A 57,251-nucleotide genomic window follows, 5' to 3' on the forward strand; every position below is an offset into this window, starting at 1 on the left:
CCAGTAATGGGTGGAGTTGACCGGTACTAATAGGCCGAGGGCTTGTCCTCAGTTGCTCGCGTCCACTGTGTTAGTTCTGAAGTAACGAACTCCCACAGCCCCTGTGGCTGGTTGGTTGTAGTTCGATATCTTCATAGTGTTTCGGTGGTCATAGCGTTAGGGAAACGCCCGGTTACATTCCGAACCCGGAAGCTAAGCCTTTCAGCGCCGATGGTACTGCAGGGGGGACCCTGTGGGAGAGTAGGACGCCGCCGAACAATCATTGTGGGAAAGCCCCGCACCTTATGGTGCGGGGCTTTCCTGCGTTACGGGGCAGGGCCGGCGCTTAGGCGTCCTGAGTGCTCGTCAGGCCCGCTGCGTGCCGACGGACTTGGGGCTCTGGCGGCACGTCAGTGCCGGTTAGGCGAATCCGTTCGTACGGGGTATGCTTTAGCTCGTTGCCGAGGGGAAAACCCCGAAAGCGACCAGCCGGCCCCTATAGCTCAGTCGGCAGAGCGTCTCCATGGTAAGGAGAAGGTCAACGGTTCGATTCCGTTTGGGGGCTCCAGAGAACGAAGAAGGCCCCCGCCCATGTGGCGGGGGCCTTCTTCGTGTTTCCGGGGAGACCGTCAGTCCGTGTGGGGCTCCGGGACGCGCATCGCGAGGATGGCCATGTCGTCGGAGGGCGGCTCGGCGGCGAAGCGTTCCACCGCGCGCATGATGCGGGCGGTCACCGCGCCGGCCGTCAGGCCCGTACACGTGGTGAGGACGTCGCTCAGGCCGTCGTCGCCCAGCATGCGGGAGCCCTCGCGGCGTTCCGTGACGCCGTCGGTGACGCACAGGAGGACGTCGCCCGGGTCGAGGGTGACCGTCTGCTCGTACAGCTCCAGGTCGTCCATGACGCCCAGGAGCGGCTGGGGTTCGGCGGCGGGCTCCACGGAGCCGTCCTGGCGCAGGCGCAGGGGCAGCGGGTGGCCGGCGCAGACGACCTTGAGGAGGGCGCTGCCGTCCTCCTGGGGCCACAGCTCGCCGTACAGGAGGGTGAGGAAGCGGCTGCGGGAGCCCTCGTCGAGGATGGCGGCGTTGAGGCGCTCCAGCACGGCGGGGCCGCCCAGGCCCTCGCGGGCCAGCAGGCGCAAGGCGTGGCGGGCCAGGCCGGTGACGGCGGCGGCCTCGGGGCCCGTGCCGCAGACGTCGCCGATGGCGAAGCCGTACGCGCCGTCGCGGATGGGGAAGAGGTCGTAGAAGTCGCCGCCGACCTCGTTGCCCTCGCCGGCGGCGCGGTAGATGACGTCGACCTCGACGTTGGGGATCTGGGGCAGGCCCGGGGGCAGCAGGCTGCGCTGGAGGGACTGGCTGATGGCCATGCGCTCCGAGTACAGGCGGGCGTTGTCCAGGGCGAGGGCGGCCCGGCGGGAGAGGTCCTCGGCGAGCTCCAGGATCTCCTGGCGGAAGTGGTCGTCGGAGGGCTTGCCGAGGGTCAGCATGCCGATGACGCGGTTGCGGGCGACGAGCGGCAGGACGACGGTCTCGCCGCCGACGGCGGCGGCGGTGGCCAGGGTCGTACCGATGCCGGAGGAGAGGGTGGTGGAGCCGAGGCCCAGTTCGCGCATGGAGGTGCGCAGCGCGGCCTGGTGGGCGGCGTCGGCCGGGGCGGTCCAGACGCGGGCGCCGGGGGAGGGGACGGGCTCGGGCGGCTGGATCTTGGCGAGCAGGGCCTTGAGGCCGTCGATGCGCTCCTCGTCCTCGTGGAGGACGTAGGAGAGGTACGGCTCGGAGGTGGGGTCGGCGATCGTGTAGACGGCGCACCAGGTGGCGAGGGTGGGGACCGTCATCTGGGCCATGAGGGCCAGGGTCTGGTCCCGGTCGAGGGTGCCGGCGAGCAGGTCGGACGCCTCGACGAGGAAGCTGAGGGAGCCGCGGCGGAGGCGTTCGAGCTCGCCGAGGCGCGCGGACTCGACGGCGAGGGCGATGCGGTCGGCGGCGAACTGGAGCCGGAGGGCCTCTTCGTTGGAGTACCGGCCGGAGGCTTCGGCGGCGACGCCGAGGGAGCCGGTGAGGCGGCCTTCGACCTTGAGCGGGACGGTGACGACCGAGCGCATCCCGGTGCCGTTGAGGAGCGGGACGGAGCCGGGGACGGCGGCCAGGTCTTCGTGGACGGCGGGCATGCGGGCGGAGGAGTACCGGCCGGTGCCGGCAGCTTCCACGGGCACGCGCGCGAAGCGCTGGCGGGCGGAGGGGAGGCCGGTGGTGGCGCGTACCTCGAGTTCCGTCTCGTCGTCGGTGGCGAGGAGCAGGAAGGCGGCGTCGCCGTCCAGCATGTCGCGGGCGCGTTCGACGGTGCGCTGGAGGAGGCCGTCGAGGTCGTCGGGGGCGGGGGAGCCGATGAAGACCTCGAAGGGGTCGGTGCTGCGGCTCTCGTTGCTGGAGTCGACGGGGGCGCGGGGCGGGGACTGGAGGACGGCGCGCTCGTAGTCCCGTACGAGGAGGCAGACGGTGGACGGTTCGCCGTGGGTGTCGCGGACGCGCAGGTGGGAGGCGTACACCGGGACGACGCGGCCGTCGGTGCCGCGGATGCCGTAGCTGCCCTCCCAGCGGGAGAGGCGCAGCGCCTCGGCGATGCCGGTGCCGATGCCGGGGGTGTGGGGCCAGGCGGCGAAGTCGCCGAGGGGCTTGCCGACGACCTGGTCGGCGGCGTAGCCGAAGAGGTGCTCGGCGTCCTCGTTCCAGGTGGTGATCGTGCCGTGGCGGTCGATCTGGGCGACGGCGACGCGGACCCGGTCGTCGGCGACGGGGAGGAGGTCGGTGGGCAGGACGGGGCCCGCGGAGCGGGTGCCGACGGGGCGCTCGGGGAGGTCGAGCTGGAACCAGACCTGTTTGCGGGTGGGGGAGTACTCGACGCCCCAGCGGGCGGCCAGGGCGGCGCAGAGCAGTAGGCCGCGGCCGTTCTCGCTGTCGGGGTTGCCGAGGGCCTGGGCGCTGCCCTGGAGGGGGACCTCGCGCTCGGGGTAGCGGTCGGCGACCTCGATCCGTACGCCGTTCTCGGTGCGCAGGCACAGGACGTCGGCGGCGGTGCCGGCGTGGATGACGGCGTTGGTCACGAGTTCGCTGGTCAGGACGACGGCGTCGTCGACGACGTCGGTGTACCCCCAGCCCTGGAGCGTGTCCCGGACGAAGGCCCGGGCGGTCGCCACGGACCGTCCCACGGGTTCGAAGGTGGCGGCCGCCCGAGCGGTGATCACAGAACTCCTCGTACGCGTCTCTACGCCCGGCTCTGCCATGATCGGCTCCGCCCCTCCCCCGGTGCCCGGTGGTCGCACAGCGTCGCGCCGCCCCTGCCGGGCGGACCGGGGCGGTTGGACAGCCGGATGCCAGGTTACTTACCTTCGCTGTCCGGGCGGATGGTGGTCACCGCTGTTTCCGTCCCCCGAGGACGGGGACGTTATGCGAAGCTGCCGAACTGTTATGGCCTGGTTCTGTCGTGGTGAAACACTGGGAAGGCTTCCAGCGGCAGCGGGAAGCGGCAATGCCCGAGCAGTACGGTCAACCCCTGCGGGAGGGACACGGTGGAGTCTGGCGTGACGGCGCGGGGCGGCAGCACGCGCGCGAAGGGCGGACGGCCCCGGAGTGGTGGGACCGTCGAGGTGGACGCCGCTTCCCTGGACCGGTTGCTGGCGGCCCTGGTGTCGATGCGGGACGGGAACTTCCGCAAGCGGCTGACGGTGACCGGCGACGGGGTGATGGCGGAGATCGCCGCCGTCTTCAACGAGGTCGCCGACCGGGAGTCGCATCTGACGGGTGAGCTGTCCCGGGTGCGGCGGATGGTCGGGCGCGAGGGCAAGCTGTCCGAGCGGCTGGAGGTCGGGGCCGGGGAGGGCGCGTGGGCGCAGGCCATCGAGGCCGCGAACGCGCTGGTGGACGACATGACCCGGCCGGTGTCCGAGGTGGGCCGGGTGCTGTCGGCGGTGGCCGAGGGTGACCTGGACCAGCGGATGGAGCTGCGTTCGGAGGGTACGGACGGGTCGGCGCGGCCGCTGCGCGGGGAGTTCCTGAAGGTCGCCCGTACGGTGAACAACCTGGTCGACCAGTTGTCGGCGTTCACCGACGAGGTGACGCGGGTGGCGCTGGAGGTGGGCACCGAGGGCAAGCTCGGCGGCCAGGCGCAGGTGCGGGGGATGTCGGGTTCGTGGAAGGACCTGACGGACTCGGTCAACACCATGGCGTACCGGCTGACGGCCCAGGTGCGGGACATCGCGCTGGTGACGACGGCGGTCGCCAAGGGTGACCTGTCGCGCAAGGTGACCGTGCATGTCGCGGGCGAGATGCTCCAGCTGAAGAACACCGTGAACACGATGGTGGACCAGCTGTCGTCGTTCTCCTCCGAGGTCACGCGGGTGGCGCGTGAGGTGGGTACGGAGGGTGAGCTGGGCGGCCAGGCCGAGGTGCCGGGTGTGGCCGGTGTGTGGAAGGACCTCACCGACTCCGTCAACACGATGGCGGGCAATCTGACCTCGCAGGTGCGGGGGATCGCCGAGGTGACGACGGCGGTCGCCAACGGTGACCTGTCGCAGAAGGTGACGGTGAGCGCGCGGGGCGAGGTGGCGCAGCTCGCGGACACGATCAACCAGATGACCGAGACGCTGCGGACGTTCGCCGACGAGGTGACCCGGGTGGCGAGCGAGGTCGGCGCCGAGGGGCTGCTGGGCGGCCAGGCGCAGGTGCCGGGTGCGGCGGGGACGTGGAAGGACCTGACCGACTCGGTCAACACGGTCTTCCGGAACCTGACCACGCAGGTGCGGGACATCGCGCAGGTGACGACGGCCGTGGCGAACGGTGACCTGTCGCAGAAGGTCACGGTGGACGTGGCCGGGGAGATGCTGGAGCTGAAGAACACCGTCAACACGATGGTGGACCAGCTCTCCGCGTTCGGGTCCGAGGTGACCCGGGTGGCGCGGGAGGTCGGTGTCGAGGGCCGGCTGGGCGGCCAGGCCGAGGTGCCGGGCGCGGCGGGGACGTGGAAGGACCTCACGGACTCGGTGAACACCGCGTTCCGCAACCTCACCGGGCAGGTGCGGGACATCGCGCAGGTGACGACGGCGGTCGCCAACGGTGATCTGACGCAGAAGGTCACGGTGGACGTGGCCGGGGAGATGCTGGAGCTGAAGAACACCGTCAACACGATGGTGGCGCAGCTGTCGTCGTTCGCCGACCAGGTCACGGGGATGGCCCGGGACGTGGGTACGGAGGGCCGGCTCGGCGGCCAGGCGCGCGTGCCGGGGGTTTCCGGTACGTGGAAGGAGCTGACGGACTCGGTCAACTTCATGGCCGGGAACCTGACGTCGCAGGTGCGTCAGATCGCGCAGGTGACGACGGCGGTGGCGCGGGGCGACCTGTCGCAGAAGATCGACGTGGACGCCCGGGGCGAGATCCTGGAGCTGAAGAACACCATCAACACGATGGTCGACCAGCTGTCGGCGTTCGCCGAGCAGGTGACCCGGGTGGCCCGCGAGGTGGGCACGGACGGGCGGCTGGGCGGGCAGGCGCAGGTGCCGGGTGTGGCGGGTGTGTGGCGTGACCTGACGGACTCGGTGAACGGCATGGCCGGGAACCTCACCGCGCAGGTGCGGAACATCGCGCAGGTGGCCACGGCGGTGGCGCGGGGCGACCTGTCGCAGAAGATCGACGTGGACGCCCGGGGCGAGATCCTGGAGCTGAAGAACACCCTCAACACGATGGTGGACCAGCTGTCGAACTTCGCCGAGCAGGTGACCCGGGTCGCCCGCGAGGTGGGTACCGAGGGCATCCTGGGCGGTCAGGCGGAGGTGCAGGGCGTCTCCGGCACCTGGAAGGACCTGACGCAGTCGGTCAACTCGATGGCCAACAACCTCACCTCGCAGGTGCGCAACATCGCCGAGGTGACGACGGCGGTCGCCAAGGGCGATCTGTCGAAGAAGATCACCGTCGACGCGCGCGGGGAGATCCTCGACCTGGTCACCACCGTCAACACGATGGTGGACCAGCTGTCGAACTTCGCCGACGAGGTGACCCGGGTGGCCCGTGAGGTGGGCACCGAGGGCATCCTCGGCGGCCAGGCGCGCGTGCGGGGTGTGACGGGCATCTGGAAGGACCTCAGCGACAACGTCAACGTGATGGCCAACAACCTGACGTCCCAGGTGCGGAACATCTCGCGGGTGTCGTCGGCCGTCGCCAACGGCGACCTCACCAAGAAGGTGACGGTCGAGGCGCGCGGCGAGGTCGCCGAGCTGGCGGACACCGTGAACACCATGGTGACGACGCTGTCGTCGTTCGCCGACGAGGTGACGCGGGTGGCGCGCGAGGTGGGTACGGAGGGCGAGCTGGGCGGCCAGGCGCGCGTGCCGGGCGTTTCCGGGACGTGGAAGGACCTGACCGAGTCGGTGAACTCGATGGCGTCCAACCTGACCGGCCAGGTGCGGCAGATCGCGACCGTCACCACCGCCATCGCGAAGGGCGACCTCACCAAGAAGATCGACATCGATGCCCGGGGTGAGATCCAGGAGCTGAAGAACACCATCAACACGATGGTCGACCAGCTCTCGTCGTTCGCCGAGGAGGTCACCCGCGTCGCCCGTGAGGTGGGCACCGAGGGCATTCTGGGCGGCCAGGCGCGCGTACGGGACGTCGACGGCACCTGGCGCGACCTGACCGAGTCGGTGAACGAGATGGCCGGGAACCTGACCCGGCAGGTGCGCGCCATCGCGGCCGTCGCCACGGCGGTGACGCGGGGCGACCTGAACCTCAAGATCGACGTCGATGCGGCGGGCGAGATCCAGGTCCTCCAGGACAACATCAACACGATGATCGCCAACCTCCGTGACACCACCCTCGCCAACGAGGAGCAGGACTGGCTGAAGGGCAACCTGGCCCGGATCTCCGGCCTGATGCAGGGCCGGCGCGACCTGGACGACGTCGCCTCGCTGATCATGAGCGAGCTGACGCCGGTGGTGTCGGCGCAGCACGGCGCGTTCTTCCTGGCGATGCCGACCGGCGGCAGCAACGAGATCGGGGCGGACGAGGACGGCTCGTACGAGCTGGTGATGCGCGGCAGCTACGGCTACTCGTCCGGGTCGATGCCCACGTCGTTCCGGCCGGGCGAGACGCTGATCGGTACGGCGGCGGAGGAGAAGCGGACCATCCAGGTCAATGTGCCGCCGGGCTACCTGCGTATCTCGTCGGGGCTCGGCGAGGCGGCCCCGGCGCATGTGGTCGTGCTGCCGGTGCTGTTCGAGGGGAAGGTCCTCGGTGTGATCGAGCTGGCGTCGTTCCAGCCGTTCACCCAGATCCAGCGCGACTTCCTCAACCAGATCGCCGAGATGATCGCCACCAGCGTCAACACCATCAGCGTCAACACCAAGACCGAGGTGCTGCTGAAGCAGTCGCAGGAGCTGACCGAGCAGCTGCGGGAGCGGTCCGCCGAGCTGGAGAACCGGCAGAAGGCGCTGCAGGACTCCAACGCGGAGCTGGAGGAGAAGGCCGAGCTGCTGGCGCAGCAGAACCGCGACATCGAGGTGAAGAACACCGAGATCGAGGAGGCGCGGCAGGTGCTGGAGGAGCGGGCCGAGCAGCTCGCCGTCTCCATGCGCTACAAGTCAGAGTTCCTGGCGAACATGTCGCACGAGCTGCGGACGCCGCTGAACTCGCTGCTCATCCTGGCGAAGCTGCTGGCGGACAACGCCGACGGGAACCTGTCGCCGAAGCAGGTCGAGTTCGCCGAGACGATCCACGGCGCCGGTTCCGACCTGCTCCAGCTGATCAACGACATCCTGGACCTGTCGAAGGTCGAGGCGGGCAAGATGGACGTCAGCCCGACCCGGATCGCGCTGGTGCAGCTCGTGGACTACGTGGAGGCGACCTTCCGGCCGCTGACGGCGGAGAAGGGGCTGGACTTCTCGGTACGGGTCTCGCCGGAGCTGCCGGCGACGCTGCACACCGACGAGCAGCGGCTGCTCCAGGTCCTGCGCAACCTGCTGTCGAACGCGGTGAAGTTCACCGACAGCGGCGCGGTGGAGCTGGTGATCCGGCCGGCCAAGGCGGATGTGCCGCAGTCGATCCGGGAGCAGCTGCTGGAGGCCGGTTCGCTGCGGGACGCCGAGGGCGACCTGATCGCGTTCTCGGTGACGGACACCGGGATCGGCATCGCGGCCAGCAAGATGCGGGTGATCTTCGAGGCGTTCAAGCAGGCGGACGGCACGACCAGCCGCAAGTACGGCGGTACGGGCCTGGGGCTGTCGATCAGCCGGGAGATCGCCCGCCTGCTGGGCGGCGAGATCCACGCGGCGAGCGAGCCGGGCCGCGGGTCGACGTTCACGCTGTACCTGCCGCTGCACGCCAGTGAGCTGCCGCCGCAGGGGTACGGGCACGGCGGCCCCGGTGCCGACCTCCCGCACGGCGGCCACGAGGGCGCGACGGACCCGTACGGCGCGGGCGGCATGGCGGGGCCGGAGCCCGCGGACCGGCGTGCCGGGGCGGGCGCCCTCTTCCGGCACCGGCGGCGGGCCGCGCTGGACGCGGGCGAGCAGCGGACCGCGCTGCCCGGGGCGGGCCACCGGTCCGGGCCGGCGGCGCAGGGGCCGGCCGAGGCGCCCGCCCCGGCCGCGCCGGCGTCCTCGGGGGCGGCGCCCTCGGGCGGCCCGGGTGGGGACACCACGGCGCCGGCGCCCGCCACGGGCGCGTCCCAGGAGTGGGCGGCGGGCGGCCAGGAGGCGGGCGAGCAGCGGCGGACCTTCACCTTCCACGGTGAGAAGGTGCTGATCGTCGACGACGACATCCGGAACGTCTTCGCGCTCACCAGCGTGCTGGAGCAGCACGGCCTGTCGGTGCTGTACGCGGAGAACGGCCGCGAGGGCATCGAAGTCCTGGAGCAGCACGACGATGTGACGGTCGTCCTGATGGACATCATGATGCCCGAGATGGACGGGTACGCGACGACGACCGCGATCCGCCGGATGCCGCAGTTCGCCGGGCTGCCGATCATCGCGCTCACCGCGAAGGCGATGAAGGGCGACCGGGAGAAGGCGATCGAGTCGGGCGCTTCCGATTACGTTACGAAGCCGGTGGATCCGGATCATCTGCTCTCCGTCATGGAGCAGTGGATGAGCGGAGAGTGAGCGGAAAACCAGAGAATCCTGGCGAGTTGCTGACTGACTGTGCTCGAAAGCGTGTGAGGGGCCGGATTTCGGGGAACCTTCTGGTCCTCCACCGCGTTTCCGCTATGTGCACAGTGACATCGCGGTGACAGGGTGTGGTGACAGGCGGGGTGCGGCTACCATGACCGGCACAAGGACGGACGGCGCAAGGGAGTCGTCCCCTGGGGCGGCGCCCGGCCAACTGCCGGGGCGAGGAGGACGGGCCATGGTGCAGAAGGCCAAGATCCTCCTGGTCGATGACCGACCGGAGAATCTGCTGGCGCTGGAGGCCATCCTCTCTGCGCTCGATCAGACGCTGGTGCGGGCATCGTCAGGGGAGGAAGCGCTCAAAGCGCTGCTGACGGACGACTTCGCGGTCATTCTGCTGGACGTCCAGATGCCAGGTATGGACGGTTTCGAGACCGCCGCGCACATCAAGCGTCGGGAACGGACACGGGACATCCCGATCATCTTCCTGACGGCCATCAACCACGGCCCGCACCACACCTTCCGGGGGTACGCGGCCGGGGCCGTCGACTACATCTCCAAGCCGTTCGACCCCTGGGTGCTGCGCGCCAAGGTCTCGGTCTTCGTCGAGCTGTACATGAAGAACTGTCAGCTCCGCGAGCAGGCCGCGCTGCTGCGCCTCCAGCTGGAGGGCGGCGGCCAGGGCGGCTCCGTCAAGGAGTCCCCCGGCCTTCTGGCGGAACTGTCCGCGCGGCTCGCGGCAGTTGAGGAGCAGGCCGAGGCGCTGTCCAAGCAGCTCGACGACGAGTCGGCGGACGCCGCGGCCGTCGCCACCGCCGCGCACCTGGAGCGCAAGCTCACCGGCCTGCGCCGGGCGCTGGACGCGCTCGAACCGGGCACCGGCAACGGCGGTTCGTCCACCCTGCCCGCCCAGGGCTGACCCCTTCCGCACGGGCGGCCAGGAGCTCGGTCCGGCCTCCCGGTTGAGCGGGCGTCAGCTCCGTGCATCCTCTCCGACGACACGAACGGGTGAAGCGGTGGGCACACGTGTCCACCGCGCCCCACACCGGTAACCTCACCACCATGGCCTCACGTACGTCCGGCAAGGGCTCCCAGGGCACGGCGGGCGCCGCGAAGCCGCGCGCCGGCCGTACGACCGGCGCCGCGAAGAAGGCGGTCCCCGTGAAGTCCCCGGCGAAGCCCGCGAAACCCCCCGCGAAGAAGACCGCAGCCAAGGCGGCCAGGTCCGCCGGGGCGGCCAGGAGAGCACCGGCCAGGAAGGCCGCCGTGAAGAAGGTGCCGGCCAGGCCGGCGCCCTCCCCGACGGCGGGCGTCTACCAGCTGGTGCGCGCCCTGTGGCTCGGCCTCGCCCACGCGGTCGGCGCCATGTTCCGCGGCATAGGGCGCGGCGCCAAGGGACTCGACCCGGCGCACCGCAAGGACGGCCTGGCGCTGCTGCTGCTCGGCATCGCCCTGATCGTCGCCGCCGGCACCTGGGCCAATCTGCGGGGTCCGGTCGGCGACCTGGTCGAGATGCTGGTCACCGGCGCGTTCGGCCGGCTCGACCTGCTCGTGCCGCTGCTCGTCGGCGCCATCGCGATCCGGCTGATCCTGCACCCCGAGCAGCCCGAGGCGAACGGGCGGATCGTCATCGGCCTGTCCGCGCTCGTCGTCGGCGTCCTCGGCCAGGTCCACATCGCGTGCGGCTCGCCCGGGCGCGACGTCGGCAGCGAGGCCGTACGGGACGCGGGCGGCCTGGTGGGCTGGGCCGCCTCCAAGCCGCTGATCTTCATGATGGGCGAGGTCCTGGCCGTACCGATGCTCGTCCTGCTCACCGTCTTCGGGCTGCTCGTCGTCACGGCGACACCCGTCAACGCCATCCCGCAGCGGCTCAGGGCGCTCGGGGCGCGGCTGGGGATCGTCGAACCGGCCCCCGGGATGCCGGTGGGCGCGGACGACGAGCGGTACGACGAGCAGTGGCGCGAGGCGCTGCCCGCCCGCCCGCGGGGCGCCGCCCGGCCCGGGGCGTACGACCCGGACGACGCCGAGGAGGAGGCGCTCACCCGGCGCAGGAGGCCCCGCAGGGCCGCCGCCGCGCCCGCGGAGCCGGACTTCGACCGGCCGAGGGACGCCGTGGACGTCGCCGCCGCCGCGGCCGCCGCGCTGGACGGCGCCGTGCTCAACGGCATGCCGCCCTCCCCGCTGGTCGCCGACCTCACCCGGGACGTGACCGGCGACCGCGAGCGCGACGCCCGGGAGGCCCGGGGGAGCCGGGGGGCGCGCACGTCCCGGCCGGGGGCCGACACCGGCGCCGTACCGCCCGCGCGGGAGGAGACGCCCGGCGACGGCCGCGTACCCGACCTGACCAAGCCCGCCCCCGTCCGCGAGGAGCCGGAGGGCCTGCCGGCGCGGGCCGAGCAGCTCCGGCTCGCCGGGGACATCACGTACTCCCTGCCCTCGCTGAACCTGCTGGAGCGCGGCGGCCCCGGCAAGACGCGCAGCGCCGCCAACGACGCCGTCGTCGCCTCGCTGACGACCGTCTTCTCCGAGTTCAAGGTCGACGCCGCCGTCACCGGCTTCACCCGCGGCCCGACGGTCACCCGCTACGAGGTGGAGCTCGGCCCGGCGGTGAAGGTCGAGCGGATCACGGCGCTGACGAAGAACATCGCGTACGCCGTCGCCAGCCCCGACGTCCGGATCATCTCGCCGATCCCCGGCAAGTCCGCCGTCGGCATCGAGATCCCCAACACCGACCGCGAGATGGTCAACCTCGGTGACGTGCTGCGCCTCGCCGACGCGGCCGAGGACGACCACCCGATGCTGGTGGCGCTCGGCAAGGACGTCGAGGGCGGCTATGTGATGGCCAACCTGGCGAAGATGCCGCACATCCTGGTCGCGGGCGCCACCGGCTCCGGCAAGTCGTCGTGCATCAACTGCCTGATCACCTCGGTGATGATAAGGGCGACCCCCGAGGACGTACGGATGGTGCTGGTCGACCCCAAGCGGGTCGAGCTGACCGCCTATGAGGGCATCCCGCACCTGATCACCCCGATCATCACCAACCCCAAGCGGGCCGCCGAGGCCCTCCAGTGGGTCGTGCGCGAGATGGACCTGCGCTACGACGACCTCGCCGCGTTCGGGTTCCGGCACATCGACGACTTCAACGCCGCCGTACGGGCCGGGAAGGTCACGCCGCCGGAGGGCAGCGAGCGCGAGCTCCAGCCCTACCCGTACCTGCTGGTGATCGTGGACGAGCTGGCCGACCTGATGATGGTCGCGCCCCGGGACGTCGAGGACGCCATCGTCCGCATCACCCAGCTCGCCCGGGCCGCCGGCATCCACCTGGTCCTGGCCACCCAGCGGCCCTCGGTGGACGTCGTGACCGGCCTGATCAAGGCCAATGTGCCCTCCCGGCTCGCCTTCGCCACCTCCTCCCTCGCCGACAGCCGGGTCATCCTGGACCAGCCGGGCGCGGAGAAGCTCATCGGCAAGGGCGACGGCCTCTTCCTGCCGATGGGGGCCAACAAGCCGGTCCGTATGCAGGGCGCCTTCGTCACCGAGGAGGAGGTCCAGGCGGTCGTCCGGCACTGCAAGGAGCAGATGGCGCCGGTCTTCCGGGAGGACGTGACCACCGGGACCAAGCAGAAGAAGGAGATCGACGAGGACATCGGCGACGACCTGGACCTGCTGTGCCAGGCGGCCGAGCTGGTCGTCTCGACCCAGTTCGGCTCGACCTCGATGCTCCAGCGGAAGCTGCGCGTCGGCTTCGCCAAGGCGGGCCGGCTGATGGACCTGATGGAGTCGCGGAACATCGTGGGGCCGAGCGAGGGGTCCAAGGCGCGGGACGTCCTCGTCAAGCCGGATGAGCTGGATGGAGTACTGGCCGTCATCCGGGGGGAGTCGGAGTCGTAGGACTTCCACGGGGACTCTCACTCGTTAGGAAACCGTGAGCAACCGTTTCCCGCCTCCGTACGTCAAGTTGGAGGGAGAGGCGGAAAATGGTTGTTCCGCTCCTCGGGCGCATGCCATTCCGATGGCGTACAAAGTGCGTCCGCCCGGTTGCTCCACCCTTTCGTACCACCCATAGACTGAACCTCCAGCAGGTGGTTACACGCTCGAAAGGCGCCCTCGTGTCCATCGGCAACTCCTCCGAAGACGACCGGCCTTCGACCCCCGACACCCCGGATGTCACCGACACCTCCGACGCCCGCGAGGACGACCGGCCCTCGATCGGCCGTGTGCTGCAGCAGGCACGCGTCGACGCCGGCCTGACGGTCGAGGAGGTCAGCACCTCCACCCGCGTCCGCATCCCGATCGTCCACGCGATCGAGGAGGACGACTTCTCGCGCTGCGGCGGCGACGTGTACGCCCGTGGCCACATCCGTACCCTCGCCCGTGCGGTCGGCCTCGATCCCGAGGCCCTCATCGAGCAGTACGACGGCGAACACGGCGGCCGTCCGTCGCCCACCCCCGCCGCCCCGCTGTTCGAGGCCGAACGGATCCGTCCCGAGCGGCGGCGGCCCAACTGGACCGCCGCCATGGTCGCCGCGATCGTCGCGGTGATCGGTTTCGTGGGCTTCACCCTGTTCGACGGCGACAAGGGCGGCTCGCGCACCAGCAATGTCGCCGAGGGCCCGGCCCCGGCGCAGAAGCCCAGCGGCAAGCCCAAGCCGCCCAAGGCGGTCGCCCCGCCGCCGGCGCCGTCCGAGAGCGCGATCGCCGCCGCGCCCAAGGACAAGGTGACCGTCAAGCTCACCGCGACCGGCGACAAGAGCTGGATCTCCGCCAAGGCGCGCGACGGGAAGCTGCTCTTCGACGGGCTGCTGGAGAAAGGTGCCTCCAAGACCTTCCAGGACGACGAGCGGCTGGACCTCATCCTGGGCAACGCCGGGGCGATCGAGCTGTTCGTGAACGGCAAGAAGGTCGAGGACGAGTTCGAGGACGGCCAGGTGGAGCGGCTGTCCTACACGAAGGGCGACCCGCAGGTCGGGTGACCTTCGCGCGCGTGGGGCCGCCCGGCCCGGGAGCGGTGGGGGAGGACCACCGGGTCGGGTGGTTTCGGGGGTGGCCGTGCGGGGGGAGAGGCGTGGCGGCCCGGGGCGTGACCCCTGAGCGGTGGGGGTGTCGCCGGGACGAAGTAGTCTTGAGTCCATGCCCGAACGCCGTACCGTCGCCCTTGTCACTCTTGGCTGCGCCCGTAACGAGGTGGACTCGGAGGAGCTCGCAGGCCGCTTGGCAGCGGACGGCTGGGAGCTCGTCGAGGAAGCCGCCGACGCGGATGTCGCGGTCGTCAACACCTGTGGCTTCGTCGAGGCCGCCAAGAAGGACTCCGTCGACGCCCTGCTCGAAGCGAACGACCTGAAGGACCACGGCCGGACCCAGGCCGTGGTCGCGGTCGGCTGCATGGCCGAGCGGTACGGCAAGGAGCTGGCCGAGGCCCTGCCCGAGGCCGACGGCGTGCTGGGCTTCGACGACTACGCCGACATCTCCGGCCGCCTCCAGACCATCCTCAGCGGCGGCAGCGTCGAGGCCCACACCCCCCGTGACCGGCGCAAGCTGCTGCCGCTCAGCCCCGTGCAGCGCCAGGAGGCCGCCGCCGAGGTCGCCCTGCCGGGCCACTCCCAGGAGCCCGCCCCGGCCCCCGCCGACCTGCCCGAGGGCATCGCCCCCGCGTCCGGGCCGCGCGCCCCGCTGCGCCGCCGCCTCGACACCAGCCCGGTCGCCTCGGTGAAGCTCGCCTCCGGCTGCGACCGGCGCTGCTCCTTCTGCGCCATCCCGTCCTTCCGGGGCTCCTTCGTCTCCCGGCGCCCCAGCGACGTGCTGGGCGAGACGCGCTGGCTCGCGGAGCAGGGCGTGAAGGAGATCATGCTGGTCTCCGAGAACAACACCTCGTACGGCAAGGACCTCGGCGACATCCGGCTGCTGGAGACCCTGCTGCCCGAGCTGGCGGCGGTCGACGGCATCGAGCGGGTCCGGGTCAGCTACCTCCAGCCCGCCGAGATGCGCCCCGGGCTCATCGACGTCCTGACCTCCACGGAGAAGGTCGCGCCCTACTTCGACCTGTCCTTCCAGCACTCCGCGCCCGCCGTGCTGCGCTCGATGCGCCGCTTCGGCGACACCGACCGCTTCCTGGAGCTGCTGGACACCATCCGGGGCAAGGCCCCGCAGGCCGGTGTGCGGTCCAACTTCATCGTCGGCTTCCCCGGCGAGAGCGAGAGCGACTTCGCGGAGCTGGAACGCTTCATCACCCACGCCCGTCTCGACGCCATCGGCGTCTTCGGGTACTCGGACGAGGACGGCACGGAGGCCGCCACGTACGAGGGCAAGCTCGACCAGGACGTCGTCGACGAGCGCCTCGCGCACCTCTCGCGGCTCGCCGAGGAGCTGACCGCCCAGCGTGCGGAGGAGCGCCTGGGCGAGACCATGGAGGTGCTGGTCGAGTCGGTGGACACCACGCCGGACGGGGACGGCGCCGTGGGACGCGCCGCGCACCAGGCGCCGGAGACCGACGGCCAGGTGGTCTTCACCTCGGTGGAGGGCCTGGTGCCCGGCCGGATGGTCACCGCCAAGGCCGTCGGCACGGAGGGCGTCGACCTGGTCGCGGAGTGCCTTGAGGAGGCGGGCAGATGACCGGAGCCCCGGCTTCCGCCGCGGGCGGTACGGGTAGGCCGGCGCCCGGCGGCAAGCTGGGAGCCGCGGCCGTCAATCAGGCCAGCCTGTGGAACATCGCCAACATCCTCACCATGATCCGGCTGGTCCTGGTGCCCGGGTTCGTGATCCTGCTGCTCCAGGACGGCGGGTACGACCCGGCCTGGCGCGCATGGGCCTGGGCGGCGTTCGCCGTCGCCATGATCACGGACGTCTTCGACGGCCACCTGGCGCGCGCGTACAACCTGGTCACGGACTTCGGGAAGATCGCCGACCCGATCGCCGACAAGGCGATCATGGCCGCGGGGCTGATCTGCCTGTCGGCCCTCGGCGACCTGCCCTGGTGGGTCACCGGGGTGATCCTCTTCCGCGAGCTGGGCATCACCCTGATGCGCTTCTGGGTGATCCGCCACGGGGTGATTCCGGCCAGTCGCGGCGGCAAGATGAAGACCCTCGCGCAGGGCACGGCGGTCGGGATGTACGTTCTGGCCCTGACCGGCCCGCTGGCGACGCTGCGCTTCTGGGTGATGGCCGTGGCCGTGGTGCTGACGGTGGTCACCGGCCTGGACTATGTGCGACAGGCGGTGGTCCTGAGGCGCAGGGGGATCGCGGCGGAGCGGGAGCGGGAGGCGCTGAAGCCCTCCGGGGCGGAGCCGGGACGATGACGGAGGCGGCGCGCGCCCTGGCGCTGCTCGCGGAGCGTAGCCAGACGGTCGCGGTGGCGGAGTCACTGACCGGTGGTCTCGTCGCCGCCGAGTTGACGTCCGTGCCCGGCGCCTCGGCCTCCTTCCTGGGCTCCGTCACGGCGTACGCGACGGCGCTGAAGCGGGACCTGCTGGGAGTGGACGCGGCGCTGCTGGAGCGGCGCGGAGCCGTCGACCCGGAGGTCGCGTCGCAGATGGCGGCCGGTGTACGGGACCGGCTGGGGGCCGCGTGGGGCATCGCGACGACCGGTGTCGCGGGGCCCGACCCGCAGGACGGGCAGCCCGTGGGCACCGTCTACGTGGCGGTGTGCGGCCCGGCCGGCGGACCGCACGGAGCGGGGAAAGTCGCCGCTCTGCGGTTGAACGGCGACCGTGCGGAAATCCGTAGAGAGAGTGCACGGAGCGTGCTGGAGCTGCTCGTGGACGAACTCTCGGAGAATGCGCGGGCACAGGATACGGAACAGAACGGGGGGAACTGATGTTTGCAGCCCTGAGTGAACACGTCATCGCTCCCCGCACGGCCGCAGTGCGAGGCGGTACGGTGGGGCGTGAAGGATGCGGCTACACGGTCCGAGGAGGGAGCCACCGATGATTCTGCTCCGTCGCCTGCTGGGTGACGTGCTGCGTCGGCAGCGCCAGCGCCAGGGCCGTACTCTGCGCGAAGTCTCCTCGTCCGCCCGAGTCTCGCTCGGCTATCTCTCCGAGGTGGAGCGGGGGCAGAAGGAGGCTTCCTCCGAGCTGCTCTCCGCGATCTGCGACGCGCTTGACGTACGGATGTCCGAGCTCATGCGAGAGGTGAGCGACGAGCTCTCGCTGGCCGAGCTGGCGGAGTCGGCGGCGGCCAGTGAGCCGGTGCCGGCACCAGTACGCCCGATGCTGAATTCTGTGTCCGTGTCGTCGGTGGCGGGTGTGCCGACGGAGCGGGTGACCATCAAGGCGCCCGCCGAGGCGGTGGACGTCGTCGCCGCCTGAGCGGACAAAATCTGCTCCCGTTTCGGGAGTGCGCGTTTTGGGCTGAGCCCCGGTCGGGTACACGAATGGCCGACCGGGGCTTTCGTTTACTCCGAATGCCCCTTTTAGGTCTTATGTGTAAAGGTGGTTGGGCGTGCGCTCCCGGCGCGCGCCGGAACGGAGGATTCGGAATGTCTGTCGTGAAGAGCCCGCTGCCCGACGCCGACCTGAAGGTGGTCGGCGAAGCGCTCCAGGGCGCCCTGGTCGACGCGGTGGACCTGTCCCTGGTGGCCAAGCAGGTGCACTGGAACGTGGTCGGTCCCCGGTTCCGTTCGATCCACCTCCAGCTCGACGAGGTCGTGGCCACGGCCCGCCAGCACTCCGACGTGATGGCGGAGCGCGCCTCGGCGCTGGGTGTCACCCCGGACGGACGAGCCGGGACGGTCGCGTCGAGCACGGCCATCAAGAACGTGCCGGCCGGCTGGATCAAGGACGACCAGGCCGTCAAGATCATGGTGGACGCTCTGGTGACGGTGATCGGGCGGATGCGCGAGCGCATCGAGGCGACCGACAAGCCCGACCCGGTGACGCAGGACCTGCTGATCGCGCTCACCGCGGACCTTGAAAAGCATTCGTGGATGTTCCAGGCGGAGAGCCGCCAGGCGGACAACGCCTGACGCCACCGCACCGGCCCCGGTGGGCACGGTGCGGGTGCGGACCGTGACGGGAGGGTGTACCGAGCGCCCGGCGCACGCCGGAGGCGCGCAACGGTACGCCCTCCCGGCGTGTGAGCGGACCGGGCTAGGGTCTCTCGTTCGGATCAGGCTGGATCAGGGAGCGCCCGCCGCGGACCGGCTGTGTCACCGCGGTGCGTGCGCCGCAAGGCGGAGGAGGCGGCATGGAGACACGACGGGTTCCCCTGCTGGCGCTCGCCCTGATAGCGGGTGGCCTGTGGTGGTGGGCGGTGCTGAGAGTGGTGCTGACCCCCGGTCAGGCCGGCCTCGTCGAGGGGACGGTGGCGGCGGGCGGCTGGGGACTGAGCCTGCTGCCCGTGCATGTGGCCTCGGCCCGTACGGCCTCCGCGTCACGCCTGCGCGCCGCGTCACCGGTGCCGTACGCCGCGCTCCTCACCCGTGCGGCCGGTGTGGTCCGCGGGGGTCGTGGGGGCGGTGGGGTTGGTGCGGTTGGTGGGGGCGGTGGGGTTGGTGGGGGCCGTTGGGACCGTGGGGCTCGTGGGGGCGGTTTGGCTCGTGTGGCTCGTGGGGTCCGTGCGGCTCGTGGGGTCTGTAGGGCTCGTTGGGGGAAGCGCCGGGGGCCGGGTGGGGGCTCGGGCTCGGAGAGAGCCGGGGAACGCTAGGGCGTTTCGGGGGTCGGTCCCGGGCCCGACTGGCAGCCGGGGCACCAGTAGGAGAGACGGTCGCGCCCGGCCTCCTCCTTGCGGCGGATCGGGGTGCCGCAGCGGTAACAGGGCTGGTGCAGGCGGCCGTAGACGAAGACCTTGCGGTCGGGGCGGTCGGTGGTGAGGTTGGTCCGGCGCTCGAAGCGCTCCTTGTTCGCCTCCAGCAGGCGGTGCGCGGTGGCGATGAGCCGGGCGGGCACATCGGGCTCCAGCTCGCCCACGGGAAGCCAGGGCGTGACCCGGGCCATGAAGGCCAGCTCGCACTTGTAGACGTTTCCGATGCCCGCGAGATTCCGCTGGTCCAGCAGCGCCTCGCCGAGCGGCCGGTCCGGATCGGCGCACACCCGGCGCAATGCCTCCTCCGCGTCCCAGTCGGGGCCGAGCAGGTCCGGCCCCAGGTGGCCGACGACGGACTCCTCCTCGCTGGTGCGGATGAGGTCGAGGACCGGCAGCCGGTAGCCGACCGCCGTGTGGGCGGAGGTGCCGAGGATGGCCCGGATCTGGTGGTTGGGGCCGCCGTTCCAGCGCTGGTCCGGGGCGAAGACGCGCCAGGCGCCGTCCATCCGGAGGTGGGAGTGGAGGGTGAGGCCCCCCTCGATGCGGGTGAGCAGGTGCTTGCCGCGCGGGGTGACGTCCAGCAGGGTCCGACCGGTCAGGTCGACGGTCGCCAGGCGCGGCACCCGCAGGTCCGAGCGGGTCAGCACGTCCCCCGCGAGGGCGGTGTGCAACCGGTGGGCGGTCAGCCAGATGGTGTCTCCTTCGGGCATGGCTCCATGATGCGGGACGGGCACGCGCGGTGCGGGGGGTGATGTGGGGTGAGGGGAGTTTGTCGTCGGGGGCTGTGCTGCGTGCGGCGGGCGGTGTTTCGGGTGGGGGCGGGGCGGGCGGTGCTGAGGGGGCGGTGGTGCTCTGTGGGGCGGCCGGTGTTTCGGGTGGGGGCGGTGGTGCGCGGGGCGGGCGGTGACTCGGGTGGCGGTCGGTGCCTCGGGCGGGCGGTCAGGCGCGCAGCCGCAGGCCCCGGGGCGTGGCGTGGAAACCCGCCTCCTCCAGTGCGCGGGACAGCGACGAGGTGAGCGCCGCGGCGCCATTGATGCGCTCGACCGTGACGGTGCCCAGCGCCCCGGCGCGGGCGGCCTCGGCGAGGGCGTGCGCGGCGGCGCCCAGGGCGGGGTCGTCCGGCTCGGCGGGCCAGCACAGCAGCGTCTTCCCGCCGCGCTCCATGTAGAGCGTCAGCTCCCCGTCGACGAGGACCACCAGGGAGCCCGCCTTGCGGCCGGGTTTGTGGCTCGCCCCGTTCGGCGGCTCGGGCCAGGAGAGCGCGGCGCCATAGGCGTTGGCCGGGTCGGCCGCGGCCAGGACGACGGCACGCGGGGCGGTGGAGGCGTCGGCGCGGTCCCGCGCGGCGGCCGCCGCGCGGAGGCGGTCCACGGCACCGTCCATCGCGAACTGCGCGGCGCCCAGCCCCTCGACGACATAGCCGCGGCGGGCCTGGCCGCTGTCCTCGAAGGCCGACAGGACGCGGTACGTCGCCGAGAAGCCGCCCTCCACCCCCTCGGCGGTGACCGCGCCGCGGGTCACCACGCCGTGCCGGTCCAACAGGGTGCGGGCCAGGGCGTGCGCCCGGTGCGTGGCCTCCGGTTCGAGCGCGGGCAGCAGGGACCAGCGCCCGCTGACGGTCGGCGGGCCGGAGCGGGAGGCGGTGCGGGCGGCGGCCGTCAGCGTGCCGTACCGGCCGCGGGGGGCGGTGCGCCGGGCGCGGTGCGCGGTGGAGCCGGCCGTACGGCCCGAACCCAGCAGGGAACGCAGCGGGGCGAGCGTGTCATTGGTGAGCCGGCCGGACCACGCCAGGTCCCACAGCGCGTCGGCCAGCTGGGGGTCGGAGGCCCCCGGATGCGTCGTGGCCCGCACCTGCTCGGCGATCTGCCGGAAGAACAGGCCGTACCCGCCGGACAGGGTGGTCAGCACCGACTCGTGGAGCGCGGTCAGCTCCAGCGGGTGGGGCTCGGGCAGCAGCAGCGGCGCGGCGTCCGCCAGGTAGAGCGACACCCAGCCGTCCTTGCCGGGCAGGGCGCCCGCACCGGCCCACACCACCTCACCGGTGGTGGTCAGCTCGTCCAGCATCCCCGGGGCGTAGCCCGCGACCCGGGAGGGGAGCACCAGCCTCTCCAGGGCGGAGGCGGGCACGGGCGCCCCCTGGAGCTGCTCGATCGCACGGGCGAGGCCGTCGATGCCGCGCAGATTGTTGCCGTCCAGGTGCTGCCACTGGGGCAGGAAGGTGGCGAGCGCGGTCGGCGGGACGGGCTCCAGCTCCTGCCGGAGGGCGGCGAGCGAGCGGCGGCGCAGCCGGCGCAGTACGGCCGCGTCGCACCACTCCTGGCCGATGCCGGACGGGTGGAACTCGCCCTGGACGACCCGGCCTGCGGCGGCCAGGCGGTGCAGCGCGCCGTCGGTCACCGCGATGCCGAGACCGAACCGGGCGGCCGCGTGCGTGGAGGTGAACGGGCCGTGCGTACGCGCGTACCGCGCGAGGAGGTCGCCGAGCGGGTCCTTCACCGGTTCGGTGAACGCCTCCGGGACACCGACGGGCAGGGCGGTGCCCAGGGCGTCCCGCAGCCGCCCCGCGTCCTCGACGGCCGCCCAGTGGCCGGCGCCCGCGATCCGCACCCGGATGGCCCGGCGGGTCCGCTCCAGCTGCCGCGCCCACTCCGGGTCGGCGCCGCGCGCGGCCAGCTCCTCGTCCGTCATCGGCCCGAGGACGCGCAGGACGTCGGCCACGCCCTCCACGTCCTTCACGCGGCGGTCCTCGGTGAGCCACTGGAGCTCGCCCTCCAGCTCGCTCAGGACGTCCGCGTCCAGCAGCTCCCTCAGCTCCGCCTGGCCCAGCAGCTCCGCCAGCAGCCGGGAGTCCAGGGACAGCGCGGCGGCCCGCCGCTCGGCGAGGGGCGAGTCGCCCTCGTACAGGAACTGCGCCACATAGCCGAACAGCAGCGAGCGGGCGAAGGGCGACGGCTCGGGGGTGGTGACCTCGACCAGCCGGACGCGGCGGGACTCGATGTCCCCCATCAGCTCCCGGAGTCCCGGGACGTCGAACACGTCCTGGAGGCACTCGCGGACCGCTTCCAGGACGATGGGGAACGAGCCGAACTCGCTGGCCACCTGGAGCAGCTGGGCGGCGCGCTGGCGCTGCTGCCACAGGGGGGTGCGCCTGCCCGGCTGGCGGCGGGGCAGCAGCAGGGCGCGCGCCGCGCACTCGCGGAAGCGGGACGCGAACAGCGCCGAGCCGCCCACCTGGTCGGTGACGATCTGGTCGACCTCGCCCTTGTCGAAGAGGACGTCGGCGGCGCCGACCGGAGCTTTGTCGCCGTCGAACCCCGCGCCGGGGGCCACCGGCTCCTGGTCGAGGAGGTCCAGGCTCATCAGGTCGGCGTCGGGCAGCCGCAGCACGATGCCGTCGTCGGCGTGCATCACCTGGGCGTCCATGCCGTACCGCTCGGTGAGGCGGGCGCCCAGGGCCAGCGCCCACGGGGCGTGCACCTGCGCCCCGAAGGGGGAGTGCACCACCACCCGCCAGTCGCCCAGCTCGTCGCGGAACCGCTCCACCAGGATCGTCCGGTCGTCGGGCAGATGGCCGCACGACTCCCGCTGCTCGCGCAGGTACGCCAGCACATTGTCCGCCGCCCAGGCGTCCAGGCCCGCCGACACCAGGCGCAGCCGGGCGTCGTCCGGCGCCAGCGCCCCCACCTCGCGGAGGAAGGCGCCCACCGCGCGCCCCAGCTCCAGCGGCCGGCCCAGCTGGTCGCCCTTCCAGAACGGCAGCCGTCCCGGCACGCCGGGCGCCGGTGAGACCAGCACCCGGTCACGGGTGATGTCCTCGATGCGCCAGGACGAGGTGCCGAGCGTGAACACGTCGCCGACCCGCGACTCGTACACCATCTCCTCGTCCAGCTCACCGACCCGGCCACCGCCCTTCTTGGGGTCGGCGCCCGCCAGGAACACCCCGAACAGGCCGCGGTCGGGGATCGTGCCGCCCGAGGTGACCGCCAGCCGCTGCGCGCCCGGCCGGCCCGTCACCGCCCCGGTGACGCGGTCCCACACCACCCGCGGGCGCAGCTCCGCGAACGCGTCCGAGGGATACCGCCCGGCCAGCATGTCGAGAACGGCGGTGAACGCCGACTCGGGCAGCGACGCGAACGGCGCGGCCCGCCGCACCGCGGCCAGCAGGTCGTCGAACTGCCAGGTGTCCAGGGCGACCATCGCCACCACCTGCTGCGCCAGCACGTCCAGCGGATTGGCCGGGATCCGCATGGCCTCGATGGCGCCGCCGCGCATCCGCTCGGTCACCACCGCCGCCTGCACCAGGTCGCCGCGGTACTTGGGGAAGACGACGCCCGTGGACACCGCGCCCACCTGGTGCCCGGCGCGGCCCACCCGCTGGAGGCCGGACGCCACCGACGGCGGCGACTCGACCTGCACCACCAGGTCCACCGCACCCATGTCGATGCCCAGCTCCAGGCTGGAGGTGGCGACCACGGCGGGCAGCCGGCCCGCCTTCAGGTCCTCCTCAACGAGCGCCCGCTGCTCCTTGGAGACCGACCCGTGGTGCGCCCTCGCCAGCAGCGCCGGGGCGCCCTGGGCCGCGCCCGACTGCGCCATCACCTCGGCCGGCGGCCGGTCCTCGGGCAGGGGCTCTCCGGTGGCCCGCTCGTAGGCGATCTCATTGAGCCGGTTGCACAGCCGCTCCGCGAGCCGCCGCGAGTTGGCGAACACGATCGTCGAGCGGTGCGCCTGCACCAGATCGGCGATCCGCTCCTCGACATGTGGCCAGATCGACGGCTTCTCCGCCGCCGCGCCGGCGTCCGACGCGGGCGAACCCCCCAGCTCGCCCAGGTCCTCGACGGGGACCACCACCGACAGGTCGAACTCCTTGCCCGAGGCGGGCTGGACGATCTCCACCTTGCGCCGCGGGGACAGATACCGGGCGACCTCGTCCACCGGGCGGACCGTCGCCGACAGCCCGATCCGCCGCGCCGGGCGGGGCAGCAGCTCGTCCAGCCGCTCCAGGGACAGCGCCAGGTGCGCGCCCCGCTTGGTGGCGGCGACCGCGTGGACCTCGTCCAGGATGACCGTCTCCACACCGGCGAGCGCGTCCCGCGCGGCGGAGGTCAGCATCAGGAACAGTGACTCGGGGGTGGTGATCAGGATGTCCGGCGGCCGGGTGGCCAGCGCACGCCGCTCGGCGGCCGGGGTGTCGCCCGAGCGGATGCCCACCCGCACGTCCGGCTCCGGCAGGCCCAGCCGCACGGACTCCTGGCGGATACCGGTCAGCGGGCTGCGCAGATTGCGCTCCACGTCGACCGCCAGAGCCTTCAGCGGCGACACGTACAGCACCCGGCAGCGCTTCTTGGCGTCGGCGGGCGGCGGGGTGGAGGCCAGCCGGTCCAGCGACGCGAGGAACGCCGCCAGCGTCTTGCCCGAGCCGGTCGGCGCGACGACCAGGACGTCCGAGCCCTCGCCGATCGCCCGCCACGCCCCTTCCTGGGCCGCGGTGGGCGCGTGGAAGGCCCCCGTGAACCAGCCGCGGGTCGCGGGGGAGAACGAGTCGAGCGCAGTCCTGGCCATGCCCCCCATCGTGCACCCCGGCACTGACAATCCGGCGCGGTGGCGCGGTGGCGCCGTGGCACGGTACCGCCGTCCGGCAGACGGCCCCGGCCGCCGTCCGCCAGACGACCCCGGCCGCCGTCCGCCAGACGGCCCCGCAGGTCAGCGGCCGGGCCGGCGGCGCAGAATGGAGAGATGGCGGATGGCGGAACGGCCGGCGGACGGCAGCGGGCACCGGCCCCCGACGAGGAGTGGGCCCGGCACTGGCAGTACCCGGGCGTGCCCGGCCTCGACCTGCTGCGCGCCCGCTATGTGCGCCACACCTTCACCCGCCACAGCCACGAGGGATTCGTCCTCGGCGCGGTACGGCGCGGCGTCGAGGACGTGATCATGCCCGAGGGCACCGTCCGGGCCCGCCCCGGCACCGTCGTCATGATCAACCCCGAGGTGCCGCACTCCGCGCACGCCGGGGTGCCCGAGGGCTGGTCGTACGCCACGCTCTACCCGTCGCGCGGCCTGGTCGCCGGGATAGCGGCGGAGGAGACCACCCTGCGCGGCACCCCCGGCTTCGCCGAGACCATCGTGGAGGACGAGGACACCGCCCGTCTCGTCCGGGCCGTGCACCGCGCGGCCGAGGAGGGCAACGCGCTGGCCGCCGACACCGTCCTGCGGCTGGTGGTGGCCCGGATGCTGCACCGCCACGGCCGGTCCCTGCCCCGGCGCGAGCCGCGCGCGGCCGGCGCCCGCACCGCCGCCCGGGCCCGGGAGCTGCTGGAGGGGCGGATGGCCGAGCCTCCCTCGCTGGAACGGCTCGCGCACGAGCTGGACACCAGCCCCTTCGCCCTGCTGCGCGCCTTCAAGGCCGCCTACGGCATGCCCCCGCACACCTGGCTGACCAACGCGCGCGTGCGGACCGCCCGCCGCCTGCTGGAGAGCGGCATCCCGCCGGCGGCCGTCGCCGCCGAGGTCGGCTTCACCGACCAGCCCCATCTCAACCGGCACTTCTCCCGGATCGTGGGAGTGCCGCCGGGTGCCTACCAGCGCGAGCGTGCAAGAACGTACAAGACCGGCGAGCCGCCCCGTTCGTAGCGTCGGGGCGTGGCAGAACAGACAAGACCCCCAGCTCCCGCCCCAGGCACCGGGACCATGCCCGTCGAACCCGCGAACGGCAATCCCCCGGCCGGCCGGCCGGACCGGGCCGTCGTCCGCGACGCGCTCGGTGTCGGCGTGGCCGTCGGGCTCTCCGGCTTCGCCTTCGGCGTCACCTCCGCCGGGGCCGGCCTCACGCTCCTCCAGACCTGTGCCCTCAGCCTCCTGGTCTTCACCGGCGCCTCCCAGTTCGCCCTGGTCGGCGCCCTCACCGCCGGCGGCAACCCCTTCACGGCCGCCGCCGGGGCGTTCTTCCTGGGCACCCGCAACGCCTTCTACGGACTGCGGCTCTCGCAGCTCCTGGCGCTGCCCCGGCCCGTCCGCCCGCTCGCCGCGCACTGGGTCATCGACGAGACGGCCGCCGTCGCGCTCGCCCAGCCGGACCGCAGGTCCGCCCGGATCGGCTTTACCGCCACCGGGCTCACCCTGTACGTCCTGTGGAACCTCACCACGCTGCTCGGCGCCCTCGGGGCCGAGGCCATCGGCGACACCGCCGCGTGGGGCCTCGACGCCGCCGGGCCCGCCGTCTTCCTCGCCCTGCTGGCCCCGATGCTGCGGACCACCACCGAGCGGGTGGTCGCCGGGATCGCCGTCGTCCTCGGACTCGGCCTGCTCCCGGTGCTGCCCGCCGGGGTACCGGTGCTGGCCGCGGCGCTGGCCGCGCCCCTGGTGCTCTGGTTCCAGGGCCGCCGGGCCGGCCGGGACGAGGCGAAGGAGGCGGGCCGGTGAACGTCTGGATCGCCATCGGCCTGACCGTCGCCGGCTGCTACCTCGTCAAGCTCGCCGGGCTGCTGGTGCCCGCCGGGGTACTGGAACGGCCGCTCGTCCGGCGGCTGGCGGCCCTGCTGCCCGTCGCCCTGCTGGCCGCGCTCACCGCGCAGCAGACCTTCAGCACCGGCGACGCGCTCGTCCTCGACGCCCGCGGGGCCGGGCTCGCCGCGGCAGCCGTCGCCCTCGTGCTGCGGGCCCCCTTCCTGGTCGTGGTGGCCGCCGCGGTGGCCGTCACCGCGGGCGTACGGGCCCTCGGCGGCTGACCGGCACCGCCCGGTCGCGGGGCGGCGGGCCGGCGGCGGGTTCCTCCACGGCCGCCGGTCGTCAGCCGCCGATCGGGCGGCCGTACGCCTGCAGGGTGCGCAGCGCCTCGACCGTCACCATCGGGCGGGACTCCAGGAGGGTGCCCGGCGCCCACGGCCGCCACCGGACCGGCCAGCCCCCGTCCTCCTCCTGCTCCGCCGCCAGACGGTCCAGCGAGCGGGCCATCTCCTCGTCGGTGAACCAGCGCCGGGCCAGCGACTCCGGCACGCGCGCGTAGTCGTGCGGAAAGTGGTGCTCGCCCGGCGCGTATCCCGGGGCGACCGGAAAGTCACCGGCGCGCTCCGGGTCGAGCACCGCCAGCCGCTGCTCCCGCACCAGCCGGCCCAGCCGGTCCGCCGCCGCCTCCGCGCGGGCCCGGTCCGGAACGCCGTCCAGGAAGGCGACGGCGGCCTGGATCTCGTACGGATGGGACTTCTCCAGCGACTCCACGGCGGCCCAGCAGAAGTCCGTGGCGCGGAACAGCCACGCGTGCCACACCTGGTTGCGGTGCAGCAGCCCGACCACCGGTCCGGTCGCCAGCAGCTCGCCCGGCGGGTCGTCCACCACCGGCAGGAACGGGGCGACCGGATACCCCCGTACCGAGGGGTGCAGCGCGGGAAGCGCCCCCTCGCGCGTGGTGACCCCGGTCAGATAGCGGCAGACGCGCTCCACCCGCAGCCCGCCGCAACGGCCGATCGAGTCCAGCACGCGCAGGGCGTGCGCGGTGTGCAGCGGCTGGCTGACCGGGCCGCGGACGTCCGGTTCCAGGGCGTGCCCGTACCCTCCGTCCTCGTTGAGGTACGCGGTCAGGGCCGCCTCCACGGGGTCGGCGCCCCCGCCCAGGAAGTGGTGGGCGAACCGCCGTTGTTCGAGGACACGGGCCGTCAGCCAGATGAAGTGCCCGGCGCGCGAGAGGGGAGTTCCAGCCATGGTCCGACCGTAGGGCGGAAAGGGCTTGCGGGAAGCGCCCCGGACCCGGCTGCACCCTCAGGAGCGCGATACTCGAGGCATGCGGTTGACGATTTTCTGGGAGCGGATGGCCGGCCACTTCGGTGAGGCGTACGCCGAGTCCTTCGCCCGGGACCATGTGATGTCGGAGCTGGGCGGCCGGACGGTGTATCAGGCGCTCGACGCGGGGTGGGAGGCCAAGGACGTGTGGCACGCGGTCTGCGCGGCGGTGGACGTCCCGGCGGACAAGCGGTGAGCCCAGGGGCGGGCGGCCCGGAGGGAGGCGAACCTCCGGGCTGCCCGGCCCGTTGTCACCGCCGTGCGCGAGACTTGCCCCGTGGCCCCGACTGACCCGACCGACCCGACCGACTCCGCCGATGCGACCGGCTCCACCGATCCGGCCGACACGACCGCGACGACCACCCCCCGCCCGGTGACGCGCCCGCCCGCGGCACCGGCCACCGAAGCCGTCACCGTGCCTCCGAGCAGGAGCCCGGAGCCCACGGCTACCGCCCCGGGCGGCGGCGGGACGGCCGGGGGGAAGGGCACCGCCGGCGGGCCCCCCGCCCGCATGCCCCGCTGGCTGCCGAGGGCCATGGTGCTGGCCCTCGCCCTCTACGCCTGCTTCCAGCTGGGCAGCTGGGCGTTCCACCAGCTCATCGGCCTGCTGATCAACATCCTGATCGCGTTCTTCCTGGCCCTCGCCATCGAGCCGGCCGTGGGCCGGATGGCCGCCCGGGGCATGCGGCGCGGACTCGCCACCTTCCTGGTCTTCTTCGCCGTCCTCGCGGCCGGTGTGGGCTTCGTGGTGCTGCTGGGATCGATGCTGGCCGGGCAGATCGTCCAGATGGTCGAGGACTTCCCCCGCTACCTCGACTCGCTGATCAACTGGATCAACCAGACCTTCCACACCGAGCTGTCCCGGGTCGAGGTCCAGGACAGCCTGCTGCGCTCCGACTGGTTGCGGAAGTACGTGCAGGACAGCGCGAGCGGAGTGCTGGACGTGTCCGCGACCGTCCTCGGCGGACTCTTCCGGCTGCTGACGATCTTCCTGTTCTCGTTCTACTTCGCGGCCGACGGACCCCGGCTGCGCCGGGCGCTGTGCTCCGTGCTGCCGCCCGCGAAGCAGGCCGAGGTGCTGCGCGCCTGGGAGATCGCCGTCGACAAGACCGGCGGGTACCTCTACTCGCGCGGCCTGATGGCGCTGGTGTCCGGGGCCGCGCACTACGTCCTGCTCCAGTTCCTGGAAGTGCCCTACGCGCCGGCGCTCGCCGTCTGGGTGGGCCTGGTGTCCCAGTTCCTCCCGACCATCGGCACGTACCTCGCGGGCGCGCTGCCCATGCTGATCGCCTTCACCGAGAACCCCTGGTACGCGCTGTGGGTGCTGGCCTTCGTGGTCGTCTACCAGCAGTTCGAGAACTATGTGCTCCAGCCCAAGCTGACCGCCCGGACCGTGGACATCCACCCCGCGGTCGCCTTCGGCTCGGTCGTCGCCGGCACGGCGCTGCTCGGCGCCGTCGGAGCGCTCGTCGCCATCCCGGCGGTGGCCACCCTCCAGGCGTTCCTCGGCGCCTATGTGAAGCGGTACGACGTGACGGAGGACCCCCGGGTCCACGGCCACCGGCGGCACGGCGAGGCCGTCCTCGCGCGCGTGCAGCGGGCCCTGCGCGCCAAGAAGGAGGCGGAGGAGGGGAACGCCCGGGGCCTGTCGGATTCCCGGGGCTCGCGGGGCTCGCGGGGCGAGGAAGCCTGAGCCCGCCGGGCCCGGCCTCCGGCGGGCGGGCGGGTCAGGAGACGGTGGGGGCCGGCGGGGTCCAGCGGTGGGTGCGGGGGACGCCGCCGTCGACCCCGTACTCCTTCTTGAGCGACTCGGGGATCGCGTAGTGCATCACCCGGCCTCGGGTGAGGGAGGACAGTTCGAGGACGGTGGTGAGGTGGCCCAGACGGTCCAGGGCCCATGCGCCGAGCGGTGAGCGGTCCTCGATGGTCTCCAGGACGCCGAGGAGGCGCGGCACGGCCTTGACGAGGGTGTCCCACCGGGTGCGCGGCACGTCGAGCCAGTCGGCGCAGGTGTCGCCGACGAGGTGGCGGACGAGCGCGGAGACCACCGGGTCGAACAGGGTGCCGGGGACGACCTCCTCGTAGAGGTCGATCAGCTGGCGCGTCAGGTGTACGCCCTCCTCGGAGGGGCCCATGTGCCGGATCATGTACAGGTCGAGGAAGCGGCGGGCCTCGTCGAGGGTCTTGGGGACCGCCTCCTGGTCGACGCCCAGCATGGCGCCCACCACGCGCCACGCGTAGTAGTACGCGTCCGCGCCCTCGGCCGACATGTGGATGCCCAGGCGGTGCAGGCTGTCCAGGACCAGCAGGGAGAAGAACATCTGCCCGCCGATCATGTCCTCCTGGCAGATCGGGGTCCCCAGCTCCCCGGTGTCCCACCGGTTCTCCCGGAGGAGGTGGTGGCGGATGGAGGCGTGCAGGAGGCGCACCTTCTGGGCGGCGGGGACGAACCGGCCGCCGGCCTCGAACGCGTCCGGCTGCATGAGGTGGACGGTGAACTGGCCGGTCTCCGCCATGCGCTTGGAGGGGTACTTCAGGCCGTGGGTGGCGGACAGGAGCTTCGCCACGTGCGGCACGAGGTAGCAGGCGGGCATCGCGGCGAACGACAGCGCGGTGGAGATGTGGACGTTGTTGTCGATGAAGAACAGCCGGGCCTTCTCCATCTCCGACCAGTCCACCCAGGACGGCGGGGTCCGGGTGGCTTCGAGGTACTCCCGCGCGACGTCGGGCAGCCCCTCCGGCAGCGGGCTCCCGGCGGTGGAGACGTAGCGCATCAGGGTGTTGAACGTGCCCACCTCCCCGCGCGCGAAGAGCGTGGCGACGGTGGCGTCGGCCAACTCGTCACCGGCGTGCCGCAGGGCGTCCATGGACGCCTCGGTGGGGCGTGTGGGGCTGGTGGGACCGGTCGGATCTGTGGGGCTGGTGGGGCCGGTCGGACCCGTGGGGCCCGTTGCCGTGTTCCGGGGGCCCGCCGGGGTGGGGCCGGGCGGGGTGTTGCTGGGCGGCATGTGGCCGGGGGGCGTGGGGCGGCTCCCGGCCGTCCACAGGCTGTCGTCCGCGTTGGGGTTGTCCACGCTGTGTCTTCCGTCCAGTTGTTGTTGTGCCGGGTGCCGGGTGCCGGGTTCCGGGGGGCTGTCCCGGAGGGGCCGTTCCGCGGGTCAGGACAGGCGGACCGCCGCCGAGTGCGCGAGCGCGGTCAGGGCGGTGGTGGCGTGGGCCGGGACGTCCAGGTCCCGCAGCGCGCCGACCGCCTCCTCCACCCGGGCGGCGATCATGGCCTCGACGCGGTCGGGGGCCTGGTGCCGGCGCATCACCTCGCGGACGGTTTCCAGGCCCTCCCCGTCCAGGTCGCGCCGGCCCAGCAGACCGCGCAGCAGCTCCCGTTCGTCCTCGCCCGCCAGGCGCCAGGTCTCGGCGAGCAGGGCCGTGGGCCGCCGGCCGCGTACGTCGTCGGCGCCGGCCTTGCCGGTACGCCCGGGGTCGCCGAACAGGCCGAGGAGGTCGTCCCGCAGCTGGAACGCCTCACCCAGTGGCAGCCCGTACGCGGAACAGCCCTCACGCACGCGTGGTCCGGCGCCCGCCAGCGCGCTCCCGATCAGCAGGGGCTGCTCGACGGTGTACTTGGCGGTCTTGTAGCGGATCACCTTCAGCGAGGCCGAGGTGTCCGGATCGGTCTCGGTGCACAGGATCTCCAGGCACTCGCCGGCGATCAGCTCACGGGCCATCACCGCCCATAGCGGGCGCGCCCGTACGAGGTACGCGGCCGGAAGGCCGCTCTCGGCGAACAGCCGGCCCGCGAGCGCCATCAGCAGGTCGCCCACCAGCATCGCCAGCGACCTCGCGGCGGCGCCGGCCCGTGACCGGTGGCGTACGGCCTCGTGCAGGGCGACATGGGCGGTGGGCCGCCCGTGCCGCAGCGGGCTCTCGTCGATCAGGTCGTCGTGCACGACCGCGGCCGCGTGCACCAGCTCCATCGAGACCGCCGCCCGCACCAGGGCGTCGCTGTCGGGCTGGCCCCCCGCCCGCCAGCCCCAGTAGCAGAACGCCGCCCGCAGCCGCTTGCCGTCCGCGACCGCCGCCTCCAGCTGGCCGGCCACCGGGGCCAGGAGCGGGTCGACCTCCGCGAACCGGTCCGCCTCCTCGGCGACGTACCGGTGCAGCACCGCGTCGACACGCGTTCTGAACGCGGCCGGATCCCACCGCTCAGACGCCACCGGACGACGCCCTCCGGGCCATGGCGTGCCGGGCGAGCACCTCCAGATGGGCCGGGGGCAGGGTCGCGTACCGGTCCCGGACCAGCCGGCCGCGCGCCACCAGGTCGTGCCCGGCGTCCGCCGCCAGGTCCGCCGCGTCCGAGCGGCGCAGCAGTCCCCGCGCCGTCCCCAGGGCCGTGCCGAGCGTGCTCACCGCCAGGTCGGCCAGTCCGGCCGCCAACAGTACCGCCCGGCCTCCGGGGCCCTCGTCCCGTCCGTCTTCCCGTGTCATGCCCTCGTCCCTCGCGCCGCCGTACGCCCGCCCACCGGTACGGCGCCCCGGTCGCGCGCCGTGTGCCGAGCATCGCGCGGGCGGGGCGGGGGCGGTGGGGGAATCCACCATCGAGTGATCGCATCTCGGCCGTGCCGTGCCGTGCCGTGCCGTGCCGTGCCGTGCGGGGCGGTGCCGTGCGGGGCGGGGCGAGGGTGGTCACCATGGCCGTACGTGCCGGGTCGTGCCCGGCCGCCGGAGGAGGGAGACGTCGGCATGGCGGTCCAGCGGATGGACAACGTCCTCATCGTGGTCGAGGACCTCGACGAGGTCGTGGCCTTCTTCACCGAGCTGGGGCTGGAGGAGGAGGGCAGGGGCCCGGTCGAGGGGCGGTGGGTGGAGCGGGTCATCGGGATCGAGGGCGTCCGGCAGGAAGTCGCCATGTTGCGGACCCCCGACGGGCACGGGCGGATCGAGCTGGCGTCGTTCCGTACGCCGGCGGCGATCGCCCCGGAGCCGAGGAACGCGCCGGCGAACACGCTGGGCATCCGCCGGGTGATGTTCGCGGTGGACGACATCGACGACGTGGTCGCCCGGCTGCTCGCCCGGGGCGGGGAACTCGTCGGTGAGGTGGTCCGGTACGAGGACGTCTACCGGCTCTGCTACGTCCGCGGCCCGGAGGGCATCGTCGTGGGGCTGGCCGAGTCGATCGGCTGACGCCGGCGGGGTCCGGCCGCGCGGCCGGTGGGTCCTCACCCGGGCCGATCGGCGCCGGTCGGGGCTGGTCGGCGGGTGGTCCGGGCCGGTCGGGCGTCGGGGCGGGGCCGTGCGGCGGGGCCGCGAGGCAGGGCCCGGGGGCGGCCCGTGGGGCGGGCGACACGCCCCGGTGTGGCTCGCTTGACAGTAAAATCGAACATCCATTCTTATGGGGTTCCGGCCCGGAATCACGGGGGCGGCGAGCTGTCGGCCGCTGAGTTGTCCACAGGTCGGAGGGACGCCGGGGCCCATTGTCAGTGGCAGGGGTTAGCGTCTTTGACGTGAAGCGATCGACTCAAGCAAACCGGGTGGAACCCATGGCAGGAACCGACCGCGAGAAGGCGCTGGACGCCGCGCTCGCACAGATTGAACGGCAATTCGGCAAGGGCGCGGTCATGCGCATGGGCGAGCGGTCGAGGGAGCCCATCGAGGTCATCCCGACCGGGTCGACCGCGCTCGACGTGGCGCTCGGCGTCGGCGGCCTGCCGCGCGGCCGTGTGGTGGAGATCTACGGCCCGGAGTCCTCGGGCAAGACGACCCTGACCCTGCACGCCGTGGCCAACGCGCAGAAGGCCGGCGGGCAGGTCGCGTTCGTCGACGCGGAGCACGCCCTCGACCCCGAGTACGCGAAGAAGCTCGGCGTCGACATCGACAACCTGATCCTGTCGCAGCCCGACAACGGCGAGCAGGCGCTGGAGATCGTGGACATGCTGGTCCGCTCCGGCGCGCTCGACCTGATCGTCATCGACTCCGTCGCGGCGCTCGTCCCGCGCGCGGAGATCGAGGGCGAGATGGGCGACTCGCACGTGGGTCTCCAGGCCCGTCTGATGAGCCAGGCGCTCCGGAAGATCACCAGCGCGCTCAACCAGTCCAAGACGACGGCGATCTTCATCAACCAGCTCCGCGAGAAGATCGGCGTGATGTTCGGCTCGCCGGAGACCACGACCGGTGGCCGGGCCCTGAAGTTCTACGCCTCGGTGCGTATCGACATCCGCCGGATCGAGACGCTCAAGGACGGCACGGAGGCGGTCGGCAACCGCACCCGCTGCAAGGTCGTCAAGAACAAGGTCGCGCCGCCCTTCAAGCAGGCCGAGTTCGACATCCTCTACGGCCAGGGCATCAGCCGCGAGGGCGGCCTGATCGACATGGGTGTCGATCACGGCTTCGTCCGCAAGGCGGGCGCCTGGTACACGTACGAGGGCGACCAGCTGGGCCAGGGCAAGGAGAACGCCCGCAACTTCCTCAAGGACAACCCGGATCTCGCCAACGAGATCGAGCGGAAGATCAAGGAGAAGCTCGGCGTCGGCGTCCGGCCCGACACCTCCGAGACCGAGTCCGGCGCGGACGCGGCGGGTGCCGGTGCGGCTCCGGCCTCCGCGGACGACCCGGCCAAGTCGGTCCCGGCTCCGGCGGCCAAGGCCGCCAAGGCGACCAAGACCGCGGCCGCCAAGGCCTGACCCCGTGGCCAGGCGCACCGAATGGCCGGGCGACAGCGCCGACTCGTCGAGGGCCGAGAAGGAGCTGTCGCCCCAGGATCCGGCCGAGCGGGCGCGGGCGATCTGCCTGCGCCTGCTCACCGGGACCCCGCGCACCCGCAAGCAGCTGGCGGACGCGCTGCGCAAACGGGAGGTCCCCGACGAGGTCGCCGACGAGGTGCTCTCCCGCTTCGAGGACGTCGGCCTGATCGACGACGCCGCCTTCGCGGGCGCGTGGGTGGAGTCCCGGCACCACGGTCGGGGCCTCGCCCGCCGGGCCCTCGCCAGGGAGCTGCGCACCAAGGGGGTGGACGCCGAGCTGATCGACGAGGCGGTCGGGCAGCTCGACTCGGACCAGGAGGAGGAGACGGCACGGGAGCTGGTCGCCCGCAAGCTCCGGGCGACCCGGGGACTTGATCGCGACCGCCGCCTGCGCCGCCTCGCGGGGATGCTCGCCCGCAAGGGCTACCCGGAGGGCATGGCCCTGCGGGTGGTCCGCCAAGCACTGGAGGCGGAGGGGGAGGACACGGAGGACTTGCCGGGCGACTGCTGACGACGGCGCCCGTGGGCCCGGTGTCGACGGGTTCGTTCCGAGGGCGTCGCCAGGGGACGCAGGGGGTAGCGCACGGGGGGTACGGGGATACGTCGCCGGGGTCGGTGGTGCAGGGGTGCCTCGCCTGCGGGCAGGTCGTCGGGAGCGTATTGCTGGGGGCGCGCCGCCCGGGGTGGCGCCGGTACGGTCCGCCGTCGGCCGGCTGGCCCCGCCGAGGGGGCCCGTCCGACCGGGCCACGCCCTGTTGCCCGGCCACGGGGCGCGCCGGGTGCCACCCGCGCGGTTGCCGGGGGCGGCGGTTCACGCCCGTTCGGCGGCGCGGTGCTTCCCGGAGGGCGGCGGTGCGGTGCATGCCGGAGGGCGCCTGCCCCGTGGCGCGCCCGTTTGGGTACTCGGCCGCAAGCCGGACCCGCGGGTCGGCCCGCCCCGGGGGCCGGCCGCGCGGCCCCATGTGCGCCCGTCCCCGTCCAGTGCCGGCGGCACGGCGCCCGCCACGCGCCCGGCCCGGACCGGGCCCCGGCACCGGACCGGTGCCTCGGCCGGACCGGTGCCTCAGCCGCCTGTCGCTGGGGTGCCGCCTCGGCGCCTGTGCCTCCCGCGCCGGGGTCTGGACGCCGGTGGCCCGGCGCCCGCCCCGGGCCCCGGGTCGCCTCCCGTGCCGGCGCCCCGGGCGCTCGTATTCCGGCGCCTGACCTTCCCCGCCCCAGGCCCCGGGCCGTCTCCCGCGCCCTTCCCCGCCCGGGGCCCCGGGCCGCTCCCGTGCCGGGGCCCTGGCCTTCGGGGTCTGGGGCGCTTGGCGTCAGGGCGGTGTGACCGGGAGGCCCTCGGCCTTCCAGGACTGGAAGCCGCCGATGAGGTCGGTCGCGCGGTGGAGGCCCAGTTGGTGGAGGGAGGCGGCCGCGAGGGACGAGGCGTATCCCTCGTTGCAGATCACGACCATCCGCAGGTCGTGGCCGGTCGCTTCGGGGAGGCGGTGGCTGCCGCGGGGGTCGAGGCGCCATTCCAGTTCGTTGCGTTCGACGACGAGGGCGCCGGGGATCAGGCCGTCGCGGTCCCGGAGCGCCGCGTACCGGATGTCCACGAGGAGGGCGTCCCCCGCGCGGGCCGCCGTGTGCGCCTCGTGCGGGGTCAGCCGGGAGAGCCGGGAGCGGACCTGCTCCAGCAGTTCGTCGATGCCCAGGCCGCTCACTGCCACTCCTCGGGGCGCTCGACCTGCTCCAGCCGGAGCACCGGGCCGGTGCGGCTGAAGCGCCGGATCAGCGGCAGGGGCGGGTGGTAGGCGTGCACGGAGACGGCGTGCTCGGCGGGGGACTGGTTCAGCACCTCGTGCACATGGTGCCGGCCGAAGGCCCGCCCCTCGCCGGTGCGCAGGACGCGCCGGCGGTCGACGCCCTCGTCGAGTTCGAGCGACCGCCAGCCGCCCGAAGGGAGCCGCGCGGACAGGGAGTTCTCGTGGAGGGTGCCGCGCGCGGTGGCGAAGGCGCCCACGGACTCGGCGTGGTCGTGCCAGCCGGTGCCGGTGCCGGGCGGCCAGCCGATGAGCCACGCCTCGCTGCCGCCCGGGCCGTCGAGCCGTACCCAGGTACGGCCGACCGGGTCGAGCGGAAGGGAGTCGATCAGCGCGGTGTCGGCCGCGACGCGGCGGACGAAGTCGAGAAGCCGGGCGGCGGTCGGCGCGGCGGGCGCAGCCGTCCGGGCCGATGCGGAAACGGTCTGCGGGGACAAGGGCTGCGGGGAAACGGGCTGCGGGGACGCGGGCTGCTGGGAAACGGCCTGCGGGGACACGGGCTGCGGGGACGCAGCCTGCTGGGAAACGGAAAGCTGGGACACGGAGAACCGTCCTGGGGTCCTGGACATCACGTCGCGGAGCACACGCGGGCCCGGCGGCGTGGAGATACGCCGGCGCGCGGGGCGGCGGGTGCGGGGGAGGGAGTGCGAGTTCAGCAGGACGGACGACACACGCAGCCCGCGTAGCGGACCAGGTCCATATGGACCCTCCGCCACAGGCGCACATCGGTGTCGGTCATGATCGGGAGTAGAGCACGAGGGCCCCGGCACGGTCAACCGCCAGGGCGGCCACCGGGGCGGGCGCGACCGGGGCCGGGTGCCTCAGGTGACGTCGGCGGTCCGGTCGGTGTCCTGGTGCGCCGGCGCACCGCCGCGTACCGCGTCCGCCGCCGCGTGCAGGTCCGCGGCCCGCACCCCGCCGAACGCCGCGGCCAGATGACCGTCCGGCCGGACCAGCAGCACGGTGTGCGCCGCCGCCCCGGGGTACGCCTCGGTGACCAGGACCTCCCCGGGGACCGGCAGCCCGGCCACCGCCTCCACCAGCCGGGGCATCACGCCCGCCGACATCCAGTGCCGCCGGTCCCACACGCCCGTGCCGGGCGCGACCAGCACCGCGAGCAGGGTGCCCCGGCCCAGCCGGTCGCGCAGCCGCGCGGTCGTGCCGTCCTCGGGAGCGGTGACCCGCACGTCCGCGACCGGCGCGCCCAGGGGCGTACCCACGACCGTGTGCGCCTCGGCGGAGAGGGGCGCGAGGGGGGAGTGCGGGTAGGCGGGAGGCGCGCCGAGCGGGCCGCGCCCCACGTGACCGTCCGTCAGCAGGGCGTCGTGCCCGCCGCCGCGCAGATAGGTGCGCAGGCCGCCCGCGCCGCGCAGGACCGGCAGCGACTGGTCGGCCGCCCGCAGCCGGGCGGCGACGGCCGTGCGCCGCTCCGCCTGGTAGCTGTCCAGCAGCAGGTCGGAGGCGCCGTGGTGCCAGGCCAGCGCCAGCTTCCAGGCCAGGTTCTCGGCGTCGCGCAGCCCCTCGTCCAGCCCCTGGGTGCCGAGCGCGCCCAGCAGATGGGCGGCGTCCCCGGCGAGGAAGGCCCGGTCCACCCGCCAGCGGCGGGCGAGCCGGTGGTGCAGGGTGTAGACGCCGGTGTCGACCAGGTCGTACGACGGGGTGTCGCCGCACCAGCCGGTCAGCGTCTCGCGGATCCGCGTCACCAGCGCGTCGGGCGTGACCAGTTCACCGCGCGGGGGCAGCAGCCAGTCCAGGCGCCAGCAGCCGTCCGGCAGCGGGCGCGCCGTGACCTCCTCGCCGGCGCCCCGCCACGGCGGCTGACGGTGCAGCAGGGCCTCGTCCGGCCACGGCATTTCGACGTGCAGGGCGGCGACGGCGTGCCGCTCGACGGCCGTACGGCCCGGGAAGCGGACGCCCAGCAGCTTGCGCACGGTGGAGCGCGCCCCGTCGCAGCCGACCAGATGGCTGCCGCGCCACCAGGTGCCCTCCGGCCCGCGGGTGTGGGCGGTCACGCCGTGCGCGTCCTGCTCGATGCCGTCGAGGCGGCTGTCGGTCACCACCCGTACCAGGTCCGGGTCCGGCAGGGCGGCGACGGCCTCGCGCAGCCCGCGCGTCAGGGCGTGCTGCGGGACGTGCAGCGGGGACGGCGTCTCGGGGCCGAACTCGACGTGCCGCATCTCCTGGCGGCGGCGCATCGAGCGCCAGCCGGTCCAGCGCGCCCCCTCGTCCCGTACGGTGTCGCAGCCCAGGCGCTCCACGAACGCGGCGGTGTCGGGGCGGAGCACGGCGGTGCGCGCGGCGCGCGGCTCGTCCTTGCCGGGGCCCTCGTCCAGGACGACGGAGGGCACTCCCTGTGCGGCGAGGGCGAGGGAGAGCGCCAGCCCGACCGGGCCGGCGCCGACCACGATCACCGGGTCCACGGCGTGACTCCCGAGGCCGTGACGGCCCCGAGGGGCGTGCGGTGAGCAGGGGAAACCCGGGACGGTGCGGCTGGGGCCCGACGCGACGTGATCACAGAACGTATGCAACCTACTGCCGGTGCCTCCGTCAAGCGACGGGGGCAGCGGCGCGACCGCCACTGCCCCCGTACAACCCCTGTGCCACCCGGATGATGTCACGCGGCGTCAGGCGACGCCGTCCGGGCGGCGGGTGCGTCAGACCTTCGCCGGACCGCCTCCGGCGGCACCGCCGTCCCCGCCCTCACCCCCGCCGAGCAGGATGGTGTTGGCGGCGGCGTTGCCGGCGTCGCCGCCGAGGACCGCCGCGTTGCCCGCGCCGGCGGCCGGGCCGATGCCGGTCTTGGCGCGGCGGCCGCGCTTCTCGATCCAGGTGGCGAGCCCGGACAGGGCCAGGCACATGGCGACGTAGATGGCGCCGATCACCACGATCGTCGACACATACGGGTACATGCCGTTGACCTGCGTGTTGGAGGCGATCAGCCGGGCCGTCTGGAGCAGCTCGGGGTAGAGGATGATGAAGCCGAGCGAGGTGTCCTTCAGGGTGACCACCAGCTGGCTGATGATCGTCGGCAGCATCGCCCGTACGGCCTGCGGCAGCAGCACGGTCGTCATGACCTGCGTCTTGCTCATGCCGATGGCGTACGCGGCCTCGCGCTGGCCCTTGGGCACGGCGTTCACACCGGCCCGCAGCACCTCGGCCTGCACACAGCCGTTGTAGATGGACAGGCCGACGGCCAGCGCCCACATCGAGTAGTCGGTGAGGAAGCCGACCCACACGGCGTAGATGGTGATCAGCAGCGGGATGGAGCGGAACAGCTCGATGAAGCCGGTCGCCAGCCACCGGACCGGCTTGTGGTCGGAGAGCCGCGCGACGGCGAGGAGCACACCGAGCACCAGCGAGCCGACGGCGGCGATGCCGAACGCCTTGAGGGTGGCGAGGACGGCGTCGGCGATGTTCTGCCGGATGCCGGCGTAGTTGAAGATGTCCCACATCTCGGGGGCGAGGTGCCCCTTGTCGTTCAGCCGCACGATCACGACGGCCAGCAGGCCGACGATCAGCAGCGTGCCGGCGACGGCGAAGATCCGGTTGCGGACGACGGCCTTGGGGCCGGGGGCGTCGAAGAGAACGCTGGCGCTCATCGGGCGACCTCCAGGCGGCGCTCAAGGATGCGGAAGACACCGCTGATGGAGAACGTCACCACCAGGTAGGCGAGGGAGACCCAGACGAAGATCGGGAGGATGTCGTACCCGTCCTCGCTCATGAGCTTCTGCCAGCCGAACAGCTCGGTGACGCTGAAGGCGCCCGCGATGGCCGAGTTCTTGGTCAGCGCGATGAGGATCGAGCTCAGCGGCGGCAGGACGGTACGGGTGGCCTGCGGCAGCACGATCAGCCGCAGCGTCTGCGAGAACGTCATGCCGAGGGAGCGGGCCGCCTCGGCCTGGCCCAGCGGCACCGTGTTGATGCCGGAGCGGACCGCCTCGCAGATGAAGGAGGAGGTGTAGAAGCCGAGCGCGAGGGAGCCGAGGACGAAGGCGCTCATGCCGGGGAACAGGATCTCCGGCACCACGAACGTCGTCACCAGGAACAGCAGCGTCAGCGGCGTGTTGCGCAGCAGGGTCACCCACGCGGTGCCGAACCAGCGCAGCGGCGGAACCGGGGAGACCCGGAAACCGGCGATGACGACGCCGAGGACCAGCGCGATGGCGGTGCTGACGGCGGTGATCGACACGGTTCCTATGAAGCCGTCGCGGAACTCTGAGAAGTGGTCGAGCAGTACGTTCATGGGGTCTCCGCGTCGGCGGTCAGCGGCTGGCGGTCAAGGTGCGTACGGGGCGGGCGCCCGCGGGAGCGGGCGGGGGCCCCGGACACGGGGCGGAGCGCCCCGCGCGCAGTCGGTGCGGGGCGCTTCGTGGCGAAGCAGTGAAGCGGGGGGGCGGGTCCGGTCCGGACCGCCGGTCCCGGCGGGCGGGCCGCCGGGGCCGGAGCCGTCCGGACCGCCGGCCCGCCCTCGGGCGTCAGTAGCGCTCGAGCGCCGGCGGGGCGGTGTAGGCCGAACCGGACAGGCCCAGGGTGGCCTCGTAGATCTTCTTGTAGACCCCGTCCTTGATGTTCTTGTCCAGCGCGTTGTTGACCGCGTCGCGCAGGGCCTTGTCCTCCTTGTTCATGCCGATGCCGTAGGGCTCCTTGGTGAACGGCTTGCCGGCGACCTTGAGCTTGGAGGGGTTCTGGGCGGCGTACCCCTTGAGGATCGCGTCGTCCGTCGTCACCGCGTCGACCTGCTTGGTGAGCAGCTGCTGCACGCAGTCCGAGTACTTGCCCAGCTCGGTGGTCTTGGCGCCGTACTGCGGCTTCTTGATCTCCTGGAGCGGGGTCGAGCCCGTGATCGAGCAGACCTTCTTGCCCTTGACGGAGTCCGGGCCGGTGATGGAGGAGTCGTCCTTGCGGACCAGGAGGTCGGCGCCGGCCAGGTAGTACGGGCCCGCGAAGCCGACCTGCGCCTTGCGCTTGTCGTTGATCGTGTAGGTGCCGACGTAGTAGTCGACCTGGCCCTTGGAGATGGCGGTCTCACGGGTCGAGGAGTCGACCGTCTTCCACTCGATCTGCGACTCGGTGAAGCCCAGCTCGGCGGCGACCATCTTGGCGATCTCCACGTCGAAGCCGGAGCGCTCCTTGGTGGCCTGGTCCTCGAAGCCGAGGTACGGCTGGTCGGCCTTGGAGCCGATGATCAGCTTGCCGCGCTCCTTGGCCGCCTTGAACGTCGGCGAGTCCTTGAGGTCGACGTTCGACGCGACGACGTACTTCGGCAGGGCCGGAGCGTTGGTGGCGCCGGGCTGGACGCCGCCCGGCTTGTCGCCGGCGGAGCCCTCCTTGCCACCACAGGCGGTCGCGGACAGCGCGAGCACGGCAACGGCCAGCGCGGCCGTCTTGCGAAGCTTCATGGTGAACATCCCTTATGTCGTGGTACGTCGTGGTTCGTAAGTCGTCATGGCCGCCGGCCGGCGGCGGGACCCCTCAGTGGTGCAGGATCTTCGACAGGAAGTCCTTGGCCCGGTCGCTGCGCGGGTTGCTGAAGAACTGCTCCGGCACGGCCTCCTCGACGATCCGGCCGTCCGCCATGAAGACGACGCGGTTGGCGGCCGAGCGGGCGAAGCCCATCTCGTGGGTGACGACGATCATCGTCATTCCGTCCCGCGCCAGCTGCTGCATGACCTCGAGGACCTCATTGATCATCTCGGGGTCGAGCGCCGACGTGGGCTCGTCGAAGAGCATCACCTTCGGGTCCATCGCCAGGGCCCGGGCGATCGCGACGCGCTGCTGCTGACCGCCGGACAGCTGCGCCGGGTACTTGTCGGCCTGGGTGCCGACGCCCACGCGGTCCAGCAGGGTCCGGGCCTTCTGCTCCGCGGCCTTCTTGTCGGCCTTGCGGACCTTGACCTGGCCCAGCATCACGTTCTCCAGCACCGTCTTGTGCGCGAAGAGGTTGAAGGACTGGAAGACCATGCCGACGTCGGCGCGCAGCCGGGCGAGCTCCTTGCCCTCCTGGGGCAGCGGCTTGCCGTCGATGGTGATGCTTCCGGAGTCGATCGTCTCCAGGCGGTTGATGGTGCGGCACAGCGTGGACTTTCCGGACCCGGACGGCCCGATGACGACCACGACCTCGCCACGGGCGATGGTCAGGTCGATGTCCTGGAGCACGTGCAACGCGCCGAAGTGCTTGTTGACGTTGCTCAGCACGACCAGGTCGCCCGCCGTCGGTACGGCGTCCTCCGCGCCCTTGGTCACTGAAACTCCGCTCATCGGCTTCTTGCTCCGTCCTCCTCGGTTGGGGAGGACATTAAGCACGCGGTGCGACCAACGTCATTACATCTGAGCGGAAATTGAGCATAACGATCCGGCTTCAACCGGACACTATGCGTGAACAGGGCGCCGGGGGGCTCGCGGGAGGGGAACGGGTGCATAACAGAACCCCCCGCGCCCCCGGAACCCCCTTGACTGGCGGGCCGCCCATCAGCGTTCATGCCGAGGTGGCCGTATGGTCACCGCAGCGACCGATCACCACCCAGCCGCCGGAGGGGGGCCATGAGACTTCTGCTCGTCGAGGACGACGACCATGTCGCCGCCGCCCTGTCGGCGATCCTCAAGAAGCACGGGTTCGACGTCACCCACGCGCGCAACGGCGAGGAGGCGCTCCAGGCCGTCCTGCCCGCGGCGAACGCCGGCCGGGCACCCTTCGGCGTGGTCCTCCTCGACCTCGGGCTGCCGGACCAGGACGGCTACCAGGTGTGCGGCAAGATCCGGAAGCTCACGAGCACCCCGGTGATCATGGTGACCGCGCGCGCCGACGTCCGCTCCCGGATCCACGGGCTGAACCTCGGCGCCGACGACTACGTCGTGAAGCCGTACGACACGGGGGAGTTGCTCGCCCGCATCCACGCCGTCAGCCGCCGCTCCACCGCCCCCGACACCGACGAGTCCGGCACCGCCGCGGGCCCCGGCACCACCGCCGGCGGGGCGGACGAGACGGCGCCGCTGCGCCTCGGCGCGGTCACCGTCGAGCTGCCCACCCGCCGGGTCACCGTGGCCGGCGCCGAGGTCCAGCTCACCCGCAAGGAGTTCGACCTGCTCGCCCTGCTCGCGCAGCGGCCCGGGGTCGTCTTCCGCCGCGAGCAGATCATCAGCGAGGTCTGGCGCACCAGCTGGGAGGGGACCGGCCGCACCCTGGAGGTCCATGTCGCCTCCCTGCGCGCCAAGCTCGGCATGCCCGCCCTCATCGAGACCGTGCGCGGCGTCGGCTACCGCCTGGTCGCCCCGGCCGCGTGACCGCGGGCCCCTCCTGTGCGCACCCGGCTCCTGCCCCTGCTGCTCGTCCTCATGGCGGGCGTGCTGCTCGCGCTCGGCTTCCCGCTCGCGGCCAGTCTCGCCGCGGCCCGGCAGCAGACCGTCGTCGTCGACCGCATCGACGACACGGCCCGCTTCGCGGCGCTCGCCCAGTTCGTCACCGAGCGCGGCCCCGGCATCGACGAGCGGCAGTCGACGCTGCACGGCGAACTGGTCCGCTACCACGAGGTGTACGGGATCGAGGTCGGCGTCTTCTACCGCGACACCACCGCGATGGCCCGCGCCCCCAAGGACTGGGACGTCCCGCTGTCCGGCGAGCCCCGCCGCGCCTTCCGCGAAGCCCTGCTCGGCCGCCGCAGCCACGACCCGCCGCAGGTGTGGCCCTGGCAGACGAACGCGCGGCTCGCGGTGGCCTCACCCGTCGTACGGGACGGGGACGTCGTCGCCGTGGTGCTCACCGACTCGCCGACCGGCCAGCTCCGCTCGCGCATCCTGCACGGCTGGCTGCTGATCGCGGCCGGTGAGGTCGCGGCGATGCTGCTGGCGGTCGGTGCCGCCTTCCGGCTCACCGGCTGGGTGCTCAAGCCCGTGAAGGTGCTGGACGCCGCCACCCACGGCATCGCGACCGGCCGGCTCAACTCCCGGGTCGCGGCGGCCGGCGGCCCGCCCGAACTGCGGCGCCTCGCCCGTTCGTTCAACGAGATGGCCGACAACGTCGAGGAGGTCCTGGAACAGCAGCGGGCCTTCGTCGCCGACGCCTCCCACCAGCTGCGCAACCCGCTGGCCGCGCTGCTGCTGCGCATCGAGCTGCTGGCGCTGGAACTGCCGCCCGGCAACGACGAGATCGCCTCCGTACGCACCGAGGGCAAGCGCCTGGCGCAGGTGCTGGACGACCTGCTCGACCTGGCCCTCGCCGAGCACGCCGCCGCCGACCTCAGACTCACCGACATCGGTGAACTCACCGGCGAGCGGGTGGCCGCCTGGCGCCCGCTGGCCGACGAGAAGGGCGTCCGCCTGACCTGGCACGGCGCGGCCGTCACCGCCTGGGCCGACCCGGTGGCGCTCTCCAGCGCCCTCGACGCGGTGATCGACAACGCGCTGAAGTTCACCCCGGCCGGCGAGGAGGTCACCGTGACGGCCGGTGCCGACGGCCCCGCGTCCACCATCGTCGTCACCGACGGCGGCCCTGGCCTCACCGACGAGGAACTGGCCCGCGTCGGCGACCGCTTCTGGCGCAGCAACCGCCACCAGAACATCAAGGGATCGGGCCTCGGCCTGTCCATCTCGCGCGCCCTGCTCGCGGCGGGCGGCGGCTCCCTCACGTACGCGCACCACGAGCCGCACGGCCTGCGCGTCACCGTCACGGTGCCCCGCACCGCGCCGGAGTCGCCTCAGGGCTTGACCGAGCGGTAGTAGCGGCGGGCGCCCTCGTGCAGGGGCAGCGGGTCGGTGTAGACCGCCGTGCGCAGGTCGACCAGCTGCGCCGGGTGCACCTCGCGGCCGATCCGGTCCCGGCTCTGGATCACCGTGCGGGTGAACGCCTCCGCCAGCGCCGGGTCCGTGCGGTCGGTGGTGACCAGCAGGTTGGCCACGGCCACCGTCTCCACCGGCCGGCCCTCCTGGGACAGGGCGTACGCGTCGGCGGGGACCACGGCCGAGCGGTAGTAGCGGCCGCTGCCGCCGCCCTCGTGCACCCGGTCGACCAGGTCGTCCTCCAGCGGGACCAGCCGGATCGGGTGGCGCTCGGAGAGCTTCTGCACCGCGCTGGTGGGCAGCCCGCCCGACCAGAAGAAGGCGTCGAGGCGGCCCTGCTCCAGCAGCGACGGCATGGTGTCGATGCCCGCCGACACCGGCGTGATGTCCTTCTCCGGGTCGACCTTGGCGGCCTGGAGCAGCCGGTTGGCGATCAGCCGGACCCCCGACCCCTCCTGCCCCACGCCGACGCGCAGGCCCCGCAGGTCACGGGTGGAGCGCACCTTGGAGCCCTTGGGCACGATCAGCTGCACGTAGTCGTCGTACAGCCGGGCGCAGCCGCGCAGATCGTACGCGCCGGGGCGGCTGTCCCGGATGTAGGTGGCCACCGCGTCGGCCGTGGCGATCGTGAAGTCGGCCTCCCCGGACGCGAGCCGCGCCAGGTTCTGCCGGGAGCCCTCGCTGTCCAGGAGCTTTATGTCGACGTCCGGGACGTGGCGCCCGAGCGCCTCCTCCAGCAGCTTCCCGTACCGCTGGTACACGCCCGTCGGCACTCCGGTGCTGAAGGTGACCGTGCCCCGCGGCGACGACTCGCCCGTCGGCACCAGCCACCACAGCAGCAGGCCCAGCACCACGAGCCCCACCGCCGACCCCCGGAGGGCGCGGCGGCGGCTGACACGGGACAGGGCCTGGAGCATGGGCGCGATCCTGCCAGCTCACGCCCGGTGATCACCAGGGCCGCCGGGTGACGGACCCGCCACCCTGCGGCGCGGCGGCCGCCCCGGCCGCGGTCCCCGGCCGCCCCGGGCGCGGTCCCCGGCCGCCCCGCGCTTGTCAGTGTCACGTCAGCGCGGGGCGGCAGCATGCCGGGGGACGCAGTGGCTCGACCGGGAGGACGGACCGATGAGCAGCGCATCGCCGACCGAGAAGCTCGCCGGGGACCCGCGGGCGGACGCCCCGCCCACGTCCCCGCCCCCGCCCACGTCCCCGCTCCTGTCCGCCTCCCCGCCCACGGGCCCGGCTCCGGCCGTCGCGGACCTCCTGGCCGTACGCGCCGGGGGAGCGGCGGCCCACCGGCCCCTGTTCACCGCGCTCGGGCCCTCCGGGGAGCCGGTCGCGCGTTTCACCCCCGCCGAGCTGGACGTCCGGGCCCGCGCCGTGGCGGATGCGCTCCTCACCACGGGACGGCCCGGCGACCGGGTGCTCCTTCCCCCGCTCCCGGTCGCGGACTTCCCCACCGCGTTCTTCGGCTGCCTGTACGCCGGGATGGTCGCGGTGCCGGTGGCGGAACCGGCCGGGCCGTCCACCGCCGCCGTCGCCCGGCACCACCGCGCCACCGCGATGCTGGTCCCGGACCGCGCCGCCCCGCCGCCCCCGGCGGGCGTGACCCGGGTCGAGCTCGGCGCGGCGGTACGGGCCGGGGCGGGGCGGCACGGCCCGGCGGCCCGCCCGGAGCCGCTCGCCCCCGCCCTGCTCGCCGGGACCGGCGGGACCGCGGGCGCCGTCGGCCACGGCGAGCTGGTGGCCGGCCAGGCGGCGGTCCGCGACCGGTGCGACGTCGACGCGGACACCACCGTCGTGAGCTGGCTGCCCCTGTCGCACGGCACCGGACTGGCCACCGCCCTGGTCCTCCCCCTCGTGTCCGGGGCGGCCTCGGTCGTCCTGGAACCCGCCGCCTTCCTGCGCGACCCGGGCCTGTGGCTGCGGGCCGTCGAGGCGGAGGAGGACGTCGTCGCCGCGGCGCCCGCCGGCGCGTACGAGCTGTGCGCGCGGCGCGCGCCCGCGGACGGGCGGATGCGTGTCGACCTGTCGACCTGGCGGGTGGCCGCCGTCGGGGGCGACGGGGGCCGGCCGGTCCGGCCCGGGACGCTGCGCCGGTTCGCGGACGCCTTCCGCCCCGGCTTCTTCCGCGAGGAGGTGTTCGTCCCCGGGTACGGCCCCGGCCGGGGCCTGCCCGCCGCCACGCTGGGCCGGCCGCTCCACCCGGCCGCCACCGGCCACTACGACCGCGCGGCGCTCGCCCGGGGCGCGGCGGTCCCGGTGCCCCCGACGCACCCCGGCGCGGTCGCACTGGTCGGCAGGGGGACCCCGTTGCCGGGCACCGGGGTACGGGTCGCCGACCCCGTGTCGGGGCGGACGCTGCCGGAGCGGGCGGTCGGCGAGATCCGGGTGGACGCGCCGGCGGGCCCGGCCGGCGGCCCCCGGGACCGGGGGTTCCTCGACGGCGGGGAGCTGTTCGTCACCGGGCGCGCCCCGGCCGCCTCGGGGTGACCCCGCCGGGCGTGCACCCGCCGGACGTGGGCCCGCCGGGCGTGCACCCGCCGGCCGTGCACCCGTCGGACGTGCAGCCGCAGGCCGCGTACCCGCCGGCCGTGCACCCGCCGGGCGCGCACCCGCCGGCCGTGGACCAACCGGCCGCGCACCCGCCGGGTCCCGTGCTGCTGCACCGCCTTCTGCCGCCGTACGCCGCCGTCGCCGAGGTCTTCTCCGACCCACCCGGCGCCCGCCTCCTGCCCGCCGAACGGGCCGTGGTGGCGGGCGCGGCCGACGGGCGGCGCCGGGAGTTCACCACCGTCCGGCACTGCGCCCGCCTCGCCCTCGCCGCACTCGGCCGGCCCCCCGTCCCGCTGCTCCCCGGCGGGGACGGCGCGCCCCGGTGGCCCGCCGGGGTGGTGGGCAGCATGACGCACTGCCGGGGCGGCTACCGGGCCGCCGCGGTCGCCCCGACCGGCGCCGCGCGGGCGATCGGGGTGGACGCGGAGCCGCACCGGCCGCTCCGGGACGGGGTCCTGGCCAGCGTCGCCCGGCCCCGGGAGCGCGCCCGGCAGGCGGAGCTGGAGCGCAGCGGCGGCGCCGTGTGCTGGGACCGGCTGCTGTTCTGCGCCAAGGAGGCCGTGTACAAGGCGTGGTTCCCGCTGACCGGGACGCGGCTGGGGTTCCTCGACGTGGACGTCGAATTCACGCCGTGCCCGGGGGTGTTCCGGGCGCGGGTGGTGGCCGGTTCGGCCGCCCGCGCGCACGGGGCGGCCGAACCGGCCTTCTTCGACGGGCGGACGACCGGCCGGTGGACCACCGGTGGCGGGTTCGTGGCCGCCGCGGTGGTGGTCCCCTTGTTTGACATCCGCGCAGGTCGTGGGAAAGTCTCGTCCTAGAGTTTCCCGGGATGTCAGAGGTGGGCCATGACCAGCGAGGAGCTCCTGGCCGTTCTCGCTGCCGTCGGCCACGCACAGCGCCTCCGCGTCATCGCCGAACTGGCCGAGGGCCGGATGTACGTCAGTGAACTGGCCCGCCGTCTGGGCATGTCCCGCCCCCTGCTGTACATGCACCTGGAGCGGCTGGAAAAGGCCGGTCTGGTCGTCGGCAACCTGGAGCTGTCCGACGACGGCAAGGCGCTCAAGTACTTCGAACTGGGCGCGTTCGACCTCCACCTGAATGTCGATACGATCCTGGCGGCCGTACGGGCCGACGAGGCCCGGGCGGATGACCCCGACGCCGCGCCGGAGCGGGCGGACGCGGAGGGCCCGAAGGACCGGAAGGGCCTGAAAGACGTGAAGGGGAAACGCACATGACCGGGGCCATCATCGCCATCGCCGTCGTCCTTATCGTCGTCGGCGGCATCACCGCGAGCGTGGTCGCCTACTTCAGACTCCAGCGCCACCGCGCCGACGCCGTGGCCATGGCCTCGTACCGCAAGCTCGCCGAGGACGCGGTGGCCCAGCAGGAGGTGCTGCGCGGCCAGCTCGCCGAACTCGGCGACCGCGTCAAGGCCGTCGAGGCCCTGCTGCGCAGCGTCGAATAACCCCCGCCCCACCGGGCGGCACTGCCCCGGGACCGCTTCCGACCTGCGAATTTAGGTCGGAACTTAACAGCGTCGCCGGGGCCCGCCCGCCTTCCTAGACTCGTGGCCGTTCCCACTGAGCACGGCGCCGAGCCCGCTGACGCACGACCGGAAGCCGAACACGTCCCATGGTGTCGCCGGGCCCCCGGCGCTGTCACTCCGTCGGGCAGACCCACGCGGCCTCGGACGGGCGCGGCCGGTGTCCGCGACCACGAGAGGAAGGGATGGTCGGGAATGTTCGGTCCTGGCGTCTCATTCAACGACGAGATCTACCCGCCCCTGGTCCGGTGCGAGACACCCGGCCTCGACGCGGGGGAGTGGGCGGCGCGGCACCGCCCGGTCATCGACGACCTGCTGCTCGTCCACGGCGCGGTCGTCCTGCGCGGCTTCGGCGTCGCGGACGCGGACGCCTTCGAGGCGGTGGCGTCCTCCCTGGTGACCACCCTGTACGGCGACTACGGCGACCTCCCGCACGAGAAGGACGCCGACCGGGTCTACAAGTCGACCCCGTACCCGGCCCAGCAGTCGATCCTGTTCCACCACGAGAGCTCGCACATGCCGCAGTGGCCCAGCCGCCAGTTCTTCTGCTGCGTCCAGCCCGCCGGCAAGGGCGGAGCCACCCCGATCGTCGACGGCCGCAAGGTCTGGGCGGCGCTCCCGGACGCGCTCCGGGGCCGCTTCGAGGCGCTCGGCATCCGCTATGTACGCAACTTCATCCCCGGCCTCGACGTCGGCTGGGAGCAGATGTTCGGCACCACCGACCGCGCCGAGGTGGAGGAGCGCTGCCGCGCCCAGGACGTGGAGTGCCAGTGGCTGCCCGACGGCGTCCTGCGCACGGTGCAGAACGCCCCGGCCGTCGTCCAGCACCCCCGGACCGGTGAACAGGTCTTCTTCAACCAGCTGTTCCTGCACCACACGGCCTGCCTGGAGCCGTCCGTACGGGAGGTGATGAGGTCGCTCTTCGGCGACGACGAGACCGCCTACCCGCGCAGCGCCTCCTTCGGCGACGGCTCCCCGATCGACGACGACACCCTCGCGGCGCTGCGCTCGCTCTACGACTCCCTGGCGCAGCGCTTCCCCTGGGAGCGCGGCGACGTGGCGATCATCGACAACATGCTCGTCTCGCACGGCCGCGACCCCTTCGAGGGCGACCGGAAGATCATCGTGGCCATGGGAGACATGGTCAGCCGCGCCGCTCTGGCCTGACCCCCCTCACCCCCCGCCGGGGCGCGGGCCGCGGCCGGGTCCGGCCCGGCGCCCGCGCCCCGGCCCCCCACAGCCCACAACAGGAGCAGCGATGGTCACGTCAGCGGCGCACACCGGCATGCTGTCCGGCGAGGTGCGCGACATCCGGGCCGACTCGGTGGTGCGCCTCGTCCGGGCGCACGCACGCCTGCGCCCCGACGCCGAGGCCGTCCGGTCCGGCCGCACGAGCTGGACCTACCGGGAGCTGTGGCACCGGGCCCGCGTCACCGCCGGCGTCCTGGCGGAGGCCGGGGTCGGCCCCGGCGACCGCGTCGCCCTCTGGGCCGACCGCACCCCGGGGGTGATCGCCGCCGCCCTCGCGGTGATGTCCCTGCGCGCCGCCTACGTGCCCCTCGACCCCACCCACCCCGCCGAGCGGGTCGCCACGGTGCTCGCCGGCGCCGCGCCCGCCGCGCTCGTCCACGACGGGCCCGCGGCCGGCCGGCTCCCCGCCGCCGACCTGCCCGTGATCGACGCGGCCGACCTCGCCGGCGCCCCCGTCCCGCCGGAGCCGCCCCTGCCGCGCGGCGAGGACATCGCGTACGTGGTGTTCACCTCCGGCTCCACCGGCACGCCCAAGGGCGTCATGGTGCCGCACGCCTCCCTCGCCAACTACGTGGCCTGGTGCGGGGAGCTGGTCGGCGCGGGCGGCAGCGGCAGCCCGCTGTTCGCCAGCCTCGGCTACGACCTGGCCATGACGTCCCTGTGGGTGCCCCTCGCACAGGGCGCGCGGGTGGTGACCGTGCCCGGACTGTGGGACCAGGCCACCCTGTTCGGGGCGGAGGCCGACCCGTACACCTTCGTCAAGCTCACCCCGTCCCACGCCCGCTTCTTCGAGGCGCTCGCCGAACCGCCCCGCTACCACCGCACCACCCGGCTGCTGATGTTCGGCGGCGAGGCGCTCGACCCCGCGCTGATCACCGCGCTGGGCCCCCGCCTCGACGGCGTACGGCTCGTCAACCACTACGGCCCCACCGAGACCACCATCGGCTGCTGCGCCCACCTCTTCGACCGCGCCTCCCTGCCGGGCACGCCCACCGTGCCCATCGGCACCCCCGCCTGGAACACCCGCGCCTACTTGGTGGACGACGACCTGCGCCCGCTGCCGCCCGGCCGCCCCGGCGAGCTGGTGATCGCCGGGCGCGCCGTCGCCGCCGGCTACCTCGGCGGCACGGGCGGCCGGTTCCTCGACGAACGCGAACTCGGCGGGGCGCCCGGCCCCGCGTACCGCACCGGCGACCTGGCCGAACTGCTCCCCGAGGGGCGGCTGCTCCACCTCGGGCGCCGCGACGACCAGTGGAAGGTCAACGGGTACCGCGTCGAGCTGGGCGAGCTGCGCCACCACGTCCTGGCCGTCCCCGGTGTCGCGGACGCCGCCTTCGACCTGGTCCGCGGCCCCGTCGACAGCCTGGAGCTCTTCGTCCGCCCGGCCGACCCGCACCGCACCGACGCCGCCGCCCTGGCCGGCGCGCTGCGCACCGCGCTCACCGGGGCGCTGCCCTCGGGCCTCGTCCCCCACGAGGTGCACGTCGTACCGGAGATCGTCTTCAACTCCAACGGCAAGTGCGACCTCGCCGCCACCCGCCGGCTGCTGGAGGGCACGGCCGGATAGCGGCGCGCCCCCGCGCATCAGAGGACGGTCAGTGGCGTGTCAGCGGACTCCGAGAGCATGACGACGCGCCGGGCACACGACGGGTCCGGCGGACGACTCGGATACGGGAGTGAGTGGGCAACGTGTCGAACCCCTTTGACGACCAGGACGGAACGTTCCTCGTACTCGTGAACGGCGAGGGCCAGCACTCCCTGTGGCCGGCCTTCGCCCCGCGCCCGGACGGCTGGACCGTCGCCCTCGACGAGAGCACGCGCGAGGCGGCCCTCGCGTACGTCGAGGAGAACTGGACGGACATGCGTCCCCTGAGCCTGCGCGAGGCCACCGCCCCGCGGGCCTCCTGAGGGAACCCCGCCCGTGGACATGGCGATCCGGGCCGAGGGGCTGCGCAAGGACTACCGGGGCACCCAGGCGCTGCGCGGGGTGGACCTCGCCGTGCCGGCCGGTACCGTGCTCGGCCTGCTCGGCCCCAACGGGGCCGGCAAGACCACCACGGTCCGCACCCTGGCGACCCTGCTCGTCCCGGACGGCGGACGCGCCGAGGTCGCCGGCCACGACGTGGTGCGCGAGCCGCGCGAGGTGCGCCGCCGCATCGGCCTGGCCGGCCAGTACGCGGCGGTGGACGAACTCCTCACCGGGCGCGAGAACCTGGCGCTGATCGGCACGCTGCTGCACCTGGGCAGGCGTGCCGCACGGCGGCGGGCGGCGGAGCTGCTCGACCGCTTCGATCTGACGGGCGCGGGCGACCGGCCTGTGCGGACCTACTCCGGCGGCATGCGCCGCCGCCTCGACCTGGCCGCCTGCCTGGTCGCCCGCCCCTCGGTGCTCTTCCTCGACGAACCCACCACCGGACTCGACCCGGTGAGCCGGATGGCGCTGTGGTCCGCGGTGCGCGAACTCGTCACCGACGGCGTCACGGTGCTGCTCACCACCCAGTACCTGGAGGAGGCCGACCACCTGGCCGACCGGATCGTGGTGGTGGACACCGGCCGGGTGATCGCCGACGGCACACCCGACCAGCTCAAGCGCAAGGTCGGCGAGGAGCGGCTGGAGATCGCGGTCGCCCGCCCCGAGGACGTCCCGGCCGCGGTGACGGCGCTGCGGCGCGCGAGCGCCGGCGAGCCCGTGGCGGACCCGGGCACCTGCGTCGTCTCCCTCGCCGTCGGCGAGGGCACGGACAGCATGGACGCCATCGCCACCGCCGCCGCCGCGCTGCGGCGGGACGAGGTGGCGGTCGCCGACTTCGCGCTGCGCAGGCCGACGCTCGACGACGTCTTCGTCTCCCTCACCGGCCGCTCGGCCTGAGACGTCCCGGGCCGCCTCTCGCGCGTCTTCCTTCTTTTTCTCATCCCGCGGCCGGCCGCGGGACTACGGGGGCCACCATGCAGAGAATCCACTTCGCCGCCGCCGACTTCGCGAGAACGCGGCTCCGCCCCACGGCGGGGCCGCTCGTCGAGACCGCCTTCGCCGCCGGGCTCCTCGGCCGGGGCGTCGGCGCGCCCTACGCCCGCTGGCGGCGCCAGGTCACCAAGCGGCTGCCCCGCTGGGCGTCCGGCCCCCCGGGGCAGGGCGGCGCCGCCCTCGACCCGGACCTCCTCGTCGCCCGCGCAGGCGGCCCCGGCGACGGCGGCACGGCCACCCGGTCCGCCGAGCTGGCGGAGGTGTGGCGCGGGGCGGTCGCCCCCTACTGGGACCGGCTCCGCGCCCACCTGGAGGCCGAGTGCGAGGCGCGCGGGCGGATCGTGATGGCCGGGGGAGTGGAGCAGCTCCTGGCCACCCTGCACCCCCGGACGACCTGGCGCTCCCCGGTCCTGGAGATCCCGGGCGGGCCCGACGAGGACGTCCACCTCGGCGGCCGGGGCCTGATCCTGACGCCGTCGGTGTTCCTCAGCCACCGGCCCGCCCGGCTGCTGCCCGCCGCGGCGGAGAACGGCCAGCCCGTGCTGGCCTTCGCCGCGCCGCCCGACGCGGCGCGCGCCGCGGTGCTCTGGGAGGAGCCCGACAACCGGGAGCAGTCGCTCGGCGCGCTGGTGGGGCAGACCCGGGCCGCCGCGCTGCGCGTCCTGCGCGCCACCTGCACCACCAGCCAGCTCGCCGACCAGCTCGGGATCTCCGCGGCGGGGGCGAGCCAGCACACCGCCGTGCTGCGCGAGACCGGCCTGATCACCACCCGGCGCATCCGCAACACCGTGCTGCACACGGTGACCCCGCTGGGCGTGGCGCTGCTCGACGGGCGGGTCCTCCGGTCGCTCCCGGCCCAGGGCGCGGTCCGCCGGCACGGCCGGACGCCGTCGCCGCTGGAGTCCCTGCCGCAGCAGCGGCGCGCCTCCTGACCGCACGTCACCGCACGGGAGCCCCGGTACGGGCAGCGTACCGGGGCTCTCGTCGTGCGCGGCCGGCGCTACTCCCGTACACCCGCCATCTCGCCGGGCTTGCCGCGCAGGACCAGCCGGGCCGACAGCAGGGTGGTGGCGAGGGTCAGGGCCAGCGCGGCGCCGACCACCCCGGCCAGGATCCACGGCGAGCCGTCCGGGACCGGTGAGCCCAGCACGCTGATGCTCAGCGGTACGAGGGTGAGCGCCGCCACCAGGACGCCGAGCACGATGCCCGCGACGGCCACCAGGAGCGCCTCGACCGTCATCATCTGGAGCACCTGGCGGCGGGTGGAGCCGATGAGCCGCTGGAGCATGAACTCCCGCCGCCGCTCGGTCACCGAGATCACCTGGGTGTTGACCAGCGCGATGGTCGCGTAGCCCACGACCATGCCGAGCAGCAGGTACGACATCCAGGTCTGGGTGTCGTCGGCCTCCGCCTGCACCACGGCGAGCGCGGCCCGGTCGGCGACCCGCAGCCCGGGGTGGCCGGCGGCCAGGGCGGACAGCGTCCCGGCGAGTTCGGCGCGGTCCGCCCCCGGCTCCGCCTTCACCAGGATCTGCGGCAGCAGCCCGGTGTCGGTGTGCGGCACCAGGAGGGCGGCGGGCAGCAGCGCGGTCTCGTAGCCGCGCCGCCCGTCGACCGTGGCGACCAGGGTGAGTTCGACCGCGGTGCCGTCGCCCAGCCGCATGGGCACCTTGTCGCCGAGCGTGTGCCCGGACGCCTCGGCGAACGCGGTCGGCAGGGCGACGGTGTCGCCGGTCAGCCGGGTGAGGTCGCCCTCGGCGGCGCGGAAGGCGGTGGTGCTCTCCAGCCCGGCGGGGGTGACGCCCTGCAGCGGCACCTCGGTGGGCTCCGGCTCGTCGGGCTCGTCGCCCTCGTCGCCGGGGGCGGGGCGCGCGGGGGCGGGCGGGTCGATGTAGCCGAGGGTGGAGACCTGGGCCGAGGCGGCCTCGACGCCGGGCTGCCGGGCGACGGTGTCGACCAGCTCCAGGGGCAGGCCGCCACTGGCGGAGGTGACGACGAGGTCGGCGCGGAGGTTCTCCTCGAACGCCCGCTCCGCGCCGCTGGACTGGGTGGTCTGGAGGTAGATCAGTGAGATGGCCAGTCCGCTCGCCAGCATCACCGGCATCACCGCGCCCGCGAACCGGCTGGTGCGGGCCTTGGCGTTGAGCGACGCCAGCGAGCCGGCCAGCCCGGTGAGGGCCCGCAGCGGACCGCGCAGCACCGCGGTGATCGCCTTGGCCAGGCCGGGGCCGAGCAGGCCGAAGCCCGCCGTCCACAGCATCGCCGCCGGGGTGGCCGTACTGCCCGCCGAGGGCCCGGCCATGTTCGCGGTGACCAGCGCCAGCGCGGTCCCGCCGCCCAGGAAGAGCAGCGCGAACACCAGCCGGGGCGTGGAGAACCAGCGCTGCTGGAGCGTGGCCTCGGCCAGCGCCTCGGTGGGCCGGGTACGGGTCGCGGCCCGGGCGCCGAGGAACGCCGCGCCGAGCGCGGTGAGCAGCGCCGTGGCGACGCCGACCGCCATGGGCACGAGGCCGGCGCGGAAGGCGATGGTCTCGGGGACGACCCCGGCGCCCGCGAAGGCGTCCAGCAGCCACCGGCCGATCGCCGGACCGGGGAAGCAGGCCAGCGCGGTGGCGAACACGGCGATGAACAGGGTCTCGCCCAGCACCATCCGCCGCAGCTGGGCCGGGGTGGCGCCGATGGCCCGCAGCAGCGCGGACTCGCGCTGCCGCTGGTTGAGCGAGAGGCCGACCGTGCTGGAGACGACGAAGACGGTGACGGCGGCGGACAGGCCGCCGAACACCGAGGCCAGGGTGACGAGTTTGCTGCCCTCGGCGATGACGTCCGGGTTCTCCGCCCAGCCCCGTTCGTCGCCGGTCAGGACCTGGACCGGTCCGTCGCCCACCGCCTCCTTCACGGCCCGCTCGACGGGCCCGAGGGGGGTGCCGGGCTCGGTGAACACCCCGAGGGAGTCCGCGAGACCGGGCCGGCCGGTGGCCTCGGCCGCCTCCGTGTCGGGCAGGAAGACCGTCGCCGCCTCGCCGCCGCCGGGGCCCGAGACCAGGGCGCTGACGCGGTGGGCGGCGGCCTCGCCGCGTACCGCCAGGCGCAGGTCCTGGCCGACGCGTACACCGTGCTCGCGGGCGAAGCGGGCGTCCACCGCGATCTCGCCGGCCGCCGGTGCCCTGCCCTCGTCGATCCGGTACGGGGCCAGGGCGGCGGACGACCAGCCGTGGCCGGTCAGCTGTGCGCCGGGCCGCCCGCCGGCCAGGACGGCGGCCGGGAAGGAGACGTCCGGCACGGCGCGGGTGACGCCCGGCACGGCCTCGATCCGGGCCGCCAGGGCGGTGTCGACGCGGATGCGCTCGGGGAACATGTCGCGCCGGGTGCCGGGGTAGCGCTGGTCGCCGGTGACGACGACCTGGGCGGCGGCCAGCCGCTCGGGCGGGGCGGCCCGGTGCAGCCCGGTCTCGAAGAGGCCGCCGCAGCCGACGACGATCGCGGCGCCGAAGAACAGCGCGATGAACGTCGCGATGAAGCCGCCCTTGTGGAACCGCAGGGTCTTGAGCGCGAGCCGGAACATCAGCGCGCCCCCCGGCCCTGGGCGGGGGTGCCCGGGGCGGCGGGCTCATTGCCCCAGGCGCCCAGGTGGGTCATCCGCTCGGCGACCTGGTCGGCGGTGGGCCGGTCCAGGGCGCTGACGATCCGTCCGTCGGCCAGGAACAGCACCCGGTCCGCGTGCGCGGCGGCCATCGGGTCGTGGGTGACCATCACGATGGTCTGCCCCGCCCAGCGCACCGCCTCGCGCAGCAGGGTCAGCACCTCGCGGGCGGTGTAGGTGTCGAGGGCGCCGGTCGGCTCGTCACCGAAGATCACGGCCGGCTTGGTGATGAGCGCCCGGGCGATGGCGACGCGCTGCTGCTGGCCGCCGGACAGCTCGCCGGGCCGGTTGCCGCGGCGGGCCGAGAGGCCGACGCGCTCGATCACCTCGTCGACCTCCGCCCGCTTGGG

Annotated in this window: 46 protein-coding genes, 1 tRNA gene and 1 rRNA gene (1 of these 48 running past the window's edge); 30 read left to right on the forward strand and 18 right to left on the reverse strand. The window is 73.6% G+C overall.

Annotation, left to right across the window (positions count from 1 at the left end):
- Positions 1 to 140: 140 nt before the first annotated feature.
- Together rrf and ACF08D_RS00010 are read left to right on the forward strand one after the other, a co-directional pair.
- Positions 141 to 257, forward strand: a 5S ribosomal RNA gene (rrf, locus tag ACF08D_RS00005).
- Positions 258 to 471: 214 nt separating this feature from the next.
- Positions 472 to 547, forward strand: a tRNA-Thr gene (locus ACF08D_RS00010).
- Between the two features lie 61 nt (positions 548 to 608).
- Here the strand turns inward: ACF08D_RS00010 and ACF08D_RS00015 are convergent.
- Positions 609 to 3,260 (reverse strand): SpoIIE family protein phosphatase, encoded by a 2,652-nt coding sequence (locus tag ACF08D_RS00015; protein ID WP_392220018.1) that lies wholly within the window; start codon positions 3,258 to 3,260, stop codon positions 609 to 611.
- A 285-nt stretch (positions 3,261 to 3,545) separates the two neighbouring features.
- On the opposite strand from ACF08D_RS00015, the gene ACF08D_RS00020 reads away from it, so the two are divergent.
- From ACF08D_RS00020 to ACF08D_RS00060, 9 genes are all read left to right on the forward strand, one after another.
- Entirely contained in the window at positions 3,546 to 9,125 is a 5,580-nt protein-coding gene (locus ACF08D_RS00020) for a HAMP domain-containing protein (protein WP_392220019.1), read from the forward strand.
- A 244-nt stretch (positions 9,126 to 9,369) separates the two neighbouring features.
- Complete coding sequence (locus tag ACF08D_RS00025; protein WP_392220020.1) at positions 9,370 to 10,050, forward strand: two-component system response regulator; 681 nt, start codon at positions 9,370 to 9,372, stop codon at positions 10,048 to 10,050.
- Between the two features lie 143 nt (positions 10,051 to 10,193).
- Positions 10,194 to 13,022, forward strand: a complete 2,829-nt coding sequence (locus ACF08D_RS00030; protein WP_392220021.1) for a DNA translocase FtsK — start codon at positions 10,194 to 10,196, stop codon at positions 13,020 to 13,022.
- Between the two features lie 218 nt (positions 13,023 to 13,240).
- Positions 13,241 to 14,104 carry a helix-turn-helix domain-containing protein gene (locus tag ACF08D_RS00035; RefSeq protein ID WP_392220022.1) on the forward strand — a complete coding sequence of 288 codons (864 nt, stop codon included), beginning with the start codon at positions 13,241 to 13,243 and terminating at the stop codon, positions 14,102 to 14,104.
- A gap of 157 nt (positions 14,105 to 14,261) precedes the next feature.
- On the forward strand, positions 14,262 to 15,740 hold the full coding sequence (rimO, locus tag ACF08D_RS00040; RefSeq protein WP_392220023.1) for a 30S ribosomal protein S12 methylthiotransferase RimO: 1,479 nt from the start codon (positions 14,262 to 14,264) through the stop codon (positions 15,738 to 15,740).
- Complete coding sequence (gene pgsA / locus ACF08D_RS00045) at positions 15,737 to 16,423, forward strand: CDP-diacylglycerol--glycerol-3-phosphate 3-phosphatidyltransferase (RefSeq protein WP_392220024.1); 687 nt, start codon at positions 15,737 to 15,739, stop codon at positions 16,421 to 16,423. The genes rimO and pgsA overlap by 4 nt, the downstream gene beginning before the upstream one ends.
- A complete protein-coding gene (locus ACF08D_RS00050; RefSeq protein WP_392220025.1) occupies positions 16,420 to 16,941 on the forward strand; it encodes a CinA family protein in 522 nt (173 codons plus the stop codon). Before pgsA ends, ACF08D_RS00050 begins: the two co-directional genes overlap by 4 nt.
- Before the next feature lie 109 nt (positions 16,942 to 17,050).
- Positions 17,051 to 17,434 carry a helix-turn-helix domain-containing protein gene (locus ACF08D_RS00055; RefSeq protein ID WP_392220026.1) on the forward strand — a complete coding sequence of 128 codons (384 nt, stop codon included), beginning with the start codon at positions 17,051 to 17,053 and terminating at the stop codon, positions 17,432 to 17,434.
- A gap of 170 nt (positions 17,435 to 17,604) precedes the next feature.
- Positions 17,605 to 18,090, forward strand: coding sequence for a Dps family protein (locus tag ACF08D_RS00060; RefSeq protein ID WP_392220027.1), 486 nt, complete (start codon positions 17,605 to 17,607; stop codon positions 18,088 to 18,090).
- Between the two features lie 676 nt (positions 18,091 to 18,766).
- Here ACF08D_RS00060 and ACF08D_RS00065 read toward each other — a convergent pair.
- Both ACF08D_RS00065 and ACF08D_RS00070 read right to left on the reverse strand, forming a co-directional pair.
- Positions 18,767 to 19,579: an Fpg/Nei family DNA glycosylase gene (locus ACF08D_RS00065; RefSeq protein ID WP_392220028.1), complete on the reverse strand. Its 813-nt coding sequence runs from the start codon at positions 19,577 to 19,579 to the stop codon at positions 18,767 to 18,769.
- Positions 19,580 to 19,808: 229 nt separating this feature from the next.
- Complete coding sequence (locus ACF08D_RS00070; RefSeq protein ID WP_392220029.1) at positions 19,809 to 24,431, reverse strand: ATP-dependent helicase; 4,623 nt, start codon at positions 24,429 to 24,431, stop codon at positions 19,809 to 19,811.
- A 174-nt stretch (positions 24,432 to 24,605) separates the two neighbouring features.
- On the opposite strand from ACF08D_RS00070, the gene ACF08D_RS00075 reads away from it, so the two are divergent.
- From ACF08D_RS00075 to ACF08D_RS00085, 3 genes are read left to right on the forward strand one after another with little or no spacing between them, the layout of a single operon-like run.
- Positions 24,606 to 25,499 (forward strand): AraC family ligand binding domain-containing protein, encoded by an 894-nt coding sequence (locus ACF08D_RS00075; RefSeq protein WP_392220030.1) that lies wholly within the window; start codon positions 24,606 to 24,608, stop codon positions 25,497 to 25,499.
- 57 nt (positions 25,500 to 25,556) lie between these two features.
- Positions 25,557 to 26,288, forward strand: a complete 732-nt coding sequence (locus tag ACF08D_RS00080) for an AzlC family ABC transporter permease (protein ID WP_392220031.1) — start codon at positions 25,557 to 25,559, stop codon at positions 26,286 to 26,288.
- A complete protein-coding gene (locus tag ACF08D_RS00085) occupies positions 26,285 to 26,593 on the forward strand; it encodes an AzlD domain-containing protein (RefSeq protein WP_392220032.1) in 309 nt (102 codons plus the stop codon). Before ACF08D_RS00080 ends, ACF08D_RS00085 begins: the two co-directional genes overlap by 4 nt.
- 61 nt (positions 26,594 to 26,654) lie before the next feature.
- Here ACF08D_RS00085 and ACF08D_RS00090 read toward each other — a convergent pair whose 3' ends face one another.
- Positions 26,655 to 27,563: a hypothetical protein gene (locus ACF08D_RS00090; RefSeq protein ID WP_392220033.1), complete on the reverse strand. Its 909-nt coding sequence runs from the start codon at positions 27,561 to 27,563 to the stop codon at positions 26,655 to 26,657.
- A gap of 79 nt (positions 27,564 to 27,642) precedes the next feature.
- Between ACF08D_RS00090 and ACF08D_RS00095 the strand changes: the two genes are divergently transcribed.
- Both ACF08D_RS00095 and ACF08D_RS00100 read left to right on the forward strand, forming a co-directional pair.
- Positions 27,643 to 27,837, forward strand: coding sequence for a DUF3046 domain-containing protein (locus tag ACF08D_RS00095; protein WP_392220034.1), 195 nt, complete (start codon positions 27,643 to 27,645; stop codon positions 27,835 to 27,837).
- A gap of 315 nt (positions 27,838 to 28,152) precedes the next feature.
- A complete protein-coding gene (locus ACF08D_RS00100) occupies positions 28,153 to 29,334 on the forward strand; it encodes an AI-2E family transporter (protein WP_392221167.1) in 1,182 nt (393 codons plus the stop codon).
- 34 nt (positions 29,335 to 29,368) lie between these two features.
- Here the strand turns inward: ACF08D_RS00100 and ACF08D_RS00105 are convergent, their stop codons facing one another.
- From ACF08D_RS00105 to ACF08D_RS00115, 3 genes are all read right to left on the reverse strand, one after another.
- Positions 29,369 to 30,508 (reverse strand): oxygenase MpaB family protein, encoded by a 1,140-nt coding sequence (locus ACF08D_RS00105; protein ID WP_392221168.1) that lies wholly within the window; start codon positions 30,506 to 30,508, stop codon positions 29,369 to 29,371.
- 291 nt (positions 30,509 to 30,799) lie between these two features.
- Positions 30,800 to 31,855, reverse strand: a complete 1,056-nt coding sequence (locus ACF08D_RS00110) for a polyprenyl synthetase family protein (protein ID WP_392220035.1) — start codon at positions 31,853 to 31,855, stop codon at positions 30,800 to 30,802.
- Positions 31,845 to 32,126: a polyprenyl synthetase gene (locus ACF08D_RS00115; protein WP_392220036.1), complete on the reverse strand. Its 282-nt coding sequence runs from the start codon at positions 32,124 to 32,126 to the stop codon at positions 31,845 to 31,847. The genes ACF08D_RS00110 and ACF08D_RS00115 overlap by 11 nt, the downstream gene beginning before the upstream one ends.
- 255 nt (positions 32,127 to 32,381) lie before the next feature.
- Between ACF08D_RS00115 and ACF08D_RS00120 the strand changes: the two genes are divergently transcribed.
- The 3 genes from ACF08D_RS00120 to recX all read left to right on the forward strand — a co-directional run bounded on the left by ACF08D_RS00120 (position 32,382) and on the right by recX (position 34,889).
- The gene (locus tag ACF08D_RS00120; protein WP_392220037.1) at positions 32,382 to 32,822 is read left to right on the forward strand and encodes a VOC family protein; all 441 of its coding nucleotides are present in this window, start codon (positions 32,382 to 32,384) and stop codon (positions 32,820 to 32,822) included.
- A gap of 356 nt (positions 32,823 to 33,178) precedes the next feature.
- Positions 33,179 to 34,318, forward strand: coding sequence for a recombinase RecA (gene recA, locus ACF08D_RS00125; protein ID WP_392220038.1), 1,140 nt, complete (start codon positions 33,179 to 33,181; stop codon positions 34,316 to 34,318).
- Positions 34,319 to 34,322: 4 nt separating this feature from the next.
- Positions 34,323 to 34,889: a recombination regulator RecX gene (gene recX / locus ACF08D_RS00130; RefSeq protein ID WP_392220039.1), complete on the forward strand. Its 567-nt coding sequence runs from the start codon at positions 34,323 to 34,325 to the stop codon at positions 34,887 to 34,889.
- A gap of 799 nt (positions 34,890 to 35,688) precedes the next feature.
- Here recX and ACF08D_RS00135 read toward each other — a convergent pair.
- The 8 genes from ACF08D_RS00135 to ACF08D_RS00170 all read right to left on the reverse strand — a co-directional run bounded on the left by ACF08D_RS00135 (position 35,689) and on the right by ACF08D_RS00170 (position 42,435).
- On the reverse strand, positions 35,689 to 36,069 hold the full coding sequence (locus ACF08D_RS00135) for a rhodanese-like domain-containing protein (RefSeq protein WP_392221169.1): 381 nt from the start codon (positions 36,067 to 36,069) through the stop codon (positions 35,689 to 35,691).
- A gap of 5 nt (positions 36,070 to 36,074) precedes the next feature.
- Entirely contained in the window at positions 36,075 to 36,614 is a 540-nt protein-coding gene (locus tag ACF08D_RS00140) for a cysteine dioxygenase (protein WP_392220040.1), read from the reverse strand.
- Positions 36,615 to 36,829: 215 nt separating this feature from the next.
- Positions 36,830 to 36,916 carry a putative leader peptide gene (locus ACF08D_RS00145; RefSeq protein WP_311605579.1) on the reverse strand — a complete coding sequence of 29 codons (87 nt, stop codon included), beginning with the start codon at positions 36,914 to 36,916 and terminating at the stop codon, positions 36,830 to 36,832.
- 82 nt (positions 36,917 to 36,998) lie between these two features.
- Positions 36,999 to 38,597, reverse strand: a complete 1,599-nt coding sequence (locus ACF08D_RS00150; protein WP_392220042.1) for an FAD-dependent monooxygenase — start codon at positions 38,595 to 38,597, stop codon at positions 36,999 to 37,001.
- A 234-nt stretch (positions 38,598 to 38,831) separates the two neighbouring features.
- On the reverse strand, positions 38,832 to 39,776 hold the full coding sequence (locus ACF08D_RS00155; RefSeq protein ID WP_392220044.1) for an amino acid ABC transporter permease: 945 nt from the start codon (positions 39,774 to 39,776) through the stop codon (positions 38,832 to 38,834).
- Positions 39,773 to 40,420: an amino acid ABC transporter permease gene (locus tag ACF08D_RS00160; RefSeq protein ID WP_392220045.1), complete on the reverse strand. Its 648-nt coding sequence runs from the start codon at positions 40,418 to 40,420 to the stop codon at positions 39,773 to 39,775. The genes ACF08D_RS00155 and ACF08D_RS00160 overlap by 4 nt, the downstream gene beginning before the upstream one ends.
- Positions 40,421 to 40,652: 232 nt before the next feature.
- Positions 40,653 to 41,576: a glutamate ABC transporter substrate-binding protein gene (locus ACF08D_RS00165; RefSeq protein WP_392220046.1), complete on the reverse strand. Its 924-nt coding sequence runs from the start codon at positions 41,574 to 41,576 to the stop codon at positions 40,653 to 40,655.
- A 73-nt stretch (positions 41,577 to 41,649) separates the two neighbouring features.
- Positions 41,650 to 42,435, reverse strand: coding sequence for an amino acid ABC transporter ATP-binding protein (locus ACF08D_RS00170; RefSeq protein ID WP_392220048.1), 786 nt, complete (start codon positions 42,433 to 42,435; stop codon positions 41,650 to 41,652).
- Between the two features lie 282 nt (positions 42,436 to 42,717).
- On the opposite strand from ACF08D_RS00170, the gene ACF08D_RS00175 reads away from it, so the two are divergent.
- Complete coding sequence (locus tag ACF08D_RS00175; RefSeq protein ID WP_392220049.1) at positions 42,718 to 43,458, forward strand: response regulator transcription factor; 741 nt, start codon at positions 42,718 to 42,720, stop codon at positions 43,456 to 43,458.
- Positions 43,459 to 43,473: 15 nt separating this feature from the next.
- Entirely contained in the window at positions 43,474 to 44,889 is a 1,416-nt protein-coding gene (locus tag ACF08D_RS00180) for a sensor histidine kinase (RefSeq protein WP_392220051.1), read from the forward strand.
- Here ACF08D_RS00180 and ACF08D_RS00185 read toward each other — a convergent pair.
- The gene (locus ACF08D_RS00185; RefSeq protein WP_392220052.1) at positions 44,868 to 45,866 is read right to left on the reverse strand and encodes a TAXI family TRAP transporter solute-binding subunit; all 999 of its coding nucleotides are present in this window, start codon (positions 45,864 to 45,866) and stop codon (positions 44,868 to 44,870) included. The two genes, ACF08D_RS00180 and ACF08D_RS00185, sit on opposite strands and share 22 nt — an antisense overlap.
- Positions 45,867 to 46,071: 205 nt before the next feature.
- Between ACF08D_RS00185 and ACF08D_RS00190 the strand changes: the two genes are divergently transcribed.
- The 9 genes from ACF08D_RS00190 to ACF08D_RS00230 all read left to right on the forward strand — a co-directional run bounded on the left by ACF08D_RS00190 (position 46,072) and on the right by ACF08D_RS00230 (position 54,193).
- Complete coding sequence (locus ACF08D_RS00190) at positions 46,072 to 47,439, forward strand: AMP-binding protein (protein WP_392220054.1); 1,368 nt, start codon at positions 46,072 to 46,074, stop codon at positions 47,437 to 47,439.
- Between the two features lie 56 nt (positions 47,440 to 47,495).
- The gene (locus ACF08D_RS00195; RefSeq protein ID WP_392220055.1) at positions 47,496 to 48,320 is read left to right on the forward strand and encodes a 4'-phosphopantetheinyl transferase; all 825 of its coding nucleotides are present in this window, start codon (positions 47,496 to 47,498) and stop codon (positions 48,318 to 48,320) included.
- 27 nt (positions 48,321 to 48,347) lie between these two features.
- Positions 48,348 to 48,737, forward strand: coding sequence for an ArsR/SmtB family transcription factor (locus tag ACF08D_RS00200; protein ID WP_392220057.1), 390 nt, complete (start codon positions 48,348 to 48,350; stop codon positions 48,735 to 48,737).
- Positions 48,734 to 48,967 (forward strand): hypothetical protein, encoded by a 234-nt coding sequence (locus ACF08D_RS00205; RefSeq protein WP_392220059.1) that lies wholly within the window; start codon positions 48,734 to 48,736, stop codon positions 48,965 to 48,967. Before ACF08D_RS00200 ends, ACF08D_RS00205 begins: the two co-directional genes overlap by 4 nt.
- 273 nt (positions 48,968 to 49,240) lie before the next feature.
- Positions 49,241 to 50,212: a TauD/TfdA family dioxygenase gene (locus tag ACF08D_RS00210; RefSeq protein ID WP_392220060.1), complete on the forward strand. Its 972-nt coding sequence runs from the start codon at positions 49,241 to 49,243 to the stop codon at positions 50,210 to 50,212.
- A gap of 91 nt (positions 50,213 to 50,303) precedes the next feature.
- Positions 50,304 to 51,863, forward strand: a complete 1,560-nt coding sequence (locus ACF08D_RS00215; protein WP_392220062.1) for an amino acid adenylation domain-containing protein — start codon at positions 50,304 to 50,306, stop codon at positions 51,861 to 51,863.
- Positions 51,864 to 51,985: 122 nt separating this feature from the next.
- The gene (locus tag ACF08D_RS00220) at positions 51,986 to 52,204 is read left to right on the forward strand and encodes an MbtH family protein (RefSeq protein ID WP_392220063.1); all 219 of its coding nucleotides are present in this window, start codon (positions 51,986 to 51,988) and stop codon (positions 52,202 to 52,204) included.
- Positions 52,205 to 52,223: 19 nt separating this feature from the next.
- Positions 52,224 to 53,165: an ATP-binding cassette domain-containing protein gene (locus tag ACF08D_RS00225; protein WP_392221170.1), complete on the forward strand. Its 942-nt coding sequence runs from the start codon at positions 52,224 to 52,226 to the stop codon at positions 53,163 to 53,165.
- A gap of 77 nt (positions 53,166 to 53,242) precedes the next feature.
- Positions 53,243 to 54,193, forward strand: a complete 951-nt coding sequence (locus ACF08D_RS00230) for an ArsR/SmtB family transcription factor (RefSeq protein WP_392220064.1) — start codon at positions 53,243 to 53,245, stop codon at positions 54,191 to 54,193.
- 68 nt (positions 54,194 to 54,261) lie between these two features.
- Here ACF08D_RS00230 and ACF08D_RS00235 read toward each other — a convergent pair whose 3' ends face one another.
- Positions 54,262 to 56,823, reverse strand: coding sequence for an FtsX-like permease family protein (locus tag ACF08D_RS00235; RefSeq protein WP_392220066.1), 2,562 nt, complete (start codon positions 56,821 to 56,823; stop codon positions 54,262 to 54,264).
- Positions 56,823 to 57,251 carry the 3' portion of an ABC transporter ATP-binding protein gene (locus ACF08D_RS00240; RefSeq protein ID WP_392220067.1) on the reverse strand. The gene runs 408 nt beyond the window's last position, so the window shows 429 of its 837 coding nt (coding positions 409-837); its start codon lies off the right edge, out of view; its stop codon occupies positions 56,823 to 56,825. Before ACF08D_RS00240 ends, ACF08D_RS00235 begins: the two co-directional genes overlap by 1 nt.

Origin of the sequence: Streptomyces sp. NPDC015131, from assembly GCF_043079975.1 — a bacterium.
In the GTDB taxonomy this organism is placed as follows: domain Bacteria; phylum Actinomycetota; class Actinomycetes; order Streptomycetales; family Streptomycetaceae; genus Streptomyces.

Bases quoted from the DNA above. Each gene is read 5' to 3' on its own strand.
- ACF08D_RS00235 (WP_392220066.1), bottom strand. From the start codon at position 56,823: ATGTTCCGGCTCGCGCTCAAGACCCTGCGGTTCCACAAGGGCGGCTTC.
- ACF08D_RS00050 (WP_392220025.1), top strand. From the start codon at position 16,420: ATGACGGAGGCGGCGCGCGCCCTGGCGCTGCTCGCGGAGCGTAGCCAG.
- ACF08D_RS00200 (WP_392220057.1), top strand. From the start codon at position 48,348: ATGACCAGCGAGGAGCTCCTGGCCGTTCTCGCTGCCGTCGGCCACGCA.
- ACF08D_RS00090 (WP_392220033.1), bottom strand. From the start codon at position 27,563: ATGGCTGGAACTCCCCTCTCGCGCGCCGGGCACTTCATCTGGCTGACG.
- ACF08D_RS00075 (WP_392220030.1), top strand. From the start codon at position 24,606: ATGGCGGATGGCGGAACGGCCGGCGGACGGCAGCGGGCACCGGCCCCC.
- recA (WP_392220038.1), top strand. From the start codon at position 33,179: ATGGCAGGAACCGACCGCGAGAAGGCGCTGGACGCCGCGCTCGCACAG.
- ACF08D_RS00070 (WP_392220029.1), bottom strand. From the start codon at position 24,431: ATGGCCAGGACTGCGCTCGACTCGTTCTCCCCCGCGACCCGCGGCTGG.
- ACF08D_RS00170 (WP_392220048.1), bottom strand. From the start codon at position 42,435: ATGAGCGGAGTTTCAGTGACCAAGGGCGCGGAGGACGCCGTACCGACG.
- ACF08D_RS00015 (WP_392220018.1), bottom strand. From the start codon at position 3,260: ATGGCAGAGCCGGGCGTAGAGACGCGTACGAGGAGTTCTGTGATCACC.
- ACF08D_RS00100 (WP_392221167.1), top strand. From the start codon at position 28,153: ATGCCCCGCTGGCTGCCGAGGGCCATGGTGCTGGCCCTCGCCCTCTAC.
- ACF08D_RS00215 (WP_392220062.1), top strand. From the start codon at position 50,304: ATGGTCACGTCAGCGGCGCACACCGGCATGCTGTCCGGCGAGGTGCGC.
- ACF08D_RS00120 (WP_392220037.1), top strand. From the start codon at position 32,382: ATGGCGGTCCAGCGGATGGACAACGTCCTCATCGTGGTCGAGGACCTC.
- ACF08D_RS00190 (WP_392220054.1), top strand. From the start codon at position 46,072: ATGAGCAGCGCATCGCCGACCGAGAAGCTCGCCGGGGACCCGCGGGCG.
- ACF08D_RS00105 (WP_392221168.1), bottom strand. From the start codon at position 30,508: ATGGACGCCCTGCGGCACGCCGGTGACGAGTTGGCCGACGCCACCGTC.
- ACF08D_RS00210 (WP_392220060.1), top strand. From the start codon at position 49,241: ATGTTCGGTCCTGGCGTCTCATTCAACGACGAGATCTACCCGCCCCTG.
- ACF08D_RS00145 (WP_311605579.1), bottom strand. From the start codon at position 36,916: ATGACCGACACCGATGTGCGCCTGTGGCGGAGGGTCCATATGGACCTG.
- ACF08D_RS00115 (WP_392220036.1), bottom strand. From the start codon at position 32,126: ATGACACGGGAAGACGGACGGGACGAGGGCCCCGGAGGCCGGGCGGTA.
- ACF08D_RS00155 (WP_392220044.1), bottom strand. From the start codon at position 39,776: ATGAGCGCCAGCGTTCTCTTCGACGCCCCCGGCCCCAAGGCCGTCGTC.
- pgsA (WP_392220024.1), top strand. From the start codon at position 15,737: ATGACCGGAGCCCCGGCTTCCGCCGCGGGCGGTACGGGTAGGCCGGCG.
- rimO (WP_392220023.1), top strand. From the start codon at position 14,262: ATGCCCGAACGCCGTACCGTCGCCCTTGTCACTCTTGGCTGCGCCCGT.
- ACF08D_RS00225 (WP_392221170.1), top strand. From the start codon at position 52,224: ATGGCGATCCGGGCCGAGGGGCTGCGCAAGGACTACCGGGGCACCCAG.
- ACF08D_RS00205 (WP_392220059.1), top strand. From the start codon at position 48,734: ATGACCGGGGCCATCATCGCCATCGCCGTCGTCCTTATCGTCGTCGGC.
- ACF08D_RS00175 (WP_392220049.1), top strand. From the start codon at position 42,718: ATGAGACTTCTGCTCGTCGAGGACGACGACCATGTCGCCGCCGCCCTG.
- ACF08D_RS00230 (WP_392220064.1), top strand. From the start codon at position 53,243: ATGCAGAGAATCCACTTCGCCGCCGCCGACTTCGCGAGAACGCGGCTC.
- ACF08D_RS00025 (WP_392220020.1), top strand. From the start codon at position 9,370: ATGGTGCAGAAGGCCAAGATCCTCCTGGTCGATGACCGACCGGAGAAT.
- ACF08D_RS00160 (WP_392220045.1), bottom strand. From the start codon at position 40,420: ATGAACGTACTGCTCGACCACTTCTCAGAGTTCCGCGACGGCTTCATA.
- ACF08D_RS00165 (WP_392220046.1), bottom strand. From the start codon at position 41,576: ATGAAGCTTCGCAAGACGGCCGCGCTGGCCGTTGCCGTGCTCGCGCTG.
- ACF08D_RS00030 (WP_392220021.1), top strand. From the start codon at position 10,194: ATGGCCTCACGTACGTCCGGCAAGGGCTCCCAGGGCACGGCGGGCGCC.
- ACF08D_RS00185 (WP_392220052.1), bottom strand. From the start codon at position 45,866: ATGCTCCAGGCCCTGTCCCGTGTCAGCCGCCGCCGCGCCCTCCGGGGG.
- ACF08D_RS00080 (WP_392220031.1), top strand. From the start codon at position 25,557: ATGCCCGTCGAACCCGCGAACGGCAATCCCCCGGCCGGCCGGCCGGAC.
- ACF08D_RS00065 (WP_392220028.1), bottom strand. From the start codon at position 19,579: ATGCCCGAAGGAGACACCATCTGGCTGACCGCCCACCGGTTGCACACC.
- ACF08D_RS00055 (WP_392220026.1), top strand. From the start codon at position 17,051: ATGATTCTGCTCCGTCGCCTGCTGGGTGACGTGCTGCGTCGGCAGCGC.
- ACF08D_RS00095 (WP_392220034.1), top strand. From the start codon at position 27,643: ATGCGGTTGACGATTTTCTGGGAGCGGATGGCCGGCCACTTCGGTGAG.
- ACF08D_RS00060 (WP_392220027.1), top strand. From the start codon at position 17,605: ATGTCTGTCGTGAAGAGCCCGCTGCCCGACGCCGACCTGAAGGTGGTC.